Below are 56,134 nucleotides of genomic sequence, written 5' to 3' on the forward strand. Positions count from 1 at the left end.
TCGTCGCCCACAGTGACGTCTTTCACCCGTCAACGAAGGCTTCCTCCTAAGGGATGCAATCGCGGCCGGATCGTGACGCGTTATCAAGCTACCGGGCGACCCCATCACACTGATGGAGCAGTCCTGGCAGAAGACGTGCGGCTGCGACAGCTTAGACCGACCACGCAGGGCGACGTTACGGCGGGTTTAACTCGCCGGTAGTGACGTCCGTCATGGTTACGGTTACGCAAAGTTATTTCGCGGTCTTAACCGCCGTCCGCCACTCAGGGTGGCGGGACGAGTGTGCTCGGTGGCGGACATGAGGATGAATCACCCGTCCGGACCGCACCCAAACGTCCACTCGGACGCTTGACCCCTTCGATAGCTTCAGTGTCACTCGAAAGAGTGCTTTTCGGCGAGTCGGTCGAGCAGCTCCCGTTGGGCCTTCACCACTTTTACCCGCGCCTCGACAAGCGGAAACCAGGCCACCCGGTCCACCTCGGGGAACTCCCGCACGGTCCCGGACCCGCGCGGCCACTCCAGGGTGAACGTCCCGGGAACCACCCGGTCGGGGTCCAGGTCGCCCGCCAGCGCCCACGCGGTCACGACCTTGCCGCCGGACTGCCGGACCTCGCCCAGCGGCACCAGCTCGCCCTCGGGCACCGGCAACCCCAGCTCCTCGGCGAACTCCCGCCGCGCGGTCGCCTCCAGGTCCTCCCCGTCGTCGGGCTCGCCCTTGGGGATGGACCAGGCGCCCTCGTCCTTGCGCGCCCAGAACGGGCCGCCCATGTGCCCCAGCAGCACCTGCAGCCCGCCGTCGACCACCCGGTGCAGCAGGATCCCGGCACTGCGCCCGCCACCGCGCCCGCCCGTCACGCCCGACACCCCGCCCCGCGACCGGTCCCCGCCCGCACAGTCCTCATGCGCACAGTGTGACGACCCCGGCGGGTCAGGTCTTGCGCCGGGTGCGCATGTGGATCTGCTCGCCCTGCTTGCCGAACAGGCTCAGGATCTCCACCGGCTCCGGACCCGCCGGCCCGAACCAGTGCGGCAGCCGCGTGTCGAACTCCGCCGCCTCGCCGGCCGCCAGCACCACGTCGTGGTCGGCCAGGATCAGCCGCAGCCGCCCCGACAGCACGTAGAGCCACTCGTAGCCGGTGTGCGTGCGCGGATCCGGCTCGCCCCGGTCCGGGATGATCATCTTGAACGCCTGCAGCCCGCCCGGCTGCTGGGTCAGCGGCAGCACCGTCATGCCGTTGCGGCGCACCGGCACCGGCCGGATCCGCGGGTCGCCCACCGGCGGCGCGCCCACCAGCTCGTCGAGCGGCACGCGGTGCGCCCGCGCGATCGGCAGCAGCAGCTCCAGGCTCGGCCGCCGCTGCCCCGACTCCAGGCGCGACAAGGTGCTCTTGGAGATCCCCGTCGCCGCCGCCAGGTCGGCCAGCGTCGCGCCCCGGCTCGTGCGGACGTGGCGCAGCCGCTCGCCGACCTTGTCCAGCACCTCGTCGGTCGGGTCGTCGGCCGCGTCGGGGGCGGGATCGGCGGGGAGGTCGGCGTCGCTCATGTGTCGTCCCGGGATCGGCAACGGGGGATCCCAGTGTGCGGCGTCCGGGCCGCGGGCGGGCGACCGGGTCAGGTGAGGCTGAGCTGCCGGTCGTCCACCGGGCGCGGCCCGAGGTCGCCGGTGCGGTAGTGGGTGCGGCACAGCACCTGGTAGCGGACCTCCGCGGTGTCCGCCGCGACCGTGTCGGCGACCAGCACCGTGTCCCCGGCGCGCACCACGTCGCCGTCGTGCACGCGGGCGTTGAACCGGCCCGGCCGCCCGCACCAGCACAGCACCTCGACCTGGATCGCGTTGAGCTCGTCGGCCAGCTCGAACAGCCGCTGCGAGCCCGGGAACAGGGCACTGCGGAAGTCGGTGGCCAGGCCGAAGCAGTACACCTCGAGGTGGGCGTCGTCGGCGAGCTCGGCGAGCTGGTCGACCTGCTCGGCGGAGAGGAACTGGGCCTCGTCGACGATCACGTAGTCGACCCGGCTGCCCCGCGACCAGTGCTCCCGCACCAGCGCGCACAGGTCCATGTCCTCGTGGACCTCCAGGGCGTGGCGGACCAGGCCCATGCGGCTGGAGATGGTGGGGGTGCCGGAGCGGTCGTGGCGCACCAGCAGCAGCCCCCGGCGGCCCTGCCGGGCCTGGTTGTGGTCGATCTGCAGGGCCAGCGTCGACTTGCCGCAGTCCATCGGCCCGAAGAAGAACCGCAGCCGCCCCGTGGGCGGCAGCCCGCGACCGGCCCCGGCGGCGGGCACGGAGGACAGCGCGTCGGTCGGGTCCGGGGAGGTGATGATCGGTTCCACGGCGGGCCACCCTAACGCGCGGCGCCGGCCGCCGGTGTCCCGGCCTTGCCCGCGGGACCGGGACGGCGTCCGCGCGGCTTCGGGGTCGCGGGGCGCCCCGCGCGGCGGTCACCGCGCGGGGCGCAGGCGGGTCGCCTCACCGGACTTGTTGCCGAGATATATCGCGAAGCGGTATAACGTGCGGTGTGAGAGGTATGTCGGAGCAGGTGTTCCTGGTGCTCACCGCGTTGGCGGAGGAGCCGTTGCACGGCTACGCGATCGTGCGCGCGGTCGACGGGCTGTCGGAGGGTCGGATGCGGCTGCGGGTCGGCACGCTCTACGGGGTGCTGGACCGGCTGGTCGCCGAGGGCCTGGCCGAGCGCGACCGGGAGGAGGTGCACCAGGGGCGGCTGCGCCGCTACTACCGGCTGACCGACGCGGGCGTGCGGGTGCTGGCGGCGGAGGTGGCCCGGTTGTCGGCCAACGTGCGCGCCGCGTCGTCGGTGCTCAAGGCGAGGGGTGCGCTGTGAGGTCGAACCTGGAACGCCGCTACCGGTCGCTGCTGCGGCTGCTGCCCGCCCGGTACCGCGCGGAGCGCGAGGAGGAGATGGTCGGCATCTTCCTCGCCGACCGCACCGACGACCTGGACCTGGAGCACGGCTGGCCGGGCTGGGGCGAGACGGGCGCGACGCTGGCGCTGGCCGTGCGGGTGCGGCTGGGCGCGCGGCGCCCGGCGGGGACCGCGCTGCGGGTGCTGGCGCTGACCGGGCTGCTCGGGCAGCTGGTGTCCTCGGCCCAGTCGTGGACGGTGACCGCCCGGCTCGGCGCCGCCGCGGACGGTCAGGGCTGGTGGTACGACGTGACGGCGCTGGTGGCGTTCGCGGCGCTGGTCGCCGGCCGCCGCGCGGCGGGCCGGGTCGCGGCGGGCCTGTCGGGCGTGCTGTCGCTGGCGGCGGTGGTGTGGTCGGCGGCGGCGGGGTTGCCGCCGTGGTGGACGCTGCTGTGGCACGTCCCGGCGCTGCTGACGGCCCTGGCGGTGGTGGCGGGGTTCCACCGGGAGGCGCCGCCGGTGCCGCGGGTGTGGTGGGCGGTCGCGCCGGTCGCGCTCGTCGCCGGTGTCGCGTCGGTCGTGTCCGCCCCGGCGTTGTCGACGGGGACGATGTCCGCGGCGTGGCTGATCGCCGCCGCCGCGGTGGCGGTGGCGCGGCCCTGGACGGCCCGGGCGCCCGCGTCCGCCGCCTGACCCCGCGCCCGCCCGGGTCGTGCGACCCGGGCGGGGGACCGGTCACACCTTGGCGGGCACCGGGTTGCCGGACGCGGCGATCGCCCTGCGCACCGGCACGAAGATCATCAGCACGAACCCGGCCACGAAGAAGACCACCAGCGAGATGATCGCCAGCCGGAACGACCCGGTGGCCTGGCCGACCCCGGCGAACACCATCGGCCCCAGCCACGACGTGGACCGCTCGCCGACCTCGTAAAGGGAGAAGTACTGCGCCTCGCGGCCGGGCGGGATCATCTGGCTGAACAGCGACCGCGACAACGCGTTCGTGCCGCCCAGCACCAGCCCGATCCCCACCGCCAGCCCGTAGAACTGGACCTGCTGCCCGGCCTGCACGAAGAACGCCGCCGCGACCACCACGATCCACACGCACAGGCTCACCATGATCGTGCGCTTCGCGCCCCACGACTTCGCCACCCGCCCGTGCAGCATGCCGCCCAGGAACGCGACGAACTGCACGATCAGGATCGTGGTGATCAGCACCGTCTCGTCGAGCAGCAACTCGTCACGCCCGTACTGGGCCGAGACGTTCGCGACGGTGGCGATGCCGTCGGTGTAGATGAGGTAGGTGCCCAGGAACGCCAGCGTCAACGGGAACAGGCGGGCCTGCTTGATCGTCTGCCGCAGCTCGGCGAACCCGGCGGTGACCACCGACGCGCCCGACTCGGCGCCGTGCGGCGGCTGGTGCCGCTTGAGCCGCGCCAGCGGGATGAGCGTGAACCCCGCCCACCACAGGCCCGAGAACACGAACCCGACGCGGACCGCCGCGCCCTCGCTCAACCCGATCGCGTCGTGACCGATGAACAGCGCCAGCTGCACCGCCAGCGCCAGACCGCCGCCCAGGTACCCGAACGCCCACCCGCGGGTGGACACCGCGTCGCGCTCGTCGGGGGTCGCGATCTCCGGCAGGAACGCGTAGTACACGACGACCGACGCGCCGTAGCAGATGTTGCCCAGCACGAACAGCGCCACGCCCAGGTGCCAGTTGTCGCCGCCGACCGCGGCCAGCGCGACCGTCGCGACCGAACCGGTGAACGCCAGCCCGCCGAGCATGCGGCGCTTGTTCTGGGTCCGGTCGGCGATCGCGCCCATCACCGGCAGCACCACGACCTGCACGAGCGTGGCGATGGACAGCAGGTAGCCCCACAGCGACCCGGCCGGGAAGTAGGCGCCGAACAGGGAGATGTCGCACTGCCGCAGCGACCCGTCCACGCAGGCGTCCGGGCCGTTGCGGGCGGTGTCGGCGACGGCCGCCTCCTTGGCCACCGCGGTGAGGTAGCCGGAGAGGAACACGGTGACCACCGAGGTGGGGAACACCGAGTTCGCCCAGTCGTACCAGGTCCACCCGCGCTGTTCCCGCTTGCGGTCCACGGCGGGTGCGGTGCTGTCGGCCACGCTCATGGGGGCGGACTGTATATCGCCCGCCACCCGTTCGTGGTGATCACCACCAAGCTGTTGCCAACCGGCCGTCCGCGCGCCACGCGCGGCCCGCTCAGCCCCCCGCCCAGACCCCCCGGTCGAGCAGCACGTCCCGCAGCCGGTCGGGCCGGTCGGTGACCAACCCGTCCACGCCCAGGTCCAGCAGCCGCCGCATCTCCGCCTCCTCGTCGACCGTCCACACGTGCACCTCCAGGCCCCGCCGGTGCGCGGCGGCCACGAACCGGCCGTCCACCACCAGCAGCCGGCCCTGCCGCACCGGCACCTGCGCCACCGTGCCCCGCACCGGCAACCCCACCAGCGGCACCCGCCCCGCCGCCCACAACGCGCCCACCGACCGCGGCCCCATCGACGTCAGCAGCCCCGGCCCGCCCAGGCGCCGCAACCGCGCCAGCCGCTTCTCCGAGAACGACGCCAGGCACACCCGGCCCAGCGCGCCGGCGCGGCGCAGCGCCTCCAGCACCGGCACCACCGCCGAATCGGCCTTGACGTCGATGTTCACCCACGCGTCCGGCAGGTCCTCCAGCAGGTCCTCCAGCCTCGTCACCGGCTCCCGCCCGCCCACGTTCGCCCGCCGCACCGCCGACCACGGCTGCGCCGCCACCGGCCCGGTCCCGTCGGTCGTGCGGTCCAGCGTCGCGTCGTGGTGCACCACGACCACCCCGTCGGACGTCGCGTGCACGTCGGTCTCCAGGTACCGGTAGCCCTCCCGGTGGGCGCGGCGGAACGCGGCCAGCGAGTTCTCCATCCCCGACAGCTCGTCGAGGTGCCAGCCCCGGTGGGCGAACGCGCGGGGGTGCGGTCCGGACAGGTACGGGTGGTTCGCGGTCACACCCGGAGTCTGCCCTGGCGGCGTGGCGCGGCGGTGACCGGTGGGTAGCGGGATAGCGTCGCCCGCCATGGAGCTGGTGACCGAGCCCGTCGCGGCACGCCGTGAGGAAGCCAGGCACTGCGCCTGGTGCGGACGCCGCCTGCCCGACAGCGGCCGGATCGGCCGGCCGCGCCGCTACTGCGCGCAGCCCTGCCGGCAACGCGCCTACGAACGGCGCGCCGCCGTGCAGCGCGGCGGACTGCCCGAGGACGCCGTCGTGCTGTCCGCGGGGGAGCTGGCCGACCTGCAGGACCGGCTGTTCCAGCTGCGGTGCGCCGCGGAGGACGTCGCCACCGCCGCCGCGGACGGCGCCGACGGGGCCGAGCTGCGGCGCCTGGCGGCGGAACTGGTGGACACCGCGCGTGGTCTGGAGCGGTTGCGCTGACTCGTGTCGGCTTGCCCCCCGCGTGTGGTCTCGACCATCATGGCGCGCGGGTGGGCGAGGAGGGGCGCGTGAACGGCAACGGCGCGTTGCACCACGAGGTGCTCGACCGGGCCGACGTCGGTTTCGGTGTGACGGACGCGAACGGAACGCTGGCCTGGGTGAACCCGGCGCTGGCGGAGATCCTCGGCGTGCCCGTCGACCACGTGGTCGGCCGGTCGCTGCCCGCGCTGCTGCCCGGCGCGCCCGAACGGCCCCGCGCCGGCCTGGCGCTGCTCACCCCCAGCGCCTACCGCAAGGGACACCGCTGGCTCGAGGTCACCTGCCAGACCCTCCCGGCCACCGGCCACGACACCGACGAACGACTGCTGTACCGGGTCGTGGACGTCACCGCGTGGCGCGACCGCGAACTCGAAGCCACCCACGAGGCCGACGCCCTGCGCCGCGCCCAGGTCCTGGGCCGCATGGGCACCTGGGAGTGGCACATCGCCGAGGACCGCGTCGTGTGGTCGGACACCCTGCTGGAGATGTTCGGCTTCGGCCCCGACACCGAGCTGGACTTCGACGGCTACGCCGCCCTCGTGCACCCCGAGGACCTGTCCATGATCCAGGCCACCCTCGAGGAGGCCATGCGGTCGGGCGCCGGGTTCTCCTACACCCACCGCATGCTGCTGGGCGAGGACCGCACCGAACGCTGGTTCGAGTGCTTCGGCGAGGTCGTGGTCGACGAGGACGGCTCACCGCTGCGCGTGCTGGGCACCGCCCACGACATCACCCGCGCCCGCCGCGTGCACGACGAACTGCTCGCCCTGGCCGAGCAGGACCCCCTCACCGGCCTGGCGAACCGGCGCGCCGTCACCCGCGAACTGGAACGGCAACTCGCCGGCGGCGGCCCCGGCGCGATGCTGCTGCTGGACCTGGACAACTTCAAGGACGTCAACGACCTGCGCGGGCACGCCGTCGGCGACCGCCTGATGAAAGCCCTCGCCACCACCCTGCGCTCACGCCTGGCGCCGTCCCAGCTGATCGGCCGCCTCGGCGGCGACGAGTTCGCCGTCGTGCTGCCCGGCGCCACCCCCGCCGACGCCGCCCGCGTCGCCGAAGGACTGCGCGATGCCGTAGCCGCGTTGCCGCTCGTCGGCGCCGCCCGCAGCATCACCGTGTCCACCGGCGTCGCCGAGTACGGGCCCGGCGACACGTGGGAACTCGTCCTGGCCAACGCCGACCTCGCCCTCTACGCCTCCAAAGCCGCCGGCCGCAACCGGGTCACCGTCTACGAACCCGGCCACTACGCCGACACCGCGAAACGCGTCTCCGTCCTGGACCGGCTGCGCGCCGCCCTCGACGACGGCGGACTCGCCCTGCACGCCATGCCCATGGTCCAGCTGGCCACCGGCACCACCCTCGGCCACGAACTGCTGCTGCGCCTGGAAGACGGCCAGGACCCCTACCTGGGGCCCGCCGAGTTCCTGCCCGAGGCCGAACGCTCCGACCTCGTCCTCGACATCGACCGGTGGGTGCTGTCCACCGCCATCGACGCCCTCGTCGGCCACCCCGACCCGCGACTGCGGTTCAACGTCAACATCTCCGGCCGCACCCTCGAGGACGAGGACTTCGGCGGGTTCGTCCTGGACCGCCTCGCCACCGCCGGCGTCGCACCCGGCCGCCTCGGCCTGGAGATCACCGAAACCGCCGCCGTCACCAACCTCGACGCCGCCCGCGCCCTCGCGCTGCAATTGCGCGCGTTCGGCTGCCGCATCATCCTCGACGACTTCGGCTCCGGCTTCGGCTCGTTCGTCCACCTCAAACACCTGCCCATCACCGGCATCAAGATCGACGGCGAGTTCGTGCGCGGCATCGACGAACGCTCCACCGACGCCGTCCTCGTCGCCGGCATCGTGCAGATCGCCCAAGGCCTCGGCCTCACCGCCGTCGCCGAGTGGGTCGAGCGCCCCGCCCAGGTCGACGCCCTCGCCCGCCTCGGCGTCCAGATCGGCCAGGGCTTCCACCTCGGCCGACCCCAACCCCTCGACCACGTCCTCTCGGCCCAGCCGCAGCCGCCGAACGGCGCATTGTCGCCACGCATGGCCGGTGCGGAGGATGGGGCGCGTTCCTGATCACCGCCGCCCCGCCCCCCGATGGGAAGCCACCGCCGTGCCCGGTACCCCCGACAGCCCCGCACGCGGTGTCCGCCGCGTCGAGCTGAGCACCACCCACCCCGAACCGATCGCCGAGTTCTACGCCCACCTGCTCGGCTGGGTGCTCATCGCCGAACCCGACGGCGCGTTCACCGGCTGGGTCGGCGACCGCCTGGCCCTCCGCGTGCACCCCGGCGACCCCGCCTGGCACGTCGTGTTCGCCGGCGCCGAACCCCGCGACCTCGACCTCGGCGCCGCCGTCGACCAGGGCCGCGTCCTGCACGGCCCCTGGGCGCCCCGGCCACGCCCCGGCGAACCCTGCTGGGTGGAACTGATGGGCGAACCCGCCGACGACGACTACTGGGCCGGCGAGCTGGGCTGGCAGGTCCGCGACCCCGACGGCGAGTTCACCCTCTACGACACGGGCACCGGCGACGACCGCCGCCCCGTCGCCGGCCGCCTCACCGCCCGCGGCGGCTGGACCTGCTACTTCGCCGTCCCCGACATCGCCGCGGCCCTCGCCGAGGCGACCGACATGGGCGGCGCCGTCCTCATCGGCCCCCAAGCCGTCCCCACCGGCGTCGTCGCGGCCGTCGCCGACCCCGCCGGCTCCGTGTTCGCCCTGCTGGAAGACCCACCCGGCTGGGGCGGCGCCTGGTGCGCCACCCACCAGGCACACGCCTGAGCGCCGGGGGAGCGGACACCCCGCTGCCGGGGAGCCCGGCCGTGAACCAGACCCCGGCCGGGCTCCCCGCAGCACACCCCGCCCGGGGAATGCCCAGGCGCTAGGAGCCCCGGACGAGCTCCGGCGGGAAACCACCCGTCGCGATCGGACCCCACCGGTCGATCGTGACCCGGAGCAACGACTTGCCCTGACGGCGCATCGCATCCCGGTACTCGTCCCAGTCCGGATGCTCACCCGCGACACACCGGTAGTAGTCCACCAGCGGCTCCAACGCCTCCGGCAGGTCCAGCACCTCCGCCCGCCCGTCCACCTGGACGTGAGGACCGTCCCAGTCGTCGGACAGCACGCACACCGTCACCCGCTCGTCCCGACGCGCGTTGCGCGACTTCGCCCGCCCCGGATACGTCGACACCACCACCCGGCCCTCACCATCCACCCCGCACGTCACCGGCGACACCTGCGGACGCCCGTCGGCGCGCGCGGTGACCAGCAGCGCACGGTGACGCGGCCGCAGGAACTCGACCAACTCGGCACGGGACACGCGATCGGCGGTGGCGATTCTCGGCATGCCACCAGCCTAGGAGACACAACCCGGGGGAGAGGAGACCTCAGGCGCGACCCAGGATGTCGGCCACCACATCCGCCTTCGCGTCCGCGTACTGCTGCAGGTACGTCCAGTCCCGCGCCGCCAGCTCCCGCTTCGTCCGCTCGTAGAGCACCCGATCCTCCTCCGACACCCGCAACCGGTCCCGGAACGCCACCATCCGCGCCACCTCCGGCTCACCCGCCGTGAACACGTGCAGGTTCACGTCCGTGTCCGGCCCCTTGAACATGCGGTGCTCCAACCACTCCGGCTCCCGGATCCGCACCACGTACCCCACCGCCTCCAACGCCGGCACGTACGACGCCTCGTCCGCCGAATCCGCCACCGCCAACACCACGTCCACCACCGGCTTCGCCGCCAACCCCGGCACCGACGTCGACCCCACGTGCGCCAACCCCAACACCCCCGCACCCAACGCGCCCCGGATCCGCGCCGCCTCGCGCTCGTACAACCCCGGCCACGCCGGGTCGTAGGCCACCAGCACCACCCGACCGGCCAACCTCGGCGCGACACCCACGTGCGCCGCCCGGATCCGCTCCTCCGACAACCCCACGACCCATCCCTCCTCACGCCCGGCGGACCAGCCTAGAGCCCTCACCCCGGCAACGGCGACGCCGTTCCCACCGCGAACAGGTCACCCCCCGCCCGCACCCGCTCCCGCACCTCGTCCGCCAGGAACACCAGGTCCTCCACCACCCGGCACGCCTCCACCTCCTCCCACGACACCGGCGTCGACACCGACGGCCGCGCCCGCGCCCGCAACGAGTACGGCGCCACCGTCGTCTTCGCCGGGTTGTTCTGCGACCAGTCGATCAACACCTTCCCCGTCCGCTGCGCCTTCGCCATCCGCCACACCACCTCCTCCGGCCACTCACCCGCCAACCGCTGCGCCACACCCTTCGCGTACTCCGACGTCGACCCCGCCGACGACACCGACACCGCCGCGTACACCTGCAACCCCTTCGACCCCGACGTCTTCACCACCGGCGCCAACCCGTCACCCTCCAACACCTCCCGCACCCGGCACGCCACCCGGCAGCACTGCACCACCGTCGCCGGCTCACCCGGATCCAGGTCGAACACCACCAGGTCGGGGGAGTGCCGCGCACCCCGCGCACCCACACCCCACTGCGGCACGTGCAACTCCAACGCCGCCAGGTTCGCCAACCACACCAGCGTCGCCAAGTCGTCCACCACCACGAAATCCGCGTACTCCGCGCCCCGCGACGACCCCGGCGTCCCCACCCGCACCGTCCGCACCCACTCCGGCGCGTGCGACGGCGCGTTCTTCTCGAAGAACGACTTCCCGTCCACCCCGTTCGGGAACCGCCGCACCGTCATCGGCCGCCCCGCCACGTGCGGCAACAACACCGGCGCGATCCGCGTGTAGTAGTCGATCACCTCCGCCTTGGTGAACCCCACCTCCGGGTACAGCACCTTGTCCAGGTTCGTCAGCTTCACCAGACGACCCTCCACCCGCACCAACGCCTCACCCGTCACGACGCACCTCCCCGGGCGCCCGATCCGGCCGCAACCCCCGCCACGTCGCGAACCGCAACCGACCATCCGCCGTCCACTGCCGGTACGCCACCTCACCCACCAACACCGGCCGCACCCACCGCGCACCCCGAGCCCGCGCCCGCGGCACCCCCGACCCGAACGGCGACCCCGCCACCCCCAACTCCGACAACCGCGCCGTCAACCGCTCCAACTCCGCCTGGTCGAACCCCGTCCCCACCGACCCCGCGAACACCAACCCACCCCCACCGTCCGGGATGCCCAGCAACAACGCCCCCACCAGACCCCGCCGCTTGCCCTCACCCGGCCGCCACCCCCCGATCACCACCTCCTGCGTCGCCACCGCCGTCACCTTCACCCACGACGGCGACCGCTGACCCGGCACGTACCGCGAATCCAGCCGCTTCGCCACCACCCCCTCCAACCCCTGCTCCCGACTCGCCGCCAACACCGCCGCCCCCTGACCCGGGAACGCCTTCGGCGTCAACCAATGAGCCCCCGCCAACCCCAACCCCTCCAACAACTCACGCCGCCGCGCATACGACAACCCCACCGTCGGCGAACCGTCCAGGTGCAACACGTCGAACACCAAAAACGTCACCGGCGACCCCGCCACCAACCGCCGCGCCTGCGCCGCCGACGCGTGCATCCGCCGCTGCAACGCACCGAAACTCGGCCGACCACCCTCCAACGCCACGATCTCCCCGTCCAACAACACCTGCGTCGCACCCAACTGCGCACCCAACCCCTGCAACTCCGGGTACGTCCCCGTCACGTCGTTGCCCAACCGACTCGTCAACCGCACCCGACCACCCTCCACCCGGGCGATCGCCCGCACCCCGTCCCACTTGAACTCGAACGCCCACTTCGCCGCCGGCCCCGGCAACTCCACCGCCGACGTCGCCAACATCGGCGACAGCACCTCCGGCAACGGCACCCAATCCGCCCGCACCGCCCCGTGCCGCCGCCGCACCATCCAGTCCCCACCACCGGACGACCCCCGGCGGAAGAACACGAACTCACCCTCCACCCGCGCACCGTGCAACACCACGTCCACCTCGCGGTCGGACCACTTCACCGTCTCGTACCGACCCCGATCCCAGATCACCATCTCACCCGCGCCGTACTCACCCTTCGGGATCACCCCCGAGAACGACGCGTACTCCAACGGGTGATCCTCGGTCCGCACCGCCAACCGGATCGTCCCCGGCTCCGACGGCAACCCCTTCGGCACCGCCCACGACACCAACACCCCACCCCGCTCCAACCGCACGTCCCAGTGCAGCCGCGACGCGTGGTGCTCCTGGATCACGAACGTGTCGTCACCACCACGGGGCAACACCACGTCCTCACCCGGCACCGGCTCCGGCGTCCGACCCGCATCCCGCTTGCGCCGATAGTCCGAAAGATCCCCACCCATCCCCGCCGCCACGCCCTCAGGCGGGCTTCGCCTTCTTCTTCGCCGGAGCCTTCCGCGACGACGACCCCGAAGACGACGACCCCGAGGACGACCCAGAAGAAGCCGCCTTCTTCGCCGCCGGCTTCCGCGCCGCCGACCGCCCACCCCGCGCCGACTTCGCCTGCTCCACACTCCGCTCCAACGCCGTCATCAGGTCGATCACCTCACCGGCCTCCTCCACCTCCGGCCGATCCGGCAGCTCCGCACCCTCCGCCTTCGCCTCGATCACCTTCTGCATCGCCACCGTGTAGTCATCCGAGAAATCACCCGGATCGAACGACCCCGCCATGCTCTCCACCAACGACGACGCCATCTTCAATTCCTGCGGCCGAACCTCCACATCCGAGTCCAAGAACTCGAAATCCGGCTTCCGCACCTCATCCGGCCACAACATCGTGTGCATCACCAACAGGTCATCACGCGCCCGCAACATCGCCAACGTCTCCCGCTGACGGATCGTGATCTTCACCACCGCGAGCTGCCCACTGCGCTCCAAAGCGGTCCGAAGCAACACGTACGGACGCGTCGCCGCCTTGTCCGGCTCCAGATAATAAGACTTCTGGAAATAGATCGGATCCACTTCCTCGACCGGCACGAACTCCAACACGTCGATCGCGTGATCAGTGTTCACCGGCAACTTGTCGAAATCCTCGGCATCCATCACCACGACCCGACCGTCGTCCAGCTCGTAACCCTTCGCGATATCGGCGTAGGCGACCTCCTCGCCGCACACCTGGCACACCCGCTTGTACCGGATGCGCCCACCGTCCTCCCGGTGCACCTGATGGAACCGGAAGTCGTGCTCCTCCGTGGCCGTGTACAACCGGACACCGATCGTCACCAACCCGAAGGAGATCGCCCCACGCCACACGGACCTCATGCCACGTGACTACCCGCGAACAGCGCGATCCGCACCAGGGCGTCACTCGAACGGGCTAACAATCACCAGGCCCCACGACCAAACACCGCAACCCTCAACCACCCTCCCGCCGCAACCTCCCCGACCGCACCCGCTCCACGCTCCGCCGCAACGCACCCAACAAATCCACCCCACCACCCGTCTCCTCCGGACCCCGCGCCACCGGCACCTCCACCGCACCCGCCGCCTTCGCCCCGATCAACCCCGCCAACCGCTCCCCATACCCGTCCACGAACACCGACCCGTCGAACGGCGCCGTCATCGACTCCACCAAAGACTCCGCCACCGCCAATTCCGCACCACCCGACACCACACCCGAAAAATCAAAACCCGGCTCCACCACCTGACCCGGCCACACCAACGTCTGCAACACCAAACCACCACCCCGAGGCCGCAACACCCCCAACACCTCCCGACCCCTCAAACCCGCCCGCACCACCGCCACCCGGGACAACCGCACCAACACATCCCGCAACACCACGTACGACCCCACCGCCACCCGCTCAGGCTCCACGAAATACGACCGACCCCACAACACCGGATCCACCTCGTCCGCACCCACGAACTGCACCACCTCGATCGTCCGCTCCACCCCCGCGGACAACCCCGCCACCTCCTCCGACTCCACCACCACCAAACGACCATCCGACAACACGAACCCCTTCGCCACCTCCGACGACTCCAACCCCGCCCCGCACACCGAACACACCCGCCGATGCCGAACCCGCCCACCGTCCAACCGGTGCACCTCGTGCAACCGCACCCCACGATCCCGCGTCGCCCCGAACAACCGCACCGGGAACACCACCAACCCGAACGACACCGAACCACGCCACAAAGCCCTCATAACACCTGCGTACACCTGTGCGAACATCGACTCACCCAAGTCACCCGCACAGCCCAACCACCCCGACCCGCCCTACTCCCGATGCGGCAACCGCGCCAACGACGCATACGTCCGGTTGCCCGCCACCGCCGCCCGCCGCTCCCGCGCCGTCGCCTCGATGTAGTTCTGCGACGTCGCCAACGACGCATGCCCCAACAACGCCATGATCTCCGACGCCGACGCGCCGTCCTCCGCCAACCGCGTCGCGAACGTGTGCCGCAACGCGTGCAGGTTCGCCCCCGACGGCACCCGGTCGTGCAACCCCGCCCACCGGAAGCACGACCGCACCAGGTACTCCAACCCACCCCGCCCGATCGGCTCACCGTGCCGATCGCGCAACAACGCCGAACCCCGGTCGAACCGCCCCTGCGGAAAACGCCGCCGACACGACACCACGTACTGCTCGATGATCCGGTCCATCGCCGGCTCGATCGGCACCGACCGGTCCCGGTTGCCCTTGCCCGCCACGTGCAACCGACGCTCACCCGGCCGACCCACCACCGACGCGTGCGTCAACGTCCGCATCTCCGCCGACCGCAACCCCGCCACCAACCCCAGCGCCAACACCAGCACGTCACGCTCCGGCCACGGATCACGACCCTGCCGGGCGCCCTCCGCCGCGGCCGCCAACAACCGCTCCGGCGTGTCCTCGCCCCGCAACGGCTTCGGCACCAGCGGAGGCGTCTTCGGCCGCGCCACCGCACCCATCGGGTTGCCCGCCACCAGCTCCTCCGCCACGCAGAACGTCAGGAACTGGTTCCACGTCGACCACGCCCGCAGCACCGACGACTTCGCGTGCGAGTCCGCGAACACCCCGAACGCCTCCCGCAGGTTCCGCGTCGTCAACGCCGCCATCTCCAGCCGCTCCGGCGCCGTGCCCGTCACCTCCGCCAACAACGCCGTGACACCCGCCAGATCACGCCGGTACGCCGCCGTCGTGTGCGGCGAGTCCTTCCGCGGCCGACGGGCGAGGAAGAACGACTCCTGAGCGGCAAGCACCAACATGTCGATCTTCCTACCGCACACCACCGACAATTCCGGCCACCAGGGGAGGGGAGGACCCCGAACCCACCCGATCGCCGCAGGGGAGCACCACCGACCCGGGCGACCTCCACCGGTGGCGACCCGGACCACGCGGCAGCGTGTCGCGTGCCGGTCCAGGGGAGAGCCGGCACGCGGCTGTCACCGGGACCGGGCCACGGGGTCACGGGTTCGCGCGTTCCGCCGTGTTCCCGGAGCCGGGTCATGATTGATGGATAATGGCAATTATCCATCATAAGTGGGTCCGGAAGGGGTTCGGGCCCCGGACCGGGGGATGCCCCTCTCGGAACGCCCGCCGCCGGCCGGGTACGACCCTGGGGCGTGTCTTTCGCGTGCGGCACGTGCACCAGGGCGTGACCCGCGCCCGGGACGTCCCGGCGAGCCGGCGACGGGGTGCCGCCGGCGGTCCTGGGGCACGGCCCTCGATGATCAACAGATCGAGGTGAACGTCCGACGTGCGCGTCGGTCCGCCATCCGCCGACACCACCGGTGATCCGTCACTGTGACGTTTCTAGGTGGTGTCCCGGGCGTGCACCGGCCCGACGTTGTCTCGGGGACTTCCCGGCTCGGAGCCTCTCGGGTCCGGATCGGCCGCCTTGGCGCGTGCGGCGCTGTCAGTCTGTCCCGCCGTGCGGACGATGCGCGACGGACGCGGACGGCCGGTGAACGACCGTCGCGCGTGGACGTCGTGTCGTCACGGCGTGGCCGGCCTGTGGGCCTCAGGTGCCCGTGACCCCTGCCGACCTGCCGGTTCGGAAACGCCGATAATCTACATTATGTTAAGTAGAACGTTGGACGGGCGTCCGGGGCACTTCCCTGCCCACCCGCCGAGCCTCCGCGGTGATGACGTCGCCCCAGGTGCTCCACATGCCGTCGAGCCGTGACGTGACGACGACGCGCTGCACCGAGTCGTCCGGCAGCGGGATCTGCAGGCCGATCGCGTGGTGGCGTGCGTGCCCGCCGCCTGCCTTCGCCAACAGCTCCGCGTCGAAGTCGATCAGGACGCTGCCTTCGGGCAGGGTGTCCGGGATGTCGTCGCCGCAGCCGATGACGCAGACCGGTCCCCCGGCGTCCGCGGTGTGCCGGTCGATCTCGGCGCGGACGTCGAGGGCGCGTGCCTGGTCGGTCCACGCGGTGAGGGTGCGGTGTTCGCCCTCGGCGATGAGCGGGTCGTCGAGTTCCAGGGAGGCCCAGACGAGTTCGACGCCGGGTTCGCGGGTCTTGTCGAGGAACTGGCGCATGGTGCGCTTGGCGCTGGCGAGCATCTCCCCCGTGTCGCGTTCGTGCGGTGGTTCGACGGCCCAGGCGGTGAGGTCGAAGTGGGTGGCGAGGCCGTGCTTGTGGGCGCGGTAGCCGAGTTCGATGTCTTCGGTGCCCCAGGTGACGAAGCGTTCGTCGAAGCCGCCGACGGCGTGGAAGTCGGTGGTGCGCAGGGAGTAGTTCATGCCCCAGGCGAAGAGCCAGGGGAAGGCGAGCCGGTCGGGGTCGAAGTCGACGGCGGCGAGGGGTTCGTGGCGGATGTCGCGGAAGCCGGGGTGGTCTTTGAAGTCCTGGTGGACTTGCTTCGGGGTTCTGGTGGTGATGGCTTCGGCGAGGCCGGGTGTGGGGTCCCAGGGGCGGTAGCCGTGGACGTAGCCGAGGTTGAGGGTGGGTCGGCCGGTGTGGGCGTCGGCGTGCGCGCGGGTGAAGTCGGGTCCGGCGAGGGTGCCGCAGTCGAGGAAGACGAGGACGGGGGCGGTGGCGTGGCGGGCGCCGGCGTTGCGGGCGTGGGCGACGCGGCGGCCGAGGTCGGGTTCGTAGTGGTAGTGCAGGCGGAGGCGGTCGCGGAAGGTTTCGGTGACGTCGGCGGTGTGGTCGCTGGAGCCGTCGTCGGAGACGATGACCTCGTAGTCGTCGGGTGGGAGGGTTTGGTCGGTGAGGCTGTCGAGGGTGCGGCGGAGGAGTTCGGCGCGGTTGTAGGTGGGGATCACGACGGAGATGCGCGGCGGCATCCGGGCTCCTTGGGGCGCTGGTGGCGGGCGCTGGGAAGGAGCGGACTGTATCGGGTTCGCGGAATCGGTACAGCCCCCGCACTTCGGTGTCGCTCAGGTGGTTCGGGTGGTGGTCAGGCGGTCGAGGGTGGCGTGGTAGTGGGCGTTGGTCATGATGCCGAGGACGTTGCCGAAGGGGTCGACGACGCTGGCGGTGGCGTAGCCCTCGCCGCGGACCGTGGGGTGGTCGTGGGGTGTGGCGCCGAGTTCGGTGAGGCGGTCGAGGGTGGCGTGGAGGTCGTCGACGGCCCAGTAGGTGATGGCGCCGGCGGGGCCGGTGCGGGTGTCGTGGGGTGCGTGGTCGCTGTGGACGATGCCGAATTCGTGCTGGTAGTCGCCGATGCGGTATTCGACGTAGCCGCCGGGGACGGTGAAGTAGGGCTCGATGCCGAAGAACCGGGTGTACCAGGTGGTGGCGGCGTCGAGGTCGTCGGCGAAGAAGCTGGTGGTGGTGAGTCCGCGGAGCATGGTGGTCCTTCTTCCGGTCGGGTGGTCGTCGTCGCCTACTTTGGTGGTGAAAGTGCGCACGGAGTGAGCACTTTGGGGGCGAGACTGGGGTCATGCGTGCGGACCGGTTGGTGGCTGCCCTGTTGTTGATGCAGGCGCGGGGTCGGGTGACGGCGGCGGAGTTGGCGGGTGAGTTGGAGGTGTCGGTGGCGACGGCGCGTCGGGATCTGGAGGCGTTGTCGTCGGCGGGTGTGCCGGTGTACCCGCAGCCGGGGCGTGGTGGTGGTTGGCGGTTGGTGGGGCGTGCGCGGACGGATCTGAGCGGGTTGACGTCGTCGGAGGCGCGGGCGTTGTTCTTGTTGGTGGGTCCGGCGGCGTCGGGGTCGCCGGAGGTGCGGGCGGCGTTGCGGAAGTTGGTGCGGGCGTTGCCGGAGACGTTCCGGGAGGGTGCGTTGGCGGCGGCGGACGCGGTGGTGGTGGATGTGGCGGGGTGGGGTGGTGTCGGTCGGGTGCGGCCGGGGTTGGTGGGTGTGTTGCAGGAGGCGGTGGTGGGGCGTCGGCGGGTGGTGTTGGTGTACGAGGGTCGTGGGCGGGTGCGGTCGGAGCGGGTGGTGGAGCCGTGGGGGTTGGTGGACAAGGACGAGGTTTGGTACTTGGTGGCGGGTACGGGTGCGGGTGAGCGGACGTTCCGGGTGGATCGGGTGGTGTCGGCGCGGGTGACGGATGAGGTGTTCGCGCGGCCGGAGGGGTTCGAGTTGTCGGTGGCGTGGGAGCGGGTGGTGTCGGAGGTGGAGCGGCGGCGGGGGTCGGTGTCGGCGGTGGTGTCGGTGGAGCCGCGGTTCGCGGCGGTGTTGCGTGATCAGTTCGGGCGGCAGTGCGAGGTGTTGGCGGAGGTGGGTGGTCGGGCGCGGTTGCGGTTGTCGGCGGCTGCTCCGCTGATGATCGCGCAGGTGTTGGCGGGGTGGGGTGGGTTGGTGGAGGTGGTGGAGTCGGAGGCGGTGCGGGCGGAGTTGGCGCGGTTGGGTGCGGAGTTGGTGGCGTTGAACGGGGTGGGGTGATGCCGCTCCCCCGGTTCGTGAGGTCGGTCGAGGGCGTCGCGGCGGTGGGTCAGGTGGGCGGGTTTGACATCCGGTCGTGGACGCGGTCTCTCATGGATTTGTCCCGCAGTGCGCGCAGGGCGGCGTCGACGAGGGTGGTGAGGGGGTGGGGCAGGTCGGCGTCGAGGTCGAGGGTGGCGGCGGTGGTGGCGGTCCACTCGGCGTCGAGGGTGGGCAGGACGGCGCGGGCCTGGTCGGTGAGGTGGACGATGCGCCGGCGGGCGTCGTCGCCGGGTTTGAGGTCGACGAGGCCGTCGCGGCGCATCTGGTTGACGGTCTGGCTGATGGCGGAGTGGGTGACGCCGATGGTGTCGGCGAGGTCGCGGATGGACAGCGGTCCCCTGGTGTGGACCAGGCGGATGACGGGGGTGTAGCGGGGTCGGAAGCCTGGTAGGCCGAGGTCGGTGTAGACGCGGGCGATGTCGCCTTCCAGGAGGTCGAGCAGGTGGCGGAGGCGGGTGCCGAGGTATTGGCCGGCGGGTGCGTGGTCCACTCCCTTAATGTAACAGTGCTGTTGTATCGGTGCTGTCGTAGTGGTGAGGAGCGGTGGATGTACCCGGAGATCGAGCCGTACGAGCACGGGATGCTGGACGTCGGCGACGGCAACCTCGTGTACTGGGAGGTGTGCGGCAACCCGGAGGGCAAGCCGGTGGTGTGCCTGCACGGCGGGCCGGGCACGGGCTGCTCCCCCGGCATGGCCAGGCAGTTCGACCCGCGGGCCTACCGGATCGTGCTGCTGGACCAGCGCGGCAGCGGGCGCAGCCGGCCGCACGCGAGCGAGTACTCGACGGACCTGTCGGTGAACACGACGGCGCACCTGGTGGCCGATGTCGAGCGGTTGCGCGAGCACTTGGGTGTCGAGCGGTGGATGGTGTTCGGCGGGTCGTGGGGTTCGACGCTGGGCCTGCGGTACGCGCAGCTGTTCCCGCAGCGGGTGACGGACGTCGTGCTGGTGGCGGTGACCACGGGTCGGCACTCCGAGCTGGACTGGCTCTACCACGGGTTGGGCATGTTGTTCCCGGAGCAGTGGTCGAGGTTCCGCGACGGCGCGGGCGAGGGCGCCACGGACCTGGTGGCGGCCTACCACGCGTTGCTGGAGGACCCGGATCCCGCGGTGCGGGAGAAGGCGGCGACGGACTGGACGGACTGGGAGGCGTCGATCGTGTCGCTGGACCCGGGCCACCGGCGGGGGCCGCGGATGGCGGACCCGGCGTGGCGGATGGCGTTCGCGCGGCTGTGCGCGCACTACTTCAGCCACCGCGCCTGGCTGCCGGACGGGCAGGTGTTGCGGGACGTGGAGCGGTTGCACGGCATCCCGGCGATCCTGGTGCACGGCCGGTTGGACCTGCAGGGCCCGTTGGGGACGGCGTGGGAGCTGGCCCGGGTGTGGCCGGACGCGGAGCTGGTGGTGGTGCGGGGCGCGTCGCACGCGCTGTCGGATCCGGGCATGGCGGACGCGGTGGTGGCCGCGACGGACCGGTTCGCCCGCACGGTCCGCTAGAGGCGCCAGACAGTGGTCGTCCTGACCGCGACGCCTTCCAGGTCCGGTGGCACCGGCACCGGGAAGGCATCGACCCGCGTCCAGCCGCGTGGCAGGAACGACCGCTGCGGGTCGCCCACCAGCACGAGCACGCCGCGGCGGTGGGCGGCCAGCAGGAACGGCTCGACCCGGGCGGCCATGTCGCGGTCGTAGAAGACGTCGCCGGCCAGCAGCACGTCGACGTCCGGTTCGGTGTCGAGCAGGTCGCCGGCGGCGAGGGTGAGGGTCACGTCGTTGGCGCGGGCGTTGAGGTCGATCGCCGCCAGCGCGACGGGGTCGATGTCGTTGGCGGTGACGAGGCCGCCGGCGCGGGCCGCCGCGACCGCGACCAGCCCGGAGCCCGAGGCGAGGTCCAGCACGCGGCGGCCGGCGACCAGGTCGGGGTGGTCGAGCACGTGGCGGGCCAGGGCCTGGCCGCCCGCCCAGGGGAACGCCCAGAACGGGGGTTCCGGGGCGCCGGTGCGTTCCCACAGCGCGGTCACGTCGTCGGCCGTGCGCAGCACGATGTCGGGGGTCAGCGGCACCGGTCGGGCGCTGGTCACGGAACGGATGAAGTCCTGCACCGGTCCGGTGCTCACCGGGCCGGCGTCCGGTGCGGGTATGCCGTGCGGTCGGATTGGGACAGGGGCCGTCGCACCATGCTGTGATGGTAGAGATGCGGTGATCGGGTTGAAGAGCCCCGGCGAGCTGGGGGCGATGCGCGCCGCCGGTCTCGTGGTGGCCGACGCGCTGGACGCCGTCCGCGACCACGCGACGGTCGGGGTGATCGGTCGCGCGGCGGGGTGCTCGCGGTCACCGAGGACGGGCCCCGGGTTCACAGTCCCCCGGCGACCCGCAGCACCGCGCCCGTCGTGAACGACGCGGCGCCGCTCAGCAGCCAGGCCACCGCTTCCGCGATCTCCTCCGGCTCGCCCGGCCGGCCCAGCGGGATGGCCGACGCCACCCGGTCGGGTCGGTCCGGCACCCCGGACAGCTCGTGGATCTCGGTGCGGACGGTGCCCGCGGCCACCGCGTTCACCCGGATCCCCCGCGGCCCCAGCTCCTTCGCCAGACCGACCGTCATCGCGTCGACCGCCGCCTTGCTCGCCGCGTAGTGCACGTACTCGCCCGGGGAGCCCAGCGTGGCCGCGGCCGAGGACAGCGACACGATCGACCCGCCCGACACCAGGTCCCGCGCCGCCCGTCGCGCGCACAGCAACGCGCCGACCACGTTGACCTCCACGACGCGGCGCAGGTCTGCCGCCCGCAGCTGCGCCAAGGGGCCCACCGGGCTGGTGATCCCGGCGTTGACCACCACGCCGGTCACCTGTCCCAGCGCGGCGGCGGCGTCGAACAGGGCGTCCACGTCCGCTTCGTCGGACACCTCCGCCCGCACGGCGACGCCGCCCACCTCGCGGGCCAGTTCCTGCGCCCGTGCCGCCGCGGTCCGGTAGCCGATCACCACGCGGTGCCCGTCCGCGGCGACCCGGCGCACCACGGCCGCGCCGATGCCCCGGCTGCCGCCCGTCACCACGATCAGGCCAGCCACGCGGTCACCTCCGCGTCCACCACGTCCTGCCCGGTCACGAGCATGTGCGCCAACCCCGGCACGTCGACCAGGCGTGCGTCCGGCGCCGCCGCGCACAGCCGGGCCTGCAGCGGCCGGAACGCGGGGTACTCCCCCTCGCCCCGCACCACGAGCAGCGGCACGTCCAGCGCGGCCGCCCGCGCGAGCACGTCCAGCGGTTGCACCGCCGCCGTCGAGGTGTCCGTCCAGGTGTAGGAGTCCAGGGCGCCCGTCTCGATCGAAGCCTCCACCACGGCCTGCACCCGCACCGCCGGGTTCACCACCGCCACCCGCCGCACCGGCACCACCCGCCGTGAGGCGGTGAGCAGCGCGATGTGCCCGCCGGCCGAACCGCCCACCAGGTCCACCGGCCCGTCGTCGCAGCCGAGCTGTCGGCATGCCGCCGCGACCAGCGCGGGCATCGCGGCCACCGCCGACTCCACGAGCGGCACGTACCCGTCGAGGACCTGGTCGGGGCCTTGGCCCCACGGGGGCAGCGCCGCGTACAGCCGCCACGCGTCCACCCCCGCCAACGGCAGCGCTTCGGCCATCGCCTCCGGCGTCCCCGGCTCCCCCAGCAGGTGCCACACCACCACCAGCCGCCGAGAGTCCCCGGCCGGCGGTGTCGCCACGAACCGCACGCCCGCCGCCTCACCCGTGATCGTCATGATCCCGAACCTACGTCCCGTGGCGCCCGCACGGCGTCCACCCACCGCGAACAGCGCACACCCACCGCGACCGCAAGACGCCCGAACGCGTGAACCCGCACCCCGGTGTCACTCGAACGGCCGGGCCAGGGCACCCTGGGGGCGTGACCGAGCCGCGTTGCGCCGCGATCTCCGCGGACCTCGAGGAACCCCAGGCGGGCACCGCCGCCACCGCCGCCGCCTGGATCTGCCTCGAACAACCCGGGCCGTGGGGCCGCGACGCCCTGACCCAGAGCCGCCTGGACCCCGCGCTCGGCGCCGAACTGGCCCGCCGCGCCGCCGAGACCGGTGTGCGCGTCCTGCTCATCCGCCGTCCCGGCCGTCACGCCGACACCCACCACGACGCGCCCCGCCGCGTCTACCTGGCCGCCACCGCCCCCGGTCGGGCGCGGTTGGAACAGGCCGACGTCGCCGACCCCGCGGTCCTGCTCGACCTGGACTTCGCCGCCCTCGCCGCCGGGCACCCCACCGGTCTCGGCACGCCGGTCGCCGGGCCGCTGCTGCTGGTGTGCGCCAACAGCCGCCGTGACGTGTGCTGCGCCCTGCGCGGCCGGCCGCTCGCCGAAGCCCTCGCCGCCGCGCGCCCCGACGCCGTGTGGGAGTGCACCCACACCGGCGGGCACCGCTTCGCCCCCACCGGCGTGCTGCTGCCCACCGGCTACACCTACGGCCGCCTCGACACCGATTTCGCCGCCCGGCTGCTCGATGACGCGGCCCTCGGGAACGTCGTCACCGACCGCTGCCGGGGCCGTTCCACCCACGCGCCGCGCGGCCAGGTCGCCGAGCTCGCCGTGCGCGACCTCACCGGCGAACACCGCGACGTGCTCACCGTGCACGGCGACACCGTGCACCACGCCGACGGCAGCGCCTGGCACGTCACCGTCGCCGAGCGCGACCTACCGGCCGCCCGACCCGCCAGCTGCGGCGCGCCCCCCACGGCGGCCACCGGGCTCGTCGCCACCGCCGTGCGCCGCCTCGTCCCCGTCGGCTGACGGCACCGCCGCGCGGAACAGGCCCAACCCCAGCGCGTGGGCGTCGTCCAGGCCCACCTCCCGCAACGACTCCGCCGGCAACGCCAGCAACGACACCGCCACACCCAGGAAGTACGCGTCGAGCAGGCCCGCGTCGCGCGCCGTGCTCGGCAACCCCGCCGCCGCGTGCAGTCCCGCGCCCGCCTGCGCGTTGGACACCGCCATGCGGCCCAGCGCCGCCCGCACCCCCGGCCGGCGCACCGCCTCCAGGTACAGCTCCACCATCGCCAGCAGCTGCGTCGGATCCTCCACGACCGCGCGCCGCAGCAGCGCCGGGTACAGCTGCGCCACCTCCGCCGGGGAGATCCCGGCGGGCGTCGTCTCCCGCAGCCGCCGCACCGCCGCGGTGTGCAGCGCGGTCATCCGGGCCGCCGCCGCGCCCAGCAACGCGTCGCGCGACGGGAAGTAGTTCTTCGTCGTGCCCTGCGGCACACCCGCCGCCCGGTCCACCGCGCGGTGCGTCAGCCCGCGGCCGCCCTCCGCCGCCAGCACCGAGATCGCACAGTCGCACAGCAGGTCCCGACGGCTCGTCACGGGGAGGGGACACTAGCCGATCGCGGACGGCCCGCCGTCGCCACCACCCGGCCCGCCTCCAGCACCAACCACACCCCGCACACGCAGCGCACGTAGTCCACCGCGCCGTGCGACGAAACCTGGTACACACGCTCGGCGCTGGGCCACCCGCAACAAGGACACCTGGTGTTCACCCCACCAGCGTGGTGTCATGGTTCAGTGCATTTCAACCCTTACGGCGGGACGGCGGCCGAACTCGCCGCCGCCCTGGTCAACGCCGACCCCCGCAGCACCGCCGACGAGCTGCTCGACCTGCTGCGCGAGCACGACTACAGACCCGTCGGCGCGCTCGACGAGCACCAGGCCCGCGAACTCCTCGCCTGGGCCGCCCGTCTCTCACCGGTCTTCGACCACACCCCCGACCAGGTCGCCCTCGTCAACGACCTGCTCGCCGAAGCCGCCGCCAAGCCCTACATCTCCACTCACGACGACCGCCGGCCCCACCTGCACTTCGCCCCCGAGCACGCGCCCACCCCCGAGCGGCTGCGCGCGTTCACCGCCGCCGGTCTCGCCCACGTCGTCTGCGACGATCCCGGCCGCCTCGGCCGCTGCGCCCGACCCGGCTGCCCCGTCGTCTACGTCGACACCTCCCGCAACGGCCGCCGCCGCTTCTGCGGCACCCGCTGCGCCAACCGCGTCCACGTGGCCGACCACCGCACCCGCACCGCCTGACCCCGCCGCGGGGCCGGGGTCACTGCATGACGCGGCGGCCGAAGCGGGCGTTGCCGAACTCCGCCGCCTCGCCGATCAACGCCGACCCCACGTCCGTCCGACCCCGGAACCACGCGTGCCGGAACCACGCGTCCTGGTGGAACACCACGTCACCGAACAACGCCCGCCCGCCGAAACGCACGTGCCGGAAGTCCGCCCGACCCGACACCTCGGCGCGCCGCAGGTCCGCCCGACCCGACACCTTCGCCCGCGCGAACACCAACTGGTCGGCCACCTGCGCCGACCGCAACGACACGTTGCCCGCGAACACCGCCAGCCCGAACGACGCCGACTTCGCGAACAACGCGTCGGTGAACACCGCGTGCCGCAGGAACCGGGCCCCCGCGAAGTTCGCGTCACCCGTCACCGTCATCGCCTCGAACCGCGCGTCGCCCAGGAACACCGCGCCCACCAGGTCCACCCGGTTCACCCGGCACCCCGACAGGTCGAAGTCCACCAGGATCGCCCCCGGCGCCACCACGTCCATCCCCGGCCAGAAGTCCGCGCCCGGCCGCAGGTGCGACACCAGCTCCCGCTGCACCGCCGTGCGCCACGGCGCGTCCAACCCCATGCTCACCCCGCCGCGCAACGCCGCCAACCACGACGTCACCACCGCCTGCCGCCGCCGCGGCGCCTGCCGGCCGATCTCGGCCAACAGCAGCAACCCCTCCTCCTCACCGGCCCGGAACAGCCGGTTCGCCTCGCGCCACACCGACAGCGGAGCCGGGACCGCACCCGCCTGCGGCCCCACCCGCCGTCGCGCGTGCTCGTCCAACAACGTCTCCGAACGCGACGCGCGCACATGGCGCACGCCAATCCAGACGATGACCACCGCCACCGCCACCGGCATCAGCCACGACGACATACCCCGATCATGCCCGTCCCGGGTACGTCCACGGACGTACTTCCCGTCACCGCTTCGTGGCCGATGCCGGGACACGCGTTCGAGCGGAGCATCGAGGACATGCATCCGTCCCCTTCCCCGACCCCCGGACCGGCCCGCGGCGCGCCGGCCCGACGCGCCGGCGACGCCGACCGCGACCACACCGCCGCCCGGCTGCGCGACGCCGTCGGCGAAGGCCGCCTCACCCTCGCCGAAGCCGACGAGCGCATCGCCGCCGCCTACACCGCCGTGCACGAGCACGACCTCGCCGCCCTCACCGCCGACCTGCCCGCGCCGCCGCCACCTCCCGCGCCGCCCGCACGCCGCCGACCACCCCTGCCGGTGATCCTCCTGGTCCTGCTCGCCGTCGCCTGGCTCGCCTCGCCGCTGCCGTTCCCCTGGCCGCTGCTGCTCGTCGCCCTGCTCGTGCACCGCGGCGCGCGCCACCGCCGGCGGCACGACCCGGCCACCCCCGCGGCCTGATCCACCCACGGCCGCTCCTGCCTTAGAGTCCGCTCATGGACCTGACCGACGCGTGCTTCGCGGGCGCCGCCCGACAGGCCGAACTGCTGCGGGCCGGCGCGCTCACCTCACGCGCCCTCGTCGCCGAGTGCCTGCGCCGCATCGACCGGCACGACCGGACCCTCAACGCGTTCCGGCTCGTGTTCACCGACCGCGCCCTCGCCGACGCCGACCGCGCCGACGCCCGCCTCGCCCGCGGCGAGGACGCGCCCCTGCTCGGCGTGCCCGTCGCGGTCAAGGAAGACCTCGCCCTCGCCGGGCTGCCCACCACCAAGGGCACCGCCGCCGTCGACACCACCGCGCCCGACGACTCCGAGATCGTCCGGCTCCTGCGCGCCGCCGGCGCCGTCGTCGTCGGCCGCACCCGCATGCCCGAACTCGGCCTGTGGCCCTACACCGAGTCCACCTGGGCCGGCGCCACCCGCAACCCCTGGTCGGCCGACCACTCGCCCGGCGGGTCCAGCGGCGGATCGGCCGCCGCCGTCGCCGCCGGCCTCGTCGGCGCCGCCATCGGCACCGACGGCGCCGGCTCCATCCGCATCCCCGCCGCCTGCACCGGGCTGTTCGGCCTCAAACCCCACCGCGACCACGTGTCCCTGGCCCCCGACCGCGACGGCTGGCACGGCCTGGTCGCCGCCGGACCCATCACCCGCCACGTCGCCGACGCCGCCCTGCTCCTCGACGTCCTCGCCCCCGGCCACGACCACACCGCCGCCGTCACCGGCACCCGGACCCTGCGCATCGCCGTGTCCCTGCGCACCTGGGGCCGCGGCATCCCCGTCGACCCCGAAGTCCGCGACGCCGTCCTCGACACCGCGGGCCTGCTCGCCGACCTCGGCCACGACGTCACCCGCGTCGACCCCGACCTGCGCGACGTCACCGGGCCCGCCGTGCTCGCCGCCCGCTACCTGCACAGCGCCGCCACCACCGAACAGGCCCTCGACCGACCCGACCGGCTCGACGCCCGCACCCGCGCCGTCGCCGCCCTCGGCCGCGCCCTGCCCGCGCCCGCCGTGCGCGCCGCCCTCGCCCAGACCGCGAAGCTCACCGACCACGCCAACCGGCTCTTCGAGCACCACGACCTGCTGCTCACCCCCGTGCTCACCCGGCCGCCCCTGCGCGTCGGCGAGTGGAACCGCCGACCCACCCTCGCCGCGCTGCTCGCCGCCGCCCGCATGACCACGTTCCTGCCCCTGTGGAACATCACCGGCAACCCCGCCGCGTCCGTCCCCGCCGGCCACACCCGCACCGGCCTGCCCCTGGCCGTGCAGCTCGTCGCCGCCACCGACGGCGAGCACACCATCCTCACCGCCGCCGGCCAACTCGAACGCGCCCGCCCCTGGACCGACCGCCGCCCACCCGCACACCCCTGAGCCCCGCCTGTCCCCGCCGCGGGACCCACAGGCCCGCCGCGGGAGGACCAGGTGGCTCGTGGTGAACGGCGGCCTGCCCGGCGCCCTGACCAGACCGGTCACGGCGACGCCCACCCTGTCCTCGTCGGAGACGAACCCGGCGTACCGGACCGCGAGAGTCCTACCTCCAGGACCCCCGAGTTCAACGCTCGACCGCCGGTCACCGCTCCCGCAGCGCCAGCTCCGCCCGCAACCGCCGCAACCACTCCGGCGCCCGGCCGTCCGGCGCCTCGGCCCACTCGCCCTCCACCACCCGCCGCAGCACGTCGTCCCCGTCCCCGGCCTCGGCGACCAGCCCGAGCACCTCCTCGCGCACCGACGGCCACCCGCCCGACGCCGACGCCACCGACCGCAACCGCGTGTAGGACTCCCACGTCGGATGCGCCAGGAACGCCCGCCGCCTCAGCCCCACCCCCCGATCCGCCCACCCCGCGCGCAGGCACTCGTCCACCCCCAGGTCCACCAGCCGGGTCGCCGCGCCGCGCCCGCCCGTCGCCGCCAGACCCCGCTCCACCCACGCCACCGCCTCCGCCGACCGGCCCGCGTCCCGCAGCACCGTCGCCACCTGCAGGTAGTGCCACCCCGACGACAGGTCCCGCGACAACACCAACACCTGCAGGTCCACGTCACCGGTGTGCTCGGCCAGCTCCTCCACCACCCGCAGCAACGCCCACCGCTCCCGGTCGTAGCGCCCGGTCCGCCCGAACCCGATCACCGGCAGCCGCTCGAACCGCGCCACCGCCTCCGCCCGGTAGAACGCCAACCCGTCCTCGCCCAACGCCGGCGCGTACGCCGCCAACCGCACCTCGGGCGGCTCGGCGAACCCCGTCTGCAACCACAGCAACCACCTCGCCAACTCGCGGCCGTCCACCGCCGGGCCGCTCGCGCACGCCACCGCGTGCAGGTCCAACACCCGATCCGCCAACCCGGCCACCGCCGCCCGCTGCGCACCACCCTGGGCGGCGCCCACCAGCACCTCGGCCAACTCCCGCGCCACCACGCGGGCCCCCGGCCCGCCCCGCACCAGGTCCGACAGCTCCGCCACCAGGGACGCCAACTCGTCCCACCGCGCCTGCCACGGCACGTCGACACGGGCCAGCGCGGCCGCCGCACGACCGGGTAAAGCATCCACCGCGACATCCAACCGCACACCCACCCGCCCCACGAGCCCCACGAGCCCCCGCCCGCACCCCCGCCGAGACGCCCACCCGCCCCCACCACGCGAAAGGGGCGCCGGCGACCACCGCCGACGCCCCACCACTGCGTCCAAGATCACTGACCGGGGGTCAGCCGAGCGGCTCCGGCTCCCCGGCGCCCACCTCGCGCGCCGCCGGCCCGGACCCCAGCGTGCCGCGCTCCGCCCCGCGCTCGACCGCGCCGTGCTCCAACGGACCGGGCACCTCCTTGCGCGCCACGGCCTCCGCCGCGCGCACCGCCTCGGCCACCGCCGGGTCCGGCGCCGTGTCGAACCACTCCGCCACCGACGCGTCGTCCTGCTCCGGCGACGAGGTCACCGGCTGCTCGTAGGCGGGCGGCTCGTAGCGGAACACGCCGTCCTCGCCCGGCGCGCCCAGCATCTTCGCGAACCCCTCCAGCGCCTTGCCGTAGTCCGACGGCACCAGCCACACCTTGTTCGCGTCACCCTGCGCCATCTGCGGCAACGTCTGCAGGTACTGGTAGGCGAGGACCTCCGGCGTCGGTTTGCCCGCCTTGATCGCCGCGAACACCTTCTCGATCGCCTTCGCCTGACCCTGCGCCTGCAGGTACCGCGCCGCCCGCTCGCCCTGGGCCCGCAGGATCGCCGCCTGCCGCTCCGCCTCCGCGCCCAGGATCGCCGCCTGCTTCGCGCCTTCCGCCGAGAGGATCTGCGCCTGCTTCTGCCCCTCCGCGGACTTGATCGCCGCCTCCCGCTGGCCCTCCGCGTTGAGGATCATCGCGCGCTTCTCCCGGTCCGCGCGCATCTGCTTCTCCATCGAGTCCCGGATCGAGGGCGGCGGGTCGACCGCCTTCAGCTCCACCCGCGCCACCCGGATGCCCCAGCGGCCCGTCGCCTCGTCCAGCACGCCGCGCAGCTGGTTGTTGATCTGGTCACGGGAGGTCAGCGTCTCCTCCAGGCTCATCCCGCCCACCAGGTTGCGCAGCGTCGTGGTCGCCAGCTGCTCCACGCCCACGATGTAGTTCGAGATCTCGTAGACCGCCGCGCGCGGATCGGTCACCTGGAAGTAGACCACCGTGTCGATCGACACCGTCAGGTTGTCCCGGGTGATCACCGGCTGCGGCGGGAACGACACCACCTGCTCGCGCAGGTCGATGCGCGCCCGCACCCGGTCGAAGAACGGCACCAGGATGTTCAACCCCGGCGCGGCGGTCGTGCGGTACCGGCCCAGCCGCTCGATCACCGCGGCCGTGGCCTGCGGGATCACCAGCACCGACTTCACCATGACTATCAGCACGAACAGCACCAGGACCGCGATGACGATCAGCGTGGTGGTCAACTCTCCCAGCCTCCACTCAGGCCCCGGACAGCACCACTGCGGTCGCGCCCGAGATCTCGACAACAGTGACTTCGGCGCCGGGCTCGATCCGCTCGCGGTCCAACGACCGCGCCGACCACACCTCGCCGCCGATCCGCACCCTACCCCCGTGGCCGTCCACAGTGGACACGACGACGGCCGTGCTGCCCACCAGGGCCTCCACGCCCGACCGGTGCCCCTGACCCAGCGCCATCCGGCGCTTGATCGCGGGCCGCGCGCCCAGCACCAGCCCCAACGACACCAGGCCGAACACGATCCCGCTGAGCAGCACGTCCGCGCCCAACGCCGCGGCGCCCGCCGCGCCGAACGCGGCCAGACCCAGCATGACCAGCACGACATCGCCCGACAGGATCTCGGCCGCCACCAGGACGACCCCGAGGATCAACCAGATCAGCGCGGGCACACCCCCATCTTCGCACTTCCGGCGCGGCGAGGGGGCGGATTCAGGCCGCCGGCTCGGTCACGAAGTCGATCAACCGCTCCACCGCGCCGATCAACGGCGTCTCCAGGTCCCGGAACCCCGACACGCCCGCCAACACCCGGCGCCACCCCTCGTACGGCTCGCCCCAGCCCAGCGCGGCGCACACGCCCTCCTTCCACGGCACGCCGCGCGGCACCACCGGCCACGCCGCGATCCCCACCGACGCCGGCTTCACCGCCTGCCACACGTCCACGTACGGGTGACCGGTGACCAGCACGTTCGCGTCCCGCACCGCCGAGACCAGCCGCGACTCCTTGCTGCCCGCCACCAGGTGGTCCACCAGCACCCCCAGCCGCCGCCCCGGCCCCGTGCCGAACTCCGCGATCCGGTCGGCCAGCACGTCCACCCCGTCCAGCGGCTCGACCACGACGCCCTCCACGCGCAGGTCGTGCCCCCACACCCGTTCCACCAGCTCCGCGTCGTGCAGGCCCTCCACCCAGATGCGGCTGTCGCGGGCGGTGCGGGCCCGCAGCCCCTCGACCTTCACCGACCCCGAGGCCGTCCGCGCGGGCTTCGCCGCGGCCGGGGCGGGCCGCACCAGCGTCACCGGCTGCCCGTCCACCAGGAACCCCGCCGGGCGCAGCGGGAACAGCCGGTGCCGGCCCTGCCGGTCCTCCAGCACCACCTGCCCGTGCTCGAAGCGCACCACCGCGCCGCAGAACCCCGACGCCGGGTCCTCCGCCACCAGCCCGACCTCGGCCACCACCTCGGGCACCGTCTTGCGCTTGCGGCCCGACAGCACGTCCCGGCCGTAGTCGTGTGATCGCACGGCCGGCGACGTTACCGCCCGGCGCCGCCGGCCGCGGCTACGCCGTGCCGAGGACCGACGGGTGGGCGGGGAAGAACCCGGCGAACACCTCGCACCACGCCGCCAACCGGTCCCCGTCCACCACCGCCGACCAGCGCTCGATGCCCGCGCGCAGGTCGGCCGACGCGTAGGCGAGGTCCACCGCGTCCGACGCCGGGTCGCCCACGCACGGCCGCGGGTCGATGGCCACCACCCCGCGCTCGCCCGCGTCGAGCACGTTGCCCGAGTGCAGGTCGCCGTGCAGCAACGTCGCCGGCACCCGGTCGCGGGCCAGCTCCGCCGCCCGCGCGTGCGCCGCGTCGTGGTCGCCGGGATGCCGCCTGCGCAGCACACCGAAGACGAAGTCCACCCGCTCGCTCAACGGCGGGAAATCCCCACGCGGCGGCACGTGCAGCGCGCGCAGCACCTCGGCCAGCCCCGGGCCGTCCGCGGCGGGCGTGCCCGGCACCAGCCCTTCCAGCAGCAACGCGCCCCGCGCCGGGTCGGCCCGGAGCACCCGCACCACCCTCGGCGACGGCTCCCACGCCCGCAGCGCCGCGTGCTCCTGCGCCGCGATCGCCGGCTCCGGCGTCACCTTCAGCACCACCGGCTCGCCGCCGCGCGTGCACAGCAGCGCGTGCGACGTGCCCCCGGACAACGGCCGCACCACCTCCAGGCCCCAGTCCCGGCACAACCCCGCCACCAGCGCGTCCACCCCCGCCAGCCACGGCCGCACCCCCGGGCCGAAGCGCCGCGTCATGCGCTCCCGCAGCGACGCCATCAGCGGTCCAACCTCAGGATGAACTCCTCCACGTCCTCACCGCGCCCCCGCGCGAACCCCACGTCCTCGCCGACCGCCACGAACCCGCACTTCGCCAGCACGCGCAGCGACCCCAGGTTGTCCACCGCCGTCCGCGCGTACAGCGGACGCAGCGGCTGCTCGGCCAGGAACAGCTCCAACGCCGCCGTCGCCAACCCCTTGCCCCAGTGCTCGCGGTCGATCCAGCACGTCACCTCGGGCCCGCCGAGCCGGGTGGAGCTGCCCACGTGGCCCACCACGTCGCCGTCGAACACCACCGTCCGCGCCACCGCCGACTCGTCGGCCAGGATCCGCGCCCACCGCACCAGGAACGCCGCCCGGTCCGACGGGTCCGCCGAGGTGAACGCGGCCATCCGCACCGCCTCCGGATCGCGCTGGTGCTCGAAGAACGCCAACACGTCGGCAGCGGTCACCTCGCGCAGTTCGACGCCCACGCGGCAAGTAGACAACACGCACCCGCGACGTCAGAAGATCCGGGCGCCGATCCCTCCGCCGGGTCACCACGTGATCACCCGTCGGGGTCGCGGGCCAGGTCAGAACGCGGGCCAGGGGATCGCCGGCCAGTCGTCGGACGGCGCCGGGTACACCTTCGCCGCCAGCAGCTTCTCCACCCGCTCGGTCAACGCCCGCACCTCCGCGCGCGTCAGCAGCTCGTGCAGCCGGTCCGACAGCTCCCCGTCCAGCCGCGACCGCAGCCGCCGCAGCGACTCCACCGCCTCCGCGGGCAGCTCCTCGCCCAACCAGCCCCACAGCACCGTGCGCAGCTTGTCGTCGCTGTGCAGGCAGATCCCGTGGTCCACCCCGTACACCGCGCCGTCCAGCGCGTGCAGCACGTGACCGCCCTTGCGGTCGGCGTTGTTCACCACCACGTCGAACGCCGCCATCACCCGCACCCGCGGGTGGTCGGCGTGCACCAGCACCGCCGGCTCCCCGTACCGGTCGTGCGCCTTCAACACCGCGCGCCACCCCGGCCGCACCTCGTCCACCGGCACGATGTCCACCAGGTCGTCGTCCTCGCGGGTCTCCACCCACAGCTGGACCATGCCCGACCCGAACGGACCCTCCCGCAACACCGTCGGCGGCACCACGTGCACACCGGAGGCCTCCGACACCAGGTAGGTGGCCACCTCGCGGCCCGCGAGCGTGCCGTCGGGGAAGTCCCACAGCGGCCGCTCGCCGCGCACCGGCTTGTACACGCACTGCGCGGTCACACCGTCGAGGCTGATCCCGCAGAACAACGTCGCGTTCGACGCGTCCACCAACCGGCCCTCGACCTCGATGCGGCCACGCCGCAGCAAGTCGAGCACCCCGTCGTCAGCCGGACCCACCGCCGCGCTCAGCCCTCGTCCGAACGACGGTAGCCGTTCTGCCGCGGGCAGACGTGCCCCTCGGGGTCCAGCGGCTCGGCGCACAGCGGGCACGGCTTGCGGCCCGCGCGCACCACCCGCTCGGCGCGCTCGGCGAACGCCCGCGCCTCCACCGGGCTCAGGAACACCCGCACCGCGTCCGGGCCCTCCTCGGTGTCGTCGAGCACCACCGCCTCGTCGACCTCCTCCTCGGTGATCGCGAGCAGTTCGATGACCACCGCGCTGGACTCGGCGTCCCAGCCCAGCCCCATCGTGCCGACCTTGAACTCCTCCTCGACCGGCACCGCCAAGGGTTCGGTGTCCCGGAGGTCCTCGGGGACGCCGTCGGGCACTTCCGCCCCGAACCGCCGGTGCACCTCCTCCAGCAGCGAGCCGATGCGCTCGGCGAGTACGGCGACCTGTTGCTTCTCCAGCGCCACGCTGACCAGCCGGGCCTCCTCGGAGGCCTGCAGGTAGAACGTGCGCTCGCCAGGCTGCCCGACTGTGCCGGCGACGAACCGGTCGGGCTGGCGGAATACGTGGATGACGCGTGCCATGACAACGACGACCCTAGGCCACGCGAGCAAGATCGGCAGCCCTGCCCCTCCCTTTTCCACGACCGGCGAACACGACTCCCCGCCGCGCGGCGCCGACCGGCCGCCACGCACCCGGATAAGGTCGCCGCGTGGTGAAGATCGCACCGTACGGAACGTGGACATCGCCCATCGCCGCCGCCGACGCCGCCGCGGCCGGCGGGGGCCTGCACTGGGTCGACCTGCACGACGGTCGCCCCTGGTGGGCCGAGGGGCGCCCGGCCGAAGGCGGCCGGGTCGCGCTGGTGCGCGACGGGCAGGACCTGCTGCCGCCGCCGTGGAACGCGCGCAACCGCGTCCACGAGTACGGCGGCCGGCCGTGGGTGGTGCTGGACACCCCCGAGGGGACGCGCGTGGCGTTCACCAACTGGGACGACCAGCGCGTCTACCTGTTCGACCCCGACGACCCGCGGCCCGTCCCGCTCAGCCCCGAGCCCCCGCGCCGGCACGGCTACCGCTACGCCGACCTCACCGCCGGGCCCGGCCACGCCGAGGTGTGGTGCGTGCGGGAGACCGTGACCGGCGACGCCCGCACCGACGTCCGCCGGGAGCTGGTCGCGCTGCCGCTGGACGGCTCCGAGCCCAGGGTGCTCGCCGCCAGCCACCACTTCATGACCGGACCCCGGCTCTCGCCCGACGGCCGCCACTACGCCTGGATCGGCTGGGACCACCCCCGCATGCCGTGGGACGGCACCGAGCTGTGCGTCGCCGAGGTCGGCTCCGCCGGGCACCGCGTCCTGGCCGGCGGCGACACCGAAGCCGTCTGCCAGGTCGAGTGGGAGACACCCGCGGCCGGCGGGCCGCCCGCGCTGCTGGCGCTGACCGACCCCGACGGCTGGTGGAACCTGTTCCGCATCGGCCTGGACGGGACCCGCAAGAACCTCGCGCCGTGCGCCGCCGAACTGGGCGGACCCATGTGGCGGCTGGGCAACCGCTGGTTCGCCGCCATCGGCCCCGGCCGCTACGCCGTGCTGCGCTCCGGGGCGCTGGCCGTGCTCGACGAGCGCAGCGGCACCGTCACCGACGTCGACGTGGACCTGCCCGTCTGGCACGCGCACCTCGCCGTGCACGACGGCGTGGTCGTCAGCGGCGCCGCCGGACCGCTCGCCGAGTCCGCCGTGGTGTCGCTGGACCTGTCCACCGGCGTCCTCACCGAGCACACCTCCGGCGACTCGGCGCTGCCCGTCGACTACCTGCCCGTGCCCGAGGAACGCGTGTTCCGGGGTCCGGACGGCGACGTCCCCGCCTACGTCTACCCGCCGCGCAACCCCGACTTCGCCGCGCCCGACGGCGAGGAACCGCCCTACGTCGTGCACGTCCACGGCGGCCCCACGGGCCGTTCCGTGCCCGTGCTCGACGCCGAGCTGGCCTACCTGACCAGCCGCGGCATCGGCGTGGTCGCGGTCAACTACGGCGGCTCCACCGGCTACGGCCGGGCGTTCCGGGAACGGCTGCGCGAGCAGTGGGGCGTGGTCGACGTGCAGGACTGCGCCGCCGTCGCCCAGGCCCTGGCCGACGAGGGCGCCGCCGACGGCGACCGGCTCGCCATCCGCGGCGGCAGCGCCGGCGGCTGGACCTCGGCCGCGTCGCTGACCTCGGTGCGGACCTACCGGTGCGGCATGGTCGCGTTCCCCATCCTCGACCTGGCCGGGTGGACCGGCGCGGGCGGCGAGACCCACGACTTCGAGTCCCGCTACGTCGAGGGCCTCGTCGGGCCGTGGCCCGCGACGGCCGACCGGTACGCCGAGCGGTCACCGGCCAACCACGTCGACCGGCTGGCCGGGCCCGTGCTGCTGCTGCAAGGTCTGGAGGACGAGATCTGCCCGCCCGAGCAGGCCGACCGGTTCGCCGCCGCCCTGGACGGCACCGGCATCCCGCACGCCTACCTCACGTTCGAGGGCGAGCAGCACGGGTTCCGCAAGGCCGAGACGATCGTCGCCGCGCTGGAGGCCGAGCTGTCGTTCTACGGGCAGGTGTTCGGCTTCACCCCCGAGGGGATCGCGGTGCTGGAGCTGCGCCGGTGACGCCCGGGGCGGCCGTGGCCTCCGGGCCCCCGCTGCTGCGGCCCGGTGACCGGGTCGTCGTGGTCAGCCCGGCCGGACCGTGCCCGGCCGAACTCCTCGAGGCCGGCGCCGCGTGGCTGCGCAAGTGGGACCTGGACGTGCGGATCGACGCCCACGCGCTCGACGTCCACCCCACGCTGGGCTACCTCGCCGGCCACGACGCCGACCGCGCCCGGTCGTTCGAACGGGCCTGGCTGGACCCGGCCGTGGCCGGGGTGCTGTGCGCGCGGGGCGGCTACGGCAGCCTGCGCATGGTCGACCTGGTCGACTGGACCGCCGTCGCGGCCGCCGCCGGTGATCCCACCGCCGGTGGTCCGGCCGATGCTGCTGCCGGCGGTGGTGTCGGTGGTGGTGGTGGTGGTGTCGGTGGTGGTGCGCGTCGCAAAGTGTTCCTCGGCTCCAGCGACACCACCGTGCTGCACGAGCGGTTCTGGGCGCACGGCGTGCCCACCTGGTTCGGGCCGATGATCGGCACCCGGGCGTTCGTCGAGGACACCGACGCCCGCGAACGGCTCCGCGCCGCCCTGTTCACCGGCGTGACGTCCTACCGAGGGGCCGGCATGGCGCCCGGCGTCGCCCGGGGTGTCGCCGTCGGCGGCAACCTCAGCCTGCTCGACGCCCCGCCACCGCCCGGCGCGATCGTGCTGCTCGAAGACGTCAACGAAGAGCCCTACCGCCTCGACCGGATGCTCACCGACCTGCTGCGGTCCGGGTGGTTCGACCAGGTCGCCGGCCTCGTCCTCGGCTCGTGGACGGGGTGCGGCGACCCGACCGCCGTGCTCGCCGACCGGCTGGGCGGGCTCGGCGTGCCGATCGTCGCCGACGCCCGGTTCGGGCACTGCGAAGGCCAGCTCACCGTGCCCCTCGGCGTGCCGGTCGAGATCGACGGCGGGTCCGGGGTGGTCACCGTCGTGCGATGACCGCCCCGGACCCGCCCGCCGGTCACAGGCCGAACGCGAGCAGCACGTCACCACCGTCCGGGTTCGGGTACTCCGGCACGTAGCCGGCCTGCACGTACACCATCCCGTCGGCCACGACCGCGCCCCCGCCGCCACCGGAGATCGTGCCGCCCCGACCCGGCAGGCCGTTGACTCCGGTGAAGTCCCGGATCGTGTCGTAGGTCCACACCACCCGGCCGTCCCGCGCCGAGTACGCCCGCAGCTTGCCGTCGTTGCCGCCCTCCCACACCAGGCCGGGGCTGCTCGTCACCGCCGGGCCGTGGCCCAGCGAGCAGACCTCCGGGTGGGCGGCGGCGCCACCGGTCGTGCAGCCGTCCGTCGGGTTGGGCGTCTCCCACAGCACGCGGCCCGTGCCCGGGTCCACCGCGAACACCTTGCCCGGGTCGGCGAAGTACGTCGCGATGTAGAGCCGGTGCCCGTCGTAGCTCGTGCCCCACTGGATGCCCGAGATGCCGCCGCTGGGCAGCGGCACACCCAGCTGCCGACGCCACACCACCTCGCCGGTCCGGGCGTCGAACACGTGGTAGACGCCGAGCTTCTGCCCGACCCCGACGAGCTGCCGGCCGCCGACGGTGAACAGGTTCGGCGTCGCGCCGATGTCGTAGTCCAACGCCGAACCGTCCTTCAGCCCCGGGCAGTAGCCCTCCGGGTCGGGGCTGTTGCACAACCCGCGCCACGTGTCCGCCTTCGTGACCTGGTTGCGCCACTTCACCGCGCCCGTGCGGTGGTCCAGCGCCAACAACGTGTCGAAGTCCCCGGCGCTGCCGGTGTAGTTCTGGCCGGTGCCGACGTACACGGTGCCGGTGCGCGGGTCGATCACCGGCGAGCTCCACACCCCGGCGCCCGACGGCTCGTACCGGGTCGCGCCGCTGGGCCACGTCCCGACCGCCCGCGGTTCGGGTACGGTGTAATGCCGCCACACCACCTCGCCGGTGCGGGCGTCGAGGGCGTCGACGTGACCGCGGAACGTGCAGCACGGGTAGTTCGGGTCGTCGGTCCCGTCCGGCCCGTTGGCCGCGTTCTCCCCGCTCGACGTGCCGACGTACACCTTCCCGTCGTGCACGATCGGCGAGCTGGTCACCGTCGCCGCCGGGTGCGCGTCGACCTGCTCGGCCCACACCACCCGACCCGTGGCCTGGTCCAGCGAGTAGACGAAACCCCGAATGTCGCCGAAGTACACCCGCCCACCCGAGACCGACGGGCTGTCCCACGCGATCGCCGGCCGGGCGCCCGGAGCGATCCCGGACAGGTCCGTCGTCCACACCTCCGCGCCCGTCTCCGCGTCGCGCGCGTAGAACTTCCCGTCCGGCCCGCCGAAGAAGGCCACCCCGCCGACCACGGCGGGCTGACTCCGCACCGGAGCCGCCGATTTCGGGAAGGCGAACGCCCACTTCACCGTCAACCGCGACACGTTGCGCGGCGTGATCCGCCACTCCGCCGCCGCGTACCGCGACCCGGCCGAGTCCTTCGACCACGTCGCCCAGTCACCCGACCGGTCAGGTCGCCCCGGCGAGGCCGACGTGACCCCGGCGCCGAGCAACGCCACCGACGAAGCCGCCGCCACCAACGCCACTACCCGTTTCGAGATCGGCATCCCATCCCCCTGCCACTGTGGAAAGCCTCTCCACCGTGACAGCGGGAGCCGACCGCCACGAGCCTCGAAAGGACCCGATCCCTCCGGAGAAGGTTGACCCCGGCCGAGCCGATCGGTCGATCCCGACCACCCCCGCAAGGGACTACCCTCCGCCACCGCCACCCCGGACCTGGGCCGGAGCCGGTATCCACCCAGGGCGGACCGTCACCAACCTCTGCGACCGAACCGACCTCCGGAAGCAGCCGAGCCGGCAGCCGAGCCGGCAGGCGGACGACCAGGTCGCTCGGCGACGGCGCGCCACTCGATGCTCTCGGCGAGCGGCACGAGCGCTGCGGGCGGCGAGGGGTCGTCACCGGTCGGCAGTAGCCGTCAGCGGACGTCGGCGATGGCCAGTAGGCGGTGGCGGCCAGGTGGTGGTCAGGGGTTGTCGCGGAGCATCTGGTTGTCCCGCAGTGTCTGGGTGTCGCGTCGCACCTCCTCCGCTTGGTCGCCGACGGCCTGGATCTCCTCGGCCAGCTCCGGATGACTGGTCCGCACCTTCCCCAGCGCCGCCATCAGCGGTTCCAGCAGCGCCACCGCGTCGTCCGCCGCCAACGCGTCGTGCACCACGACGTCCACCCGGCCGACCTGACCCGCCAGGCTGCGCAGTGACGCGGCGTTGTCGCGCGCCCACTGCGACACCGCCCGGTCCGCCGCCCGCTTGTCCCGCTCGGCACGCACCCGACCTTCGGCGGTCGCGCCCAGCTGCGACGGACGCAGCCGCAGGTACCGGCGCTCCGCCGCCTGTCTGCTGGCCACCCCCAGGGCGGGCGCCAGCTCGGCCCAGCTCGTGCCCAGCTCACGGGCCGCGGCGATCAGCTGCGGTTCCCATCCGGACAGCTCGTCGCGCAAGCGCCGCAGGAGGACCAGTGCGGACAGCACCTGCCCCGCACTGAGTTCTTCCCCGGTAGCCGCCGCTCGGACGGTCTCGTAATCCCCGATCGCCATGGCGTCAACTTAACGATGACTTCCACTCTTGTCAACCGGATGACGACATGGTAGAAATGAGGCACAGCGCGATGACCAGCGCATTGACCACGCAGACCAGGAGGTGTTCCCGATGTTGATGCGCACGGACCCGTTCCGGGAGCTGGACCGGCTGGCGCAGCAGTTCTTCACCGGCCCGGGCACCTGGTCGCGGCCGACGTCCATGCCGATGGACGCCTACCGCGCCGGTGACCAGTTCGTGGTGGAGTTCGACCTGCCGGGCGTCTCGCCGGACGCCATCGACCTCGACGTCGAGCGCAACGTGCTCACCGTCAAGGCCGAGCGTCGCCCCAACCGCACGGACGACGTCGAGATGCAGCTGTCCGAGCGGCCGCTGGGCGTGTTCTCGCGCCAACTCTTCCTCGGTGACTCGCTCGACGTCGACCGGATCAAGGCCGACTACGACTCCGGCGTGCTGACCCTGCGCATCCCGATCGCGGAGAAGGCGAAGCCCCGCAAGATCACCATCGGCCAGACCGACGGCGCACCGAAGGAGATCAACGCCTGACACGTCCCCGCCGTCGGGTACCGGATGTGCACCGGGTCTGCGGCAGACAGGCCCGGTGCACATCGCCCACCCGCGTCGAACCACGAACCCGCGCCGCAGAACGCGGACGGCGCCTGACTTGGACCGGCCGGAAATGGGTGGAGCCCGCCGGTCGACGTCCGACAGGATCGCCGACCATGCGACCGGCCCCGGGGGAAGTGCTGCACTTCTCCGAAGACCCCACGATCACCCGGTTCGAACCGCACGTCGCCGCCACGGCCCGGCAGCCCGAGGCGTACGTGTGGGCCGTGGACCACGCACGGTCGCCCGACTACTGGTTCCCACGCCAGTGCCCACGCGCGATGGCGTGGGTCGAGCCCACCACCAGCGCCGAGGACCGGACGTGGCTGGGCGCCGAACGCGTCCACGCGGTCGAGTTCCGCTGGCTGCGCCGGATGCAGACCGCACGTCTGTACGCCTACCGGTTCGACGCGCGGCCGTTCCGGCCGTTCGGCGAACCGCCCAACGCCCACGTGGCCACCGAACCGGTCGAACCACTCGGCCCGCCCGAAGCGGTCGGCGACCTGGTGGCGTTGCACGAGGACGCCGGCATCGAGCTGCGGCTGACGGCCACCCTGTGGCCGTTCTGGCGTCGGGTGGTCGCGAGCACGCTCGGGTTCAGCGGCATCCGCCTGCGCAACGCCCTCCCCGAACCGGCCTGATCCCAGACCGGACGGACCCGACTCCGGCCCGCGCCTGCGCAGCAGGAGGCAACGACCAGGGTTGCTGACATACCGACCGGTCGGTACCCTCGCGACGTGGACGAACGGCGCATCGACGCGGTGGTGCTGGACTGGGGTGGTGTGCTCACGGTCTCCGTGCCCGCCTTCATCGACGACTGGCTGACCTCGGAGAACATCGACCGGGACCGTTACGGCCGGACCATCCGGACCTGGATGGGCCGCGACGCGGTCCCCGACAACCCGGTCGCGCGACTGGAGACCGGCGAGCTCACCACCGACGAGTTCGAGGCGCTCCTGGCCGCCGAGCTGGTCACCCTCGACGGGCGCGAGGTGGCGTCGAAAGGCCTGCTGCGCCGCATGTTCGGCAGCGCCCACCCCGACCCGAAGATGGTCGACCTGGTGCGCGAACTGCGCGCCGACGGCGTGCGGACCGTGCTGCTGTCCAACAGCTGGGGCGAGGGCTACCCCGAAGAGCTGCTGCTCGAGCTGTTCGACACGATCGTGATCAGCGGCCGGGTCGGGCTGCGCAAGCCCGACCCGCGCATCTTCCGGCACACCCTGGACCAGATCGGCCTGCCCGCCCACCGGTGCGTGTTCTTCGACGACGCGCCGGTCAACGTCGAAGCGGCGCAGGCCGTCGGCCTGCACGCCCACCGGCACACCGACGCCGACACGACCCGCGCGGTGATCGCGCAGCTCAGGGGAGTCGCCGCATGACCGAACTACCCGGCCTGGACCTCGACCGGCTCGCCGCGCACCTCGGCACCGGCCCGTTGACCGGCGAACTGATCCCCGGCGGGCGGTCCAACCTGACCTACCGCGTCGGCGACGGCCACGAGCGCTGGGTGCTGCGTCGCCCGCCGCTGGGCCACGTGCTGGCCACCGCCCACGACATGTCCCGCGAACACCGGGTGATCAAGGCCCTGGCCGACACCGCCGTGCCGGTGCCGCGGGTGGAGCTGCTCTGCGAGGACACCGACGTCATCGGCGCGCCGTTCTACCTGATGGAAGAGGTGCCCGGCGTGGCGCTGCGACACCGCGACCAGTGCCCGTGGCTCAGCCCGGACAAGGCCCGCGCCCTGTCCGAAAGGCTGGTCGACGTGCTCGCCGACCTGCACGCCGTCGACCCCCAGGACGTCGGCCTGGGCGACTTCGGCCGCCCGGACGGCTTCCTCAAGCGCCAGGTCGCCCGCTGGGGCAAGCAGCTCGACGCCTCCCGCAGCCGTGAGCTGCCCGGTATCGACGAGCTGCGCGACCGGCTCGCCGACAGCGTCCCCGACTCCGCCCGCGCCACGATCGTGCACGGCGACTACCGGCTGGACAACGTGCTGGTCACCGAGGACCCGCTGGACATCAGCGCGGTGCTGGACTGGGAGATGGCCACGCTGGGCGACCCGCTCGCCGACGTCGGCCTGCTGTGCGTGTACTGGAACGGCATCGGCGCGCGCGAGGACGACCCGATCACCGGCACCGTGCCCACGCTGCCCGGTTTCGCCGACACCGACGAGCTGGTCCGCCGCTACGCCGAGCGCAGCGGCGCCGACACCGGCGGTCTGGCCTGGTACACGGCGTTCGCCTACTTCAAGCTCGCCGTGATCCTCGAAGGCATCCACTTCCGCTTCACCCACGGCAAGACCGTGGGGGCGGGGTTCGACCAGATCGGCCAACTCACCCTGCCGCTGGTCCGGCAGGGACTCGCCGCGAGCTCAGGGGAGCACTGATGGACTTCGCCTACGACGCCAAGACCGAGCAACTGCGCGACAAGCTGCTGCGGTTCATGGACGAGTTCGTCTACCCCGCCGAACCCGTCGCCGAGCGGCAGTTGGCCGACGCCGAGGACCCGTGGGCGCGCCCGGCGGTGCTGGAGGAGCTGAAGGCCGAGGCGCGCAGGCAAGGGCTGTGGAACCTGTTCCTGCCCGACCCCGAGCACGGCGGCGGCCTGACGAACCTCCAGTACGCGCCGCTGGCCGAGATCACCGGCCGCAGCCCGCACCTGGCGCCCGAGGCGCTCAACTGCGCCGCGCCGGACACCGGGAACATGGAGGTGCTGGCGATGTTCGGCACCGAGCAGCAGCGCAAGCAGTGGCTGCGGCCCCTGCTCGACGGCGAGATCCGGTCGGCGTTCTGCATGACCGAGCCGGACGTCGCGTCCTCCGACGCCACCAACATCGCCACCAGCATCACCCGCGACGGCGACGAGTACGTCATCAACGGCACCAAGTGGTGGTCCTCGGGCGCGATGAACCCCAACTGCGCGATCTTCATCGTGATGGGCAAGACCGACCCCGACGCCGACCGGCACCGCCAGCAGGCGATGATCCTGGTCCCGCGCGACACGCCGGGCGTGCACGTCAAGCGCGGCATGCACGTGTTCGGCTACACCGACGCTTCCCACGGCGGGCACGCCGAGATCGTCTTCGACAACGTCCGCGTGCCCGCCGACAACCTGATCGCCGGCGAGGGCGAGGGCTTCGCGATCGCCCAGGCCCGCCTCGGCCCCGGCCGCATCCACCACTGCATGCGGCTCATCGGCATCGCCGAGCGCGCACTCGAACTCATGTGCCGACGCGCGATCTCGCGCGTCGCGTTCGGCCGGCCGATCGCGCGCCAGGGTGTCGTGCAGGAGTGGATCGCCGAGTCGCGGGTGCGGATCGAGCAGGCCAGGCTGCTGGTGCTCAAGACGGCGTGGCTGATGGACACCGTCGGCAACAAGGGCGCGCACACCGAGATCCAGGCCATCAAGATCGGCACGCCGCTCATGGCCGAGTGGGTGCTCGACAAGGCGATCCAGGCGCACGGCGCGGGCGGCGTGAGCCAGGACTTCCCGCTGGCCGAGCTGTGGGCGGCGGCGCGGACGCTGCGCCTGGCCGACGGCCCGGACGAGGTGCACCGGATGTCGTTGGCGAAGCGGGAGCTGAAGCGGTACCTGTGACGGGGTGAGCGATTTCGACGTCTTCCTCGCCGACTGCCCCGCCCGCACGACCCTGGAGGTGGTCGGGCACACCTGGTCCGTGGTGGTCGTCGTCGCCCTCGGCGACGGGCCGCTGCGGTACGGGGAGCTGCAGGACCGGATCGGCGGCATCAGCAACAAGATGCTCACCCAGACCCTGGCCCGGCTGCGGGGCAACGGGCTGCTGACGAGCGCGGACGGGTGCCACGAGCTGACCGCTCTCGGCCGGTCGCTGCTCACGCCCGTGCGCGCGCTCGCGGCGTGGGCGGAGGAGCACACCGGCGACCTGCTCGACGCCAGGCGGGACCCCGACGTGCCCGATGGCGCCGACGTGCCCGATGCGGGACGGCAGACCGGGCGTCCCGGCGAGCGCCAGGGCGCACCGGTGGCTCGGCGGCGTCGAGCACCGGCCGTTGGGCCGCAGGGTGGCCGGCAGCACGCGGCGGGGTCCAGGGCTGTCGGGTAGGTCGGCCGGGCACTGGCGAGACAGGCGAGGTGGGAGACAGGCGAGAGGTCGAGGGGGCGAGGGGTCGGGTGGTCACCGGGGTGGTGGGTGCCGGGGGCAGGGGTTGGTTGCCGGCCTCGTTGTTTCAACCGACGTTCCAGATCGACGGTAACGCCGTTACGTTTGACAGTCGGATGCAGGATCACTCGATCGTGGACGCGGTAGTCGGGAAAGAAGCAGGTCAGGGCAGTGTGCGTGGGAACCGATTGGTTCCTGGGACTGCGTGACCATTGCGCCATGAGCCGCGTTTCCGTCGTCACCGGAGCCAACCAGGGACTGGGGTTCGCCCTCGTCGAAGGACTCGCCCGCTGCGCCGGCCCGGCCGATGTCGTCTACCTCACCGGCCGGGACGCGGGGCGGGTCGAGGATGCCGCGGCCCGTCTCGGGCACGACGCCGTGCGCGCCCGCGCGCTGGACGTCGGCGACGGGAGGTCCGTCGCGGACTTCGCCGCCGACCTGCGCGAACGGCACGGGGGTGTGGACGTGGTGTTCTCCAACGCGGCCGCCCGGCTCAGCCCCGGCAGGCCGTGGAGCGACCAGGTCGGCGCCTTCGTCACCACCAACAACCTGGGCACCACCCACGTGCTCCGCGCGTTCACGCCGCTGCTGCGCCCGGGCGGCGCGCTGCTGGTGGTGGCCAGTTCCTTCGGCACGGTGCGCCACCTGCCCCGGCACCTGCACGAGCGCTTCGCCGCACGGACGCTGGAGGACGTCGACGCCACGATGCTCGCCTGGCGCGACGCCGTCCTCGACGGCACGGCGGCCGACCAGGGCTGGCCGGACTGGGTGAACATCCCGTCCAAGGTCGGCCAGGTCGCCGCCGTGCGCGTGGTCGCGGCCGCGCGCCGGGACGCGGACACCGCCGCCGGCACGCTGATCGCGGCGGTCTGCCCCGGCCTGGTCGACACCGACGCCTCCCGGCCCTGGTTCGCCGGGATGGGCGGCGCGGCCGAACCGGCCGAGGCGGCGGAGCGGCTGCTCGACCTGGCGCTCGGGGCGCGCCGCCGGGAGCACTACGGCGAGTTGGTCCAGTCCGGCCGGGTGCTGCGCTGGTCGTGAGGCACGGCCGCGAGCAGGGTGCGCGTGTAGTCGTGCCGCGGCGACAGCAGCACCTGTTCGACCGTGCCCTGCTCCACCAGCTCCCCCTGGTACATCACGGCGACCCGGTCGGCGATCGTCCACGCCAGACCGAGGTCGTGGGTGATCACCAGCGCGGCCAGGCCCAGCTCCCGGCGCAACCGCAGCAGCAACGCGAGGATCTCGCCGCGCACGGAGGCGTCCAGCGACGCCACCGGCTCGTCGGCGACCAGCAGCCTCGGTCCCAGCGCCAACGCGCCCGCGATCACCACGCGTTGCCGCTGGCCGCCGGACAGCTCGTGCGGCAACGACGGGAAGAACAGCTCCGGCGGCCGCAGCTCGGCCTGCGACAGCGCCTCGGCGACCCGCGCGGCCTCGTCGCCGGGCGCCCGGTGGATGCGCAGTCCTTCCGCGACGGCCTCGTACACGGAGTGCCGGGGGTTCAGCGCGCTCGTCGGGTCCTGCAGCACCAGCTGCACCTGCCGCCGGTACTCGCGCAGGCCCGACGCCGAGCGGGGGAGTTCGACGCCTTCGAACAACACCCGGCCCGCGGTCGGTTTCTGCAGGCCCAGCAGCGTCCGGGCCAACGTCGTCTTGCCCGAGCCGGACTGGCCGACCAGCGCGACGATCTCCCCGGCGCGCACCTCCAGGTCCACCCCGGCCACGGCCTCCGTCGCGCCGAACGACACGCGCACGCCGTCCGCGCGCAGCAGCACCGGTCCGTCGGGGGCCACCTCGGACGGCGTGACCTGCCGCGACGTCGGGTCGCCCACGGTCGGGAACGCCGCCGCCAAGGCCTGCGTGTGCGGGTGGGCGGGCGACGTGATCACCTCCCGCGCCGGGCCTTCCTCCACCACCTGCCCGTGCCGCATCACGGCCAGCCGGTCGCACGTCGAGGCCAGCACGGACAGGTCGTGGCTGATCATCACCAGCCCGATGCCGCGCTCGGCGACCAGCCGCTTCAGCACGTCGAGCACCTGCGCCTGCACCACCACGTCCAGCGCCGTGGTCGGCTCGTCCGCGATCACCAGGCGCGGTTCGCACGCCAACGCCATCGCGATCATCACCCGCTGCTTCTGCCCGCCCGACAGCTCGTGCGGGTAGGCGCGGGCCGCGCGGGCGGGCAGCTCCACCTGTTCCAGCAGCGCCGACACCGACCCGTTCACGCCGTGCAGCCGCATCGGCTCGGCGATCTGCTCGCCCACCCGGTGCACCGGGTTCAACGCGTGCATCGCGCCCTGGAACACCACCGACGCCGCCGCCCACCGCACGGCCCGCAGCCGGCCCCACGACATGCCCCGCACGTCCTCGCCGTCGAGCAGCACCTCGCCCTCGACCCGGGCGTTGCGCGGCAGCAACCGCAGCACCGACATGGCCACGGTCGACTTGCCGCACCCCGACTCCCCCGCCAGCCCCAGCGTCTGCCCGGCCTCCAGCGCCAGCGACACCGACCGCACCGCGGTGGCCTCGCCGCGCGCGGTCCGGTAGTGCACGCTCAGGTCGCGCAACTCCAGCAGGCTGCTCACCGCTCCCCCTTCAGCCGCGGGTTGAGCACCGTCTCCAGGGCCCGCCCGCACAGCGTGAACGCCAGCACCACGCACACCACGCCCAGGCCCGGCGGCACCAGGAACCACCACGCCCGCTGCGACACCGCGCCGTGCATGTTCGCCGCGTGCAGCAGCGACCCCCACGACACCCGTGTCGGGTCGCCCAACCCGAGGAACGACAGGGTCGACTCCGCCACGATCGCGCTGGCCACCGTCAACGTCGTGTTCACGAACACCAGCGGCAGCACCGCGGGCAGCACGTGGCGCCCGATCACGTGCGCGTGACCGCCGCCCAACGCGCGGGACCGCTCGATGAAGGGCCGCGCCTCCACCGCCAGGGTCTGCGCGCGCACCAGCCGCGCGGTCGCCGGCCACGACGTCACCCCGATCGCCAGCACGATCGTGCCCAGCCCGCGCGGCAGCACGGTCGACAGCGCGATCGCCAGCACCAGCGAGGGCAGCACCAGGAAGAAGTCGGTGAACCGCATCAGCACCGCCGACACCCAGCCGCCGAAGTGGGCCGCCGCGATCCCGACCACGGTGCCGATCAGCACCGACAGCACCGTCGCCGCGAGCCCCACGACCAGCGAGATCCGGGTGCCCCACCACGTCAGCAGCAGCACCGACCGCCCGTTGTGGTCCGTGCCCAGCCAGTGCTGCGCGGACGGCGGCTCCCACGGCCGGGCGGTCGCCCGCGTCACGTCCAGCCCGGACGTGTCGGTCACCAGCGGCGCCAGCACGGCCAGCGCCGCGATCACCGCCAGGCCGATCAGCCCGACCAGGCCGCCGCGCTGGGAGGCGAACTCCCGCCACGTCGCCCGTGCCGCGGCCCGCCGCCGTTGCCACGCGATGGCCGTCACGACGCACGCACCCGCGGGTCCAGGACCCGGTAGAGCAGGTCCGCGAACACGTTCATGGTGATCACCGCTCCCGCCAGCACCACGAACGTGCCCTGCAGCAGCGGCAGGTCCGGCCCGGTCAGCGCCTCGTAGGTCAACAGGCCCAGCCCGGGCCAGGAGAACACGGTCTCCACCGTGATCGCGCCCGACACCACCAGCCCCAGGTGCAGGAACACCAGCGTCACGGTCGGCAGCAGCGCGTTGGGCACGGCGTGCCGCCGCCGCACCACGTCGTCGCGCAGCCCTTTCGCCCGCGCGGTGGTCAGGTAGTCGGCGTGCATCTCCTCCAGCAGCGACGAGCGCATCACCAGCAGGTACTGCGCGTAGACCACGGCGATCATGGTCAGGCACGGCAGCACCATGTGGTGGGCCACGTCCAGCGACTGCGACAGGAAGTCCGGCGGCGTGTCGGGGTACCGCATGCCGCCGCTGGGGAACAGGTCGCCGGTCGCCAGCGACAGCAGCATGCCCAGCCAGAACGTCGGCATCGCCCACTGGGCCAGCGCCAGCCCGGTGGAGATCCGGTCCGACCGCGACCCGCGCCGCCACGCGCCGCGGATGCCCAGCCACAGCCCGATCGTCACGGCCAGCGCGGTCGAGGTGCCGGTGAGCAGCACGGTCGGCCACAGCCGTTCGCCGATCAGCTCCAGCACCGGTCTGCTGTAGACGTAGGAGGTGCCGAAGTCGCCGCGCAGCGCCGCGCCCAGGTAGTCGACGAACTGCTCGCCCAACGGCTTGTCCACGCCCAGTCGCGCGCGCAGCTCGGCGAGCTGGTCGCCGGTGACCGGGCGGCCGCGGGTCATCGCGACCACCGGGTCGCCGGGGATGACCCGGAACAGCAGGAACCCCAGCGTCACCACGAACAGCAGGCTGACCAGCGCGCCGCCGACCTTGCCCGCCAGGTGCCGGATCACTCGCGGTCCTCCGCGCGCAGCCCGCGCCGCCGACCCATCAGCCACGCGCCGCCGACCAGCACGATCAGCGCGCCGCCGACCACGCCGAGCACCAACCCGGTGGTGGAGCCGGTGTCGCCGCCGGTGGCGGTCGCGGGCGTGGCGCCGTAGTAGCCCCACATGCCGTTCTGGGCCATGATCACGCCGCCCGGGTCGGGCTGCACGGGGAAGGAGGCGAACTTGTCGCTGCGGTAGGCCTCCAGCGCGTTGTCGTAGCCCAGGACCACGGCCGGGACCTGGTCGTAGAACCGCTGCTGCATCCGCAGCACCAGCTCGCGCCGCTTGGCCGGGTCGAACTCGGCGCGCTGCCGCGCGTAGAGGGCGTCGTACTCGGCGTCGCAGAAGAACGTGTCGGTGGTGCCGCCCTTGCCGTCGGCGTTGGGGCGCTGGCCGCACGTGTGCAGCGACAGGATGAAGTCCGGGTCGGGGTTGGTGCCCCAGCCGGAGAACTGCAGGTCGAACGTCCCGGCCGTGCCCGCCTCGTTGAGCTGGTTGTCCGACACGACCTGCACGTCGACCGCGATGCCCAGGTCGGCCAGGGACCGCTTGACGAACTCGCCGGCCTGCTCGTCGTAGGCGCGGCCGGCGTGCCCGAGCAGCCGCAGCTCCATGCGCCTGCCCTGCGGGGACACGCGGATGCCGTCCGTGCCGCGCGCGTACCCGGCCTGGTCCAGGTCGGCGTTGGCCGCCGCCGGGTCGTGAGGGTAGGGCTGTTCGGGCTTGAGGTGGTAGTCGGCGAACACCGGCGGGATCGGGCCGGTGCCGCGCTGCGCGTAGCCGCCGTTGACCTTGTCGATGATCGCGTCCAGGTCGAGCGACTTGGCGATGGCGCGGCGCACCACGACGTCCTTCAACGCCGGGTGCCCGTCGCCGATCGGCTCGCCGGTGCGCGTCGCCGCCCCCGAGTTGATCACGATCTCGTTGAAGCGGCGGCCCTGCGCCTGGTTGCGGGTGATGCCGTCCTTGTCCTTGAGCGAGTCGAACTGCGCCGGGCCCATCCGGTTGACCAGGTCGACCTCGCCCTTGGACAGCGCCTGCACGGCGGCGTCGGCGGTCTTGTAGTAGCTGAACGTCAGCTCGTCGTACTTGGGCGCGCCCCGCCAGTAGTCCTTGTTCGCCTTGAACCGGATGAACTCGTTGGCCCGGTACTCGGTGAGGATGAACGGCCCGCTGCCCACCACGGGGGTCTGGTCGTTGCGGTACTCGCCGATGTCGGCGACCTTCGACCAGACGTGCGCGGGCACGATCGGCACGTCCAGCGCGAGCATGGTCGCCTGCGGCTGCTTGGTCTTGATCACCAGTGTGCGGTCGTCGGTCGCGGTGACCGACTCGAACTCGGCGGTGAAGCTGCCGTTGGCGGTGGCGGCGGTCTCGTCGCGCATCATCAGGTCGTAGGTGAACGCCGCGTCCTCGGCGGTGACGGGCTGCCCGTCGGACCACTTCTTGCCCTCCGGCACGTGGAACGTCCACGTCAGCCGGTCCTCGGAGGACTCCCACCGGTCGGCCAGGCCCTCTACCGGGCGCTGGTCCTTCACGTCGTAGGCGGTCAGGTAGTCGTACATCAGCCTGCCGACCTCGGTGCCCGCCTGGAAGATCGACAGGAACGGGTTGAGCGAATCCACCTGCTGGGTGATCGCCACCCGCAAGGTCACCGCCTGTTGCGCCTGCGCCGGTGTCGGCGCGAGCAGAACCACCAAAGTCATCGCCGCCGTGACCGCGCCGAATCGTCGGATACCCACAGTGACCGCCTCCCGCCCGTGAGTGGAAGTCAAGAAGTAACCACTACGTTGTGGCACACGTCAAGAACCGACATCGCCTCGGTACGGTGAACTCATGCGGATCTTGATCTCGGCGGACATGGAAGGGGCGACGGGGGTCACCTGGACCGCCGACGTCGTCCCGCAGACCGAGCAGTGGCAGCGTTTCCGCCGGCTGTTCACCGGCGACGTCAACGCCTGCGTCGCGGGCCTGCACGCGGGCGGCGCGACCGACGTGCTCGTCAACGAGGCCCACTCCTCGCAGCGCAACCTCCTGCTGGAGGACCTCGACCCCCGCGCCCGGCTGCTCACCGGGCGGCACAAGCCGCTGTCGATGATGCAGGGCGTCGACTCCGGTGTGGACGGCGTGGTGTTCCTCGGCTACCACGCCGGCGCGGGCCAGGAGGGCGTCCTCGCCCACACCTACCTGGAGAACTCGATCACCGGGGTGTGGCTGGACGGCGTGCCCGCGAGCGAGGGCAGGCTCAACGCCGCGCTGGCCGCCGAGCACGGCGTCCCCGTGCTGCTCGTGACCGGCGACGACAAGGCCTGCGACGACGCCCGCGACTACGCGCCCGGCGCCGGGTACGTCGCCGTCAAGGAGTGCGTCAGCCGCTACGCCGCCGTCTGCTCGCCCCCTCAGGTGACCTCCGAGCTGATCACTGCGGCCGCCCGCGCGGCCGCGGGCCGGGCCGGACGGGCGCCGGGCGCGGTCGCCGCGCACCGGGTCGAGGTGGAGTTCGACGCCACCCACCTGGCGGCCGCCGCGGCGGTGGTCCCTACGGTGGAGCGGGTCGGAGCACGCCGGGTCGGGTTCGACGCGGCGTCGATGACGCTGACGATGCAGGCGTTCAAGGTCGTCACCGCGATCGCCGCGGGGGCGGTGGAGGGTATCTATGGCTGAGGACGTCGTCGACCTGTGCGCGGCGCTGCTGCGGTTCGACACCACCAACCGCGGCGGCGGCGACTCCGCCGGCGAACGGGAGGCCGCCGAGTTCGTCGCGGCGCACCTGGACGCCGTCGGCGTGCCCGCGACCGTGCTCGAACCCGCGCCGCGCCGGGGCAACGTGCTGGCCCGCGTGACCGGCTCCGACCCCGACCTGCCCGCGCTGCTCGTGCAGGCGCACCTGGACGTGGTGCCCGCCGACCCCGCCGAGTGGAGCGTGCCGCCGTTCGCCGGGATCGAGCGCGACGGCTACCTGTGGGGCCGCGGCGCGGTCGACATGAAGGACATGATCGCCATGGTCCTGGCCGTGCTGGGCGACTGGTCCCGCGAGGGCCGCCGGCCGCGCCGCGACATCGTGCTCGCGTTCGTCGCCGACGAGGAGGACCGCGGCGAGTTCGGCGCGCACTGGCTCGTCGACCACCACGCCGACTTCTTCGCCGGCTGCGCCACCGCGATCGGCGAGTCCGGCGGCTACGCCTACCCCGTCGGCGACCGGCGCGTCTACCCCATCGGCACGGCCGAACGCGGCACCTCCCACCTGCGGCTCACCGCCACCGGGCGCGCCGGGCACGGCTCCCGCCGCAACGACGACAACGCCGTGGCCAAGCTTCTGGCCGCGCTCGCCCGCGTCACCGCCCTGCGGCACCCCGTGCGGCTGACCCCGACCGTGCGGGCGTTCATCGAACGGGTCGGCGCCGCGCTGGACGTGCCGGTCGACCTGGCCGACGTCGACGCCACCATCGCCCGGTTCGGCGCCGCCGCGAAGCTGGTCGAGAACACCGTCCGCGACAGCGTCACGCCCACCGTGCTCCAAGCCGGGTACAAGGTGAACGTGATCCCCGGCAGCGCCACCGCCGAACTGGACGTGCGCACCCTGCCCGGCGCCGCGGACGAGCTGCTCGCCTCGATCGACGCCGCCCTCGGCCCGGACGTGCGACGCGAGTTCATCGCCGACGAACCGCCCGTGCAGGCGCCGATCGACTCGCCGTGGTTCGACGCCATGGCCGCGGCGCTGCGCGCGGAGGACCCCGAGGCCGTCGTCGTGCCCTACTGCATGGGCGGCGGCACGGACGCCAAGGCGTTCAACCGGCTGGGCATCGACTGCTACGGCTTCGCCCCGCTGTCCCTGCCGGCCGGCTACGACTACCGCGCCATGCCGCACGGCGTGGACGAGCGCGTGCCCGTGGAAGGGCTCCGCTTCGGCGCCCGCGTGCTCGACCGGTTCCTGTCCTCGTAACCCGCCATCACTCCATCGGGTGGGACGGGCCCGGTATCCCCACCCCTCACCACACCCTCCTAGCTCGGGGAGTGCTGGGTGAAGGAGGCCGGGACGTGTGGGCGCGAATCACCAGAGGGGCAGTGGCGGCGGCGATCGTCGTGGGCGTCGCCTCGTGCGACAGCGGGGTGTTCGACCACCCGGGCGGTGACACCGGGACCGACCGGGGCACCACCGGGGGCGGCAGCGGGAGCGGTTCGGGCGGGAACACCACCACCGGGTCGAGGAACGGCGGGGATCGGTACGGCTGGTTCCTCCCGGAGGGACCGGATTCGCCGAACTTCCCCGAAGACGACGTGTACCGGCGGCTGGTGTCGTGGGCCTGCGCCCACCTGGACGGGCAGTGGAGCTCGATGACGAGCCCGCGCGCCGTGCTGCTCCACCAGGCGGCGGTCCACCTGTGCCGGGGCGACGAGCCGGCCGGCGCGGCCAGGGACGACCCGCGCGGACACGCCGAACCGACCACGGCCACCACGACCACGAATCAGAGGACCACCACCACGACCACCACGACGTCATGACCCCGGTCGTCCGGGATCCGCCCGGCGCGGCCTCCGACGAGCCGGACGCCGTGCGCCGCGTCGGCGAGGCGCTGGCCAACGTCACCGTGCTCACCGGTCTGCTGGTGTACTTCGGCTGGCGGCGCAGCGACGTGCAGGCCCGCGAGCTGGGCCTCGACAGCGCCGTGCTGGGCATGTCCACCACGGACTACGTGCTGCGCAGCGTCGGACCGGTGTTCCTGCTGCTCGCCGTCGTCGTCGGGATCGCCCTGGTCTGCCGGTGGCTGGAACCCCGCGTCCGCGCGGCGACCGCCCGGCCCGGCGCCCGCGCGCGGGCGCTCTCGGCGAGCCTGTCGGCGGCCTGGCTGGTCCTGCCCGCCCTGGCCGTGGTGATCGGGCTGCTGGTCCCGGTCACCAGCTTCTACGCGTTCCCCCTCGCGGTCGGCGGCGGCATCCTGCTGTCGCTGCACGCGGCCCGCCTGCGCCGCCCGGACGCGCACCCGACGTGGACCAGGGTGCTCGGCTTCGCCGTCGGGTCGCTCTCCCTGTTCTGGTCGGCGGGCAACTACGCCGAGGTCCGGGGCGTCGAACTGGCCCGCGAGTACGCCGAGGACCTGCACGGGCAGACCGCCGTCGTCGTCTACGCCCCGCAACGCCTGCACATCACCGCGCCCGGGGCCTGCGAGGAACCCCTGCCCGCCGAGGGCTCCCGCTACCGGTTCCGCTACGCGGGCCTGCGCCTGCTCGCCAAGGTCGGCGCCAAGTACTTCCTCGTCTCCGACGGCTGGACCCGCGACCGCGGCACCGTGGTCGTGCTCGCCGACGACGACCTCCGCGTCGAACTGGGCCACGGCGACCAGGCACGCCCGCCGGGCTGCGCGGGCGCTACAGGTCCAGGTCGGTGATCTCGCGCAGCCTGGCCAGCGCGTCGAGCAGCGCGACCATCCGCGGCCGGCCCAGGTGCGCGGTCCACTCCCGCTGCACCTCGGCGATCGCGTCCACGCAGACCGGGATCGCCCGGCGCCCGCGCTCGGCCACCCGGATCAGCCGGGCCCGCGCATCGGTCGGGTCCGGGCCGCGCTCCACGTAACCGGCGCGTTCGAGCTGGTCGACCAGGAAACCGGCGGTCTGCTTGGTCACCCGGGCGGCCTCCGCGAGCTCCGTGAGCCGCGACCCGTCCCGGTCGATCCGGTGGAACACCCGTGCCTGCGCGGGCGTCACGTCGTCGAACCCCGCCCGCGAGAGGGCGGCGAACACCCGGTTCTCGAGTTCGCGGTGCGGCAGGTACAGCAACAGGCCGAGGTCGTCGGGCACGTCACTCCTTGACATCGGTCAGGAAGTTGATCACCCTATCGTGTCGTGCCCGTCGGGTGACGCCGCTAGTCGAAGCGGATGTGCTTCACCGAAGTCCACGTCCGCCGCACCCGGCCGCGCAGCCTGCTGTCGGTGTTCGGCGTCAGCGCCAACCCGGCCGACGCGGCGACCCGGTCCGCGACCTGCGCCACCGTCAGGTGGTCGGTCCACACGTGCTCGGCGAACTCCGGCTCGCGCAGCCCTGACAGGCAGCGGTCCACCACCCGCAGCGCGAAGCTCTCCCGGCGCAGCGGCGCGTCCTTGCCGAGCACGACCCGCGCCGCGTGCCCGAACCCGCGTTCCCGCAGCCGCCGCACCACCGTCTCCCGCTCGGCCAGCAACGCGAAGTGCCGCACGTCGTGGCCCCGGTCGCGCAACCCGCCGACGATCTCCCGGAAGTAGGCGGGCTCCACCACCGTCATCGGCACCACGACCACCCCGTCGTGCCCGCTCGCCGCCCGGTCCAGCACCTCCACCACGCCCCGCCGCCACGACGCCAGGTCCTGGAAGTCGCCGCGCAGCGCGGGCGGCGTCATCCGGTGCAGCGCGAACCCGACGTGCTCGGGGTCGCTGAGGAAGCTGCCCGGCAACCGCCGCCGCAACTCGTGCGCGGTCTGGGTCTTGCCGCCGCCGAACGGCCCGTTGATCCACAGGAGCACGTCACCGACCTTACGGACGCCGCGCCAACCGGACGAGCTTGAGCGCCAGGTGCAGCTCCAGGCGGGCGCCGCCGTCGGCCAGGTCGCGGCCGGTCAGCTCGGCGATCCGACCCAACCGGTAGTACAGGCTGGTGCGGTGCAGGTGCAGGCGCTCCGCCGCGGCACGCACCTCGCAGCCGCAGTCCAGGTACACCTCCAGCGTCCGCAGCAGCACCTCCGACAACCCGGCCAGCACCTCGTCCGGCGAC

Annotated in this window: 61 protein-coding genes (1 of these 61 running past the window's edge); 24 read left to right on the plus strand and 37 right to left on the minus strand. The window is 73.2% G+C overall.

All coding sequences use genetic code 11. The annotated features are described in order from the left end of the window. Positions 1 to 372: 372 nt before the first annotated feature. The 3 genes from IOD16_RS15905 to IOD16_RS15915 form a co-directional block, all read right to left on the minus strand. A complete protein-coding gene (locus tag IOD16_RS15905) occupies positions 373 to 855 on the minus strand; it encodes an NUDIX domain-containing protein (RefSeq protein WP_236595020.1) in 483 nt (160 codons plus the stop codon). 73 nt (positions 856 to 928) lie between these two features. Then, positions 929 to 1,543 carry a helix-turn-helix domain-containing protein gene (locus IOD16_RS15910; RefSeq protein WP_201440672.1) on the minus strand — a complete coding sequence of 205 codons (615 nt, stop codon included), beginning with the start codon at positions 1,541 to 1,543 and terminating at the stop codon, positions 929 to 931. Positions 1,544 to 1,611: 68 nt separating this feature from the next. Then, complete coding sequence (locus IOD16_RS15915) at positions 1,612 to 2,331, minus strand: thymidine kinase (protein WP_201440673.1); 720 nt, start codon at positions 2,329 to 2,331, stop codon at positions 1,612 to 1,614. 194 nt (positions 2,332 to 2,525) lie between these two features. Here IOD16_RS15915 and IOD16_RS15920 point away from each other — a divergent pair, with 194 nt between their 5' ends. Next, positions 2,526 to 2,840, plus strand: a complete 315-nt coding sequence (locus IOD16_RS15920; protein WP_123741476.1) for a PadR family transcriptional regulator — start codon at positions 2,526 to 2,528, stop codon at positions 2,838 to 2,840. Continuing rightward, on the plus strand, positions 2,837 to 3,553 hold the full coding sequence (locus IOD16_RS15925) for a hypothetical protein (protein ID WP_201440674.1): 717 nt from the start codon (positions 2,837 to 2,839) through the stop codon (positions 3,551 to 3,553). The genes IOD16_RS15920 and IOD16_RS15925 overlap by 4 nt, the downstream gene beginning before the upstream one ends. A gap of 42 nt (positions 3,554 to 3,595) precedes the next feature. On the opposite strand, the gene IOD16_RS15930 is transcribed toward IOD16_RS15925, so the two are convergent. Both IOD16_RS15930 and IOD16_RS15935 read right to left on the minus strand, forming a co-directional pair. After that, positions 3,596 to 4,993, minus strand: a complete 1,398-nt coding sequence (locus tag IOD16_RS15930; RefSeq protein ID WP_201440675.1) for an MFS transporter — start codon at positions 4,991 to 4,993, stop codon at positions 3,596 to 3,598. A gap of 91 nt (positions 4,994 to 5,084) precedes the next feature. Then, positions 5,085 to 5,861 (minus strand): glycerophosphodiester phosphodiesterase, encoded by a 777-nt coding sequence (locus IOD16_RS15935; RefSeq protein ID WP_268957718.1) that lies wholly within the window; start codon positions 5,859 to 5,861, stop codon positions 5,085 to 5,087. A 67-nt stretch (positions 5,862 to 5,928) separates the two neighbouring features. Between IOD16_RS15935 and IOD16_RS15940 the strand changes: the two genes are divergently transcribed. The 3 genes from IOD16_RS15940 to IOD16_RS15950 all read left to right on the plus strand — a co-directional run bounded on the left by IOD16_RS15940 (position 5,929) and on the right by IOD16_RS15950 (position 9,105). Beyond that, positions 5,929 to 6,285 (plus strand): hypothetical protein, encoded by a 357-nt coding sequence (locus tag IOD16_RS15940; protein ID WP_123741479.1) that lies wholly within the window; start codon positions 5,929 to 5,931, stop codon positions 6,283 to 6,285. Between the two features lie 68 nt (positions 6,286 to 6,353). After that, positions 6,354 to 8,399: a putative bifunctional diguanylate cyclase/phosphodiesterase gene (locus IOD16_RS15945; RefSeq protein WP_236595021.1), complete on the plus strand. Its 2,046-nt coding sequence runs from the start codon at positions 6,354 to 6,356 to the stop codon at positions 8,397 to 8,399. Positions 8,400 to 8,436: 37 nt separating this feature from the next. Beyond that, positions 8,437 to 9,105 (plus strand): VOC family protein, encoded by a 669-nt coding sequence (locus tag IOD16_RS15950; RefSeq protein ID WP_201440677.1) that lies wholly within the window; start codon positions 8,437 to 8,439, stop codon positions 9,103 to 9,105. Positions 9,106 to 9,205: 100 nt separating this feature from the next. Here IOD16_RS15950 and IOD16_RS15955 read toward each other — a convergent pair whose 3' ends face one another. From IOD16_RS15955 to IOD16_RS15995, 9 genes are all read right to left on the minus strand, one after another. Continuing rightward, positions 9,206 to 9,673, minus strand: a complete 468-nt coding sequence (locus IOD16_RS15955; protein WP_201440678.1) for a PPOX class F420-dependent oxidoreductase — start codon at positions 9,671 to 9,673, stop codon at positions 9,206 to 9,208. Positions 9,674 to 9,713: 40 nt separating this feature from the next. Continuing rightward, complete coding sequence (locus IOD16_RS15960; RefSeq protein ID WP_201440679.1) at positions 9,714 to 10,262, minus strand: GrpB family protein; 549 nt, start codon at positions 10,260 to 10,262, stop codon at positions 9,714 to 9,716. 41 nt (positions 10,263 to 10,303) lie between these two features. Further along, positions 10,304 to 11,209: a non-homologous end-joining DNA ligase gene (gene ligD / locus IOD16_RS15965; protein WP_201440680.1), complete on the minus strand. Its 906-nt coding sequence runs from the start codon at positions 11,207 to 11,209 to the stop codon at positions 10,304 to 10,306. Beyond that, a complete protein-coding gene (ligD, locus tag IOD16_RS15970; protein ID WP_201440681.1) occupies positions 11,199 to 12,647 on the minus strand; it encodes a non-homologous end-joining DNA ligase in 1,449 nt (482 codons plus the stop codon). The genes ligD (IOD16_RS15965) and ligD (IOD16_RS15970) overlap by 11 nt, the downstream gene beginning before the upstream one ends. Before the next feature lie 16 nt (positions 12,648 to 12,663). Further along, on the minus strand, positions 12,664 to 13,527 hold the full coding sequence (gene ku / locus IOD16_RS15975; RefSeq protein WP_442978105.1) for a non-homologous end joining protein Ku: 864 nt from the start codon (positions 13,525 to 13,527) through the stop codon (positions 12,664 to 12,666). 133 nt (positions 13,528 to 13,660) lie between these two features. Next, positions 13,661 to 14,479: a non-homologous end joining protein Ku gene (ku, locus tag IOD16_RS40990; RefSeq protein WP_268957719.1), complete on the minus strand. Its 819-nt coding sequence runs from the start codon at positions 14,477 to 14,479 to the stop codon at positions 13,661 to 13,663. Between the two features lie 45 nt (positions 14,480 to 14,524). Beyond that, positions 14,525 to 15,496, minus strand: coding sequence for a tyrosine-type recombinase/integrase (locus tag IOD16_RS15985; RefSeq protein ID WP_123741485.1), 972 nt, complete (start codon positions 15,494 to 15,496; stop codon positions 14,525 to 14,527). Between the two features lie 815 nt (positions 15,497 to 16,311). Beyond that, a complete protein-coding gene (locus tag IOD16_RS15990; protein WP_201440683.1) occupies positions 16,312 to 17,523 on the minus strand; it encodes a glycosyltransferase in 1,212 nt (403 codons plus the stop codon). A gap of 93 nt (positions 17,524 to 17,616) precedes the next feature. Next, positions 17,617 to 18,030 carry a VOC family protein gene (locus IOD16_RS15995; RefSeq protein ID WP_201440684.1) on the minus strand — a complete coding sequence of 138 codons (414 nt, stop codon included), beginning with the start codon at positions 18,028 to 18,030 and terminating at the stop codon, positions 17,617 to 17,619. A gap of 92 nt (positions 18,031 to 18,122) precedes the next feature. On the opposite strand from IOD16_RS15995, the gene IOD16_RS16000 reads away from it, so the two are divergent. Then, complete coding sequence (locus IOD16_RS16000) at positions 18,123 to 19,067, plus strand: helix-turn-helix transcriptional regulator (protein ID WP_201440685.1); 945 nt, start codon at positions 18,123 to 18,125, stop codon at positions 19,065 to 19,067. A 49-nt stretch (positions 19,068 to 19,116) separates the two neighbouring features. On the opposite strand, the gene IOD16_RS16005 is transcribed toward IOD16_RS16000, so the two are convergent. Continuing rightward, a complete protein-coding gene (locus IOD16_RS16005) occupies positions 19,117 to 19,599 on the minus strand; it encodes a MarR family winged helix-turn-helix transcriptional regulator (protein ID WP_201440686.1) in 483 nt (160 codons plus the stop codon). Positions 19,600 to 19,656: 57 nt separating this feature from the next. On the opposite strand from IOD16_RS16005, the gene pip reads away from it, so the two are divergent. Further along, complete coding sequence (gene pip / locus IOD16_RS16010) at positions 19,657 to 20,607, plus strand: prolyl aminopeptidase (protein WP_201440687.1); 951 nt, start codon at positions 19,657 to 19,659, stop codon at positions 20,605 to 20,607. Here the strand turns inward: pip and IOD16_RS16015 are convergent. From IOD16_RS16015 to IOD16_RS16025, 3 genes are all read right to left on the minus strand, one after another. Next, positions 20,604 to 21,224, minus strand: coding sequence for a class I SAM-dependent methyltransferase (locus IOD16_RS16015; RefSeq protein ID WP_236595022.1), 621 nt, complete (start codon positions 21,222 to 21,224; stop codon positions 20,604 to 20,606). The genes pip and IOD16_RS16015 overlap by 4 nt on opposite strands. Positions 21,225 to 21,460: 236 nt before the next feature. Beyond that, on the minus strand, positions 21,461 to 22,174 hold the full coding sequence (locus IOD16_RS16020; RefSeq protein ID WP_201440688.1) for an SDR family oxidoreductase: 714 nt from the start codon (positions 22,172 to 22,174) through the stop codon (positions 21,461 to 21,463). Further along, positions 22,162 to 22,860 (minus strand): alpha/beta fold hydrolase, encoded by a 699-nt coding sequence (locus IOD16_RS16025; RefSeq protein ID WP_201440689.1) that lies wholly within the window; start codon positions 22,858 to 22,860, stop codon positions 22,162 to 22,164. Before IOD16_RS16025 ends, IOD16_RS16020 begins: the two co-directional genes overlap by 13 nt. A 143-nt stretch (positions 22,861 to 23,003) precedes the next feature. On the opposite strand from IOD16_RS16025, the gene IOD16_RS16030 reads away from it, so the two are divergent. Continuing rightward, the gene (locus IOD16_RS16030) at positions 23,004 to 23,891 is read left to right on the plus strand and encodes a sucrase ferredoxin (RefSeq protein WP_236595023.1); all 888 of its coding nucleotides are present in this window, start codon (positions 23,004 to 23,006) and stop codon (positions 23,889 to 23,891) included. Here the strand turns inward: IOD16_RS16030 and IOD16_RS16035 are convergent. Continuing rightward, positions 23,796 to 24,464: a TetR/AcrR family transcriptional regulator gene (locus IOD16_RS16035; RefSeq protein WP_201440691.1), complete on the minus strand. Its 669-nt coding sequence runs from the start codon at positions 24,462 to 24,464 to the stop codon at positions 23,796 to 23,798. The two genes, IOD16_RS16030 and IOD16_RS16035, sit on opposite strands and share 96 nt — an antisense overlap. Positions 24,465 to 24,662: 198 nt before the next feature. Here IOD16_RS16035 and IOD16_RS16040 point away from each other — a divergent pair, with 198 nt between their 5' ends. Beyond that, on the plus strand, positions 24,663 to 25,175 hold the full coding sequence (locus tag IOD16_RS16040) for a CGNR zinc finger domain-containing protein (protein WP_201440692.1): 513 nt from the start codon (positions 24,663 to 24,665) through the stop codon (positions 25,173 to 25,175). 19 nt (positions 25,176 to 25,194) lie between these two features. On the opposite strand, the gene IOD16_RS16045 is transcribed toward IOD16_RS16040, so the two are convergent. Next, complete coding sequence (locus IOD16_RS16045) at positions 25,195 to 26,079, minus strand: pentapeptide repeat-containing protein (protein WP_123741495.1); 885 nt, start codon at positions 26,077 to 26,079, stop codon at positions 25,195 to 25,197. A 99-nt stretch (positions 26,080 to 26,178) separates the two neighbouring features. On the opposite strand from IOD16_RS16045, the gene IOD16_RS16050 reads away from it, so the two are divergent. Together IOD16_RS16050 and IOD16_RS16055 are read left to right on the plus strand one after the other, a co-directional pair. Then, positions 26,179 to 26,580, plus strand: coding sequence for a DUF1707 SHOCT-like domain-containing protein (locus tag IOD16_RS16050; RefSeq protein WP_201440693.1), 402 nt, complete (start codon positions 26,179 to 26,181; stop codon positions 26,578 to 26,580). A gap of 35 nt (positions 26,581 to 26,615) precedes the next feature. Next, complete coding sequence (locus IOD16_RS16055; RefSeq protein WP_201440694.1) at positions 26,616 to 27,992, plus strand: amidase family protein; 1,377 nt, start codon at positions 26,616 to 26,618, stop codon at positions 27,990 to 27,992. Positions 27,993 to 28,191: 199 nt separating this feature from the next. On the opposite strand, the gene IOD16_RS16060 is transcribed toward IOD16_RS16055, so the two are convergent. The 8 genes from IOD16_RS16060 to IOD16_RS16095 all read right to left on the minus strand — a co-directional run bounded on the left by IOD16_RS16060 (position 28,192) and on the right by IOD16_RS16095 (position 34,556). Further along, on the minus strand, positions 28,192 to 29,163 hold the full coding sequence (locus IOD16_RS16060; RefSeq protein WP_201440695.1) for a hypothetical protein: 972 nt from the start codon (positions 29,161 to 29,163) through the stop codon (positions 28,192 to 28,194). Positions 29,164 to 29,317: 154 nt separating this feature from the next. Further along, positions 29,318 to 30,472, minus strand: coding sequence for an SPFH domain-containing protein (locus IOD16_RS16065; protein ID WP_236595173.1), 1,155 nt, complete (start codon positions 30,470 to 30,472; stop codon positions 29,318 to 29,320). 70 nt (positions 30,473 to 30,542) lie between these two features. Beyond that, on the minus strand, positions 30,543 to 30,968 hold the full coding sequence (locus IOD16_RS16070; RefSeq protein WP_123741498.1) for an NfeD family protein: 426 nt from the start codon (positions 30,966 to 30,968) through the stop codon (positions 30,543 to 30,545). 40 nt (positions 30,969 to 31,008) lie between these two features. Continuing rightward, entirely contained in the window at positions 31,009 to 31,815 is an 807-nt protein-coding gene (locus tag IOD16_RS16075; protein WP_201440696.1) for a DUF3097 domain-containing protein, read from the minus strand. Positions 31,816 to 31,852: 37 nt separating this feature from the next. Continuing rightward, positions 31,853 to 32,614, minus strand: coding sequence for an aminoglycoside phosphotransferase family protein (locus IOD16_RS16080; RefSeq protein WP_201440697.1), 762 nt, complete (start codon positions 32,612 to 32,614; stop codon positions 31,853 to 31,855). After that, a complete protein-coding gene (locus tag IOD16_RS16085) occupies positions 32,614 to 33,087 on the minus strand; it encodes a GNAT family N-acetyltransferase (RefSeq protein ID WP_201440698.1) in 474 nt (157 codons plus the stop codon). The genes IOD16_RS16080 and IOD16_RS16085 overlap by 1 nt, the downstream gene beginning before the upstream one ends. Before the next feature lie 99 nt (positions 33,088 to 33,186). Beyond that, positions 33,187 to 33,981, minus strand: coding sequence for an SCO1664 family protein (locus IOD16_RS16090; RefSeq protein WP_201440699.1), 795 nt, complete (start codon positions 33,979 to 33,981; stop codon positions 33,187 to 33,189). Between the two features lie 8 nt (positions 33,982 to 33,989). Beyond that, positions 33,990 to 34,556: a DUF3090 domain-containing protein gene (locus IOD16_RS16095; RefSeq protein WP_123741503.1), complete on the minus strand. Its 567-nt coding sequence runs from the start codon at positions 34,554 to 34,556 to the stop codon at positions 33,990 to 33,992. Between the two features lie 128 nt (positions 34,557 to 34,684). Between IOD16_RS16095 and IOD16_RS16100 the strand changes: the two genes are divergently transcribed. Further along, complete coding sequence (locus tag IOD16_RS16100; protein ID WP_201440700.1) at positions 34,685 to 36,616, plus strand: S9 family peptidase; 1,932 nt, start codon at positions 34,685 to 34,687, stop codon at positions 36,614 to 36,616. Further along, a complete protein-coding gene (locus IOD16_RS16105) occupies positions 36,613 to 37,575 on the plus strand; it encodes a S66 peptidase family protein (protein WP_236595024.1) in 963 nt (320 codons plus the stop codon). The genes IOD16_RS16100 and IOD16_RS16105 overlap by 4 nt, the downstream gene beginning before the upstream one ends. 22 nt (positions 37,576 to 37,597) lie before the next feature. On the opposite strand, the gene IOD16_RS16110 is transcribed toward IOD16_RS16105, so the two are convergent. Together IOD16_RS16110 and IOD16_RS16115 are read right to left on the minus strand one after the other, a co-directional pair. Further along, complete coding sequence (locus tag IOD16_RS16110) at positions 37,598 to 39,208, minus strand: outer membrane protein assembly factor BamB family protein (protein WP_201440701.1); 1,611 nt, start codon at positions 39,206 to 39,208, stop codon at positions 37,598 to 37,600. Positions 39,209 to 39,625: 417 nt separating this feature from the next. Continuing rightward, the gene (locus IOD16_RS16115; RefSeq protein WP_201440702.1) at positions 39,626 to 40,195 is read right to left on the minus strand and encodes an HSP18 transcriptional regulator; all 570 of its coding nucleotides are present in this window, start codon (positions 40,193 to 40,195) and stop codon (positions 39,626 to 39,628) included. A gap of 112 nt (positions 40,196 to 40,307) precedes the next feature. Here IOD16_RS16115 and IOD16_RS16120 point away from each other — a divergent pair, with 112 nt between their 5' ends. The 7 genes from IOD16_RS16120 (at position 40,308) to IOD16_RS16150 (ending at position 45,978) form a co-directional block, all read left to right on the plus strand. Further along, complete coding sequence (locus IOD16_RS16120; RefSeq protein WP_123747701.1) at positions 40,308 to 40,742, plus strand: Hsp20/alpha crystallin family protein; 435 nt, start codon at positions 40,308 to 40,310, stop codon at positions 40,740 to 40,742. A 176-nt stretch (positions 40,743 to 40,918) separates the two neighbouring features. Continuing rightward, entirely contained in the window at positions 40,919 to 41,443 is a 525-nt protein-coding gene (locus IOD16_RS16125) for a DUF6886 family protein (RefSeq protein ID WP_201440703.1), read from the plus strand. Positions 41,444 to 41,539: 96 nt separating this feature from the next. After that, on the plus strand, positions 41,540 to 42,181 hold the full coding sequence (locus IOD16_RS16130) for an HAD family hydrolase (RefSeq protein WP_201440704.1): 642 nt from the start codon (positions 41,540 to 41,542) through the stop codon (positions 42,179 to 42,181). After that, the gene (locus tag IOD16_RS16135; RefSeq protein WP_201440705.1) at positions 42,178 to 43,185 is read left to right on the plus strand and encodes a phosphotransferase family protein; all 1,008 of its coding nucleotides are present in this window, start codon (positions 42,178 to 42,180) and stop codon (positions 43,183 to 43,185) included. The genes IOD16_RS16130 and IOD16_RS16135 overlap by 4 nt, the downstream gene beginning before the upstream one ends. Further along, entirely contained in the window at positions 43,185 to 44,396 is a 1,212-nt protein-coding gene (locus IOD16_RS16140) for an acyl-CoA dehydrogenase family protein (protein WP_201440706.1), read from the plus strand. Before IOD16_RS16135 ends, IOD16_RS16140 begins: the two co-directional genes overlap by 1 nt. Before the next feature lie 4 nt (positions 44,397 to 44,400). Continuing rightward, the gene (locus tag IOD16_RS16145; protein ID WP_201440707.1) at positions 44,401 to 44,880 is read left to right on the plus strand and encodes a winged helix-turn-helix transcriptional regulator; all 480 of its coding nucleotides are present in this window, start codon (positions 44,401 to 44,403) and stop codon (positions 44,878 to 44,880) included. 276 nt (positions 44,881 to 45,156) lie between these two features. Then, on the plus strand, positions 45,157 to 45,978 hold the full coding sequence (locus tag IOD16_RS16150; protein ID WP_201440708.1) for an SDR family NAD(P)-dependent oxidoreductase: 822 nt from the start codon (positions 45,157 to 45,159) through the stop codon (positions 45,976 to 45,978). Here IOD16_RS16150 and nikE read toward each other — a convergent pair. The 4 genes from nikE to IOD16_RS16170 are packed head-to-tail and all read right to left on the minus strand — an operon-like array spanning position 45,933 to position 51,098. Beyond that, the gene (gene nikE, locus IOD16_RS16155; protein WP_201440709.1) at positions 45,933 to 47,522 is read right to left on the minus strand and encodes a nickel ABC transporter ATP-binding protein NikE; all 1,590 of its coding nucleotides are present in this window, start codon (positions 47,520 to 47,522) and stop codon (positions 45,933 to 45,935) included. The two genes, IOD16_RS16150 and nikE, sit on opposite strands and share 46 nt — an antisense overlap. Further along, entirely contained in the window at positions 47,519 to 48,403 is an 885-nt protein-coding gene (locus tag IOD16_RS16160) for an ABC transporter permease (protein WP_201440710.1), read from the minus strand. Before IOD16_RS16160 ends, nikE begins: the two co-directional genes overlap by 4 nt. Further along, complete coding sequence (locus IOD16_RS16165; protein ID WP_328809464.1) at positions 48,400 to 49,356, minus strand: ABC transporter permease; 957 nt, start codon at positions 49,354 to 49,356, stop codon at positions 48,400 to 48,402. The genes IOD16_RS16160 and IOD16_RS16165 overlap by 4 nt, the downstream gene beginning before the upstream one ends. Next, positions 49,353 to 51,098 (minus strand): ABC transporter substrate-binding protein, encoded by a 1,746-nt coding sequence (locus tag IOD16_RS16170; protein WP_201440711.1) that lies wholly within the window; start codon positions 51,096 to 51,098, stop codon positions 49,353 to 49,355. Before IOD16_RS16170 ends, IOD16_RS16165 begins: the two co-directional genes overlap by 4 nt. A 130-nt stretch (positions 51,099 to 51,228) precedes the next feature. On the opposite strand from IOD16_RS16170, the gene IOD16_RS16175 reads away from it, so the two are divergent. From IOD16_RS16175 to IOD16_RS16190, 4 genes are all read left to right on the plus strand, one after another. Continuing rightward, positions 51,229 to 52,056 carry a M55 family metallopeptidase gene (locus tag IOD16_RS16175; protein WP_201440712.1) on the plus strand — a complete coding sequence of 276 codons (828 nt, stop codon included), beginning with the start codon at positions 51,229 to 51,231 and terminating at the stop codon, positions 52,054 to 52,056. After that, positions 52,049 to 53,335 (plus strand): M20/M25/M40 family metallo-hydrolase, encoded by a 1,287-nt coding sequence (locus IOD16_RS16180; RefSeq protein ID WP_123741518.1) that lies wholly within the window; start codon positions 52,049 to 52,051, stop codon positions 53,333 to 53,335. The genes IOD16_RS16175 and IOD16_RS16180 overlap by 8 nt, the downstream gene beginning before the upstream one ends. 95 nt (positions 53,336 to 53,430) lie before the next feature. Next, positions 53,431 to 53,895 carry a hypothetical protein gene (locus IOD16_RS16185; RefSeq protein WP_201440713.1) on the plus strand — a complete coding sequence of 155 codons (465 nt, stop codon included), beginning with the start codon at positions 53,431 to 53,433 and terminating at the stop codon, positions 53,893 to 53,895. After that, positions 53,892 to 54,779: a hypothetical protein gene (locus IOD16_RS16190; protein WP_201440714.1), complete on the plus strand. Its 888-nt coding sequence runs from the start codon at positions 53,892 to 53,894 to the stop codon at positions 54,777 to 54,779. The genes IOD16_RS16185 and IOD16_RS16190 overlap by 4 nt, the downstream gene beginning before the upstream one ends. On the opposite strand, the gene IOD16_RS16195 is transcribed toward IOD16_RS16190, so the two are convergent. The 3 genes from IOD16_RS16195 to IOD16_RS16205 all read right to left on the minus strand — a co-directional run. Beyond that, positions 54,760 to 55,188 carry a MarR family winged helix-turn-helix transcriptional regulator gene (locus tag IOD16_RS16195; protein ID WP_236595025.1) on the minus strand — a complete coding sequence of 143 codons (429 nt, stop codon included), beginning with the start codon at positions 55,186 to 55,188 and terminating at the stop codon, positions 54,760 to 54,762. The genes IOD16_RS16190 and IOD16_RS16195 overlap by 20 nt on opposite strands. Before the next feature lie 65 nt (positions 55,189 to 55,253). Beyond that, positions 55,254 to 55,886, minus strand: a complete 633-nt coding sequence (locus tag IOD16_RS16200; RefSeq protein ID WP_201440715.1) for an AAA family ATPase — start codon at positions 55,884 to 55,886, stop codon at positions 55,254 to 55,256. Between the two features lie 10 nt (positions 55,887 to 55,896). After that, on the minus strand, positions 55,897 to 56,134 hold the 3' portion of the coding sequence (locus tag IOD16_RS16205; RefSeq protein WP_201440716.1) for a PucR family transcriptional regulator. 605 nt of this gene lie beyond the right edge of the window; 238 of the gene's 843 nt are visible here — the last part of the coding sequence; its start codon lies beyond the right edge, outside the window — the gene reads right to left on this strand; the stop codon is at positions 55,897 to 55,899.

Source organism: Saccharothrix sp. 6-C, from assembly GCF_016695385.1.
GTDB classification, from domain to species: domain Bacteria; phylum Actinomycetota; class Actinomycetes; order Mycobacteriales; family Pseudonocardiaceae; genus Actinosynnema; species Actinosynnema texasense.

Coding starts and splice junctions, on each gene's coding strand:
- IOD16_RS15910 (WP_201440672.1), bottom strand. CDS start 1,543: ATGAGCGACGCCGACCTCCCCGCCGATCCCGCCCCCGACGCGGCCGAC.
- IOD16_RS15920 (WP_123741476.1), top strand. CDS start 2,526: ATGTCGGAGCAGGTGTTCCTGGTGCTCACCGCGTTGGCGGAGGAGCCG.
- IOD16_RS15930 (WP_201440675.1), bottom strand. CDS start 4,993: ATGAGCGTGGCCGACAGCACCGCACCCGCCGTGGACCGCAAGCGGGAA.
- IOD16_RS15940 (WP_123741479.1), top strand. CDS start 5,929: ATGGAGCTGGTGACCGAGCCCGTCGCGGCACGCCGTGAGGAAGCCAGG.
- IOD16_RS15955 (WP_201440678.1), bottom strand. CDS start 9,673: ATGCCGAGAATCGCCACCGCCGATCGCGTGTCCCGTGCCGAGTTGGTC.
- ligD (WP_201440681.1), bottom strand. CDS start 12,647: ATGGGTGGGGATCTTTCGGACTATCGGCGCAAGCGGGATGCGGGTCGG.
- ku (WP_268957719.1), bottom strand. CDS start 14,479: ATGTTCGCACAGGTGTACGCAGGTGTTATGAGGGCTTTGTGGCGTGGT.
- IOD16_RS15985 (WP_123741485.1), bottom strand. CDS start 15,496: ATGTTGGTGCTTGCCGCTCAGGAGTCGTTCTTCCTCGCCCGTCGGCCG.
- IOD16_RS15990 (WP_201440683.1), bottom strand. CDS start 17,523: ATGCCGCCGCGCATCTCCGTCGTGATCCCCACCTACAACCGCGCCGAA.
- IOD16_RS15995 (WP_201440684.1), bottom strand. CDS start 18,030: ATGCTCCGCGGACTCACCACCACCAGCTTCTTCGCCGACGACCTCGAC.
- IOD16_RS16000 (WP_201440685.1), top strand. CDS start 18,123: ATGCGTGCGGACCGGTTGGTGGCTGCCCTGTTGTTGATGCAGGCGCGG.
- pip (WP_201440687.1), top strand. CDS start 19,657: ATGTACCCGGAGATCGAGCCGTACGAGCACGGGATGCTGGACGTCGGC.
- IOD16_RS16025 (WP_201440689.1), bottom strand. CDS start 22,860: ATGACGATCACGGGTGAGGCGGCGGGCGTGCGGTTCGTGGCGACACCG.
- IOD16_RS16045 (WP_123741495.1), bottom strand. CDS start 26,079: ATGTCGTCGTGGCTGATGCCGGTGGCGGTGGCGGTGGTCATCGTCTGG.
- IOD16_RS16050 (WP_201440693.1), top strand. CDS start 26,179: ATGCATCCGTCCCCTTCCCCGACCCCCGGACCGGCCCGCGGCGCGCCG.
- IOD16_RS16055 (WP_201440694.1), top strand. CDS start 26,616: ATGGACCTGACCGACGCGTGCTTCGCGGGCGCCGCCCGACAGGCCGAA.
- IOD16_RS16065 (WP_236595173.1), bottom strand. CDS start 30,472: ATGGTGAAGTCGGTGCTGGTGATCCCGCAGGCCACGGCCGCGGTGATC.
- IOD16_RS16080 (WP_201440697.1), bottom strand. CDS start 32,614: ATGGCGTCGCTGCGGGAGCGCATGACGCGGCGCTTCGGCCCGGGGGTG.
- IOD16_RS16095 (WP_123741503.1), bottom strand. CDS start 34,556: ATGGCACGCGTCATCCACGTATTCCGCCAGCCCGACCGGTTCGTCGCC.
- IOD16_RS16110 (WP_201440701.1), bottom strand. CDS start 39,208: ATGCCGATCTCGAAACGGGTAGTGGCGTTGGTGGCGGCGGCTTCGTCG.
- IOD16_RS16115 (WP_201440702.1), bottom strand. CDS start 40,195: ATGGCGATCGGGGATTACGAGACCGTCCGAGCGGCGGCTACCGGGGAA.
- IOD16_RS16120 (WP_123747701.1), top strand. CDS start 40,308: ATGTTGATGCGCACGGACCCGTTCCGGGAGCTGGACCGGCTGGCGCAG.
- IOD16_RS16125 (WP_201440703.1), top strand. CDS start 40,919: ATGCGACCGGCCCCGGGGGAAGTGCTGCACTTCTCCGAAGACCCCACG.
- IOD16_RS16135 (WP_201440705.1), top strand. CDS start 42,178: ATGACCGAACTACCCGGCCTGGACCTCGACCGGCTCGCCGCGCACCTC.
- IOD16_RS16140 (WP_201440706.1), top strand. CDS start 43,185: ATGGACTTCGCCTACGACGCCAAGACCGAGCAACTGCGCGACAAGCTG.
- IOD16_RS16150 (WP_201440708.1), top strand. CDS start 45,157: ATGAGCCGCGTTTCCGTCGTCACCGGAGCCAACCAGGGACTGGGGTTC.
- IOD16_RS16170 (WP_201440711.1), bottom strand. CDS start 51,098: ATGACTTTGGTGGTTCTGCTCGCGCCGACACCGGCGCAGGCGCAACAG.
- IOD16_RS16175 (WP_201440712.1), top strand. CDS start 51,229: ATGCGGATCTTGATCTCGGCGGACATGGAAGGGGCGACGGGGGTCACC.
- IOD16_RS16180 (WP_123741518.1), top strand. CDS start 52,049: ATGGCTGAGGACGTCGTCGACCTGTGCGCGGCGCTGCTGCGGTTCGAC.
- IOD16_RS16190 (WP_201440714.1), top strand. CDS start 53,892: ATGACCCCGGTCGTCCGGGATCCGCCCGGCGCGGCCTCCGACGAGCCG.